The 55,749-nt window shown below is 66.4% G+C and carries 63 protein-coding genes and 1 pseudogene (2 of these 64 only partly in view); 34 read left to right on the forward strand and 30 right to left on the reverse strand.

The genetic code is table 11. The features are described from left to right. Positions 1-690, reverse strand: partial view of a DUF3379 family protein gene (locus tag VHP37_05465; protein HEX2825773.1) — the 5' portion only. It extends 18 nt beyond the left edge of the window; 690 of the gene's 708 nt are visible here — the first part of the coding sequence; the start codon lies at positions 688-690; the stop codon falls past the left edge of the window. A gap of 179 nt (positions 691-869) precedes the next feature. Between VHP37_05465 and VHP37_05470 the strand changes: the two genes are divergently transcribed. Further along, on the forward strand, positions 870-1,289 hold the full coding sequence (locus VHP37_05470; protein ID HEX2825774.1) for a MerR family transcriptional regulator: 420 nt from the start codon (positions 870-872) through the stop codon (positions 1,287-1,289). A gap of 91 nt (positions 1,290-1,380) precedes the next feature. Here the strand turns inward: VHP37_05470 and VHP37_05475 are convergent, their stop codons facing one another. From VHP37_05475 to VHP37_05485, 3 genes are all read right to left on the reverse strand, one after another. Next, complete coding sequence (locus VHP37_05475) at positions 1,381-2,268, reverse strand: LysR family transcriptional regulator (GenBank protein HEX2825775.1); 888 nt, start codon at positions 2,266-2,268, stop codon at positions 1,381-1,383. A gap of 108 nt (positions 2,269-2,376) precedes the next feature. Continuing rightward, positions 2,377-2,661 (reverse strand): BON domain-containing protein, encoded by a 285-nt coding sequence (locus VHP37_05480; protein HEX2825776.1) that lies wholly within the window; start codon positions 2,659-2,661, stop codon positions 2,377-2,379. Between the two features lie 84 nt (positions 2,662-2,745). Continuing rightward, on the reverse strand, positions 2,746-4,164 hold the full coding sequence (locus VHP37_05485) for a PLP-dependent aminotransferase family protein (protein ID HEX2825777.1): 1,419 nt from the start codon (positions 4,162-4,164) through the stop codon (positions 2,746-2,748). Positions 4,165-4,364: 200 nt separating this feature from the next. On the opposite strand from VHP37_05485, the gene VHP37_05490 reads away from it, so the two are divergent. Then, positions 4,365-5,705 (forward strand): (Fe-S)-binding protein, encoded by a 1,341-nt coding sequence (locus VHP37_05490; protein HEX2825778.1) that lies wholly within the window; start codon positions 4,365-4,367, stop codon positions 5,703-5,705. Here the strand turns inward: VHP37_05490 and VHP37_05495 are convergent. Further along, a complete protein-coding gene (locus VHP37_05495) occupies positions 5,692-5,874 on the reverse strand; it encodes a hypothetical protein (protein HEX2825779.1) in 183 nt (60 codons plus the stop codon). The genes VHP37_05490 and VHP37_05495 overlap by 14 nt on opposite strands. A 64-nt stretch (positions 5,875-5,938) precedes the next feature. On the opposite strand from VHP37_05495, the gene VHP37_05500 reads away from it, so the two are divergent. The 8 genes from VHP37_05500 to VHP37_05535 all read left to right on the forward strand — a co-directional run bounded on the left by VHP37_05500 (position 5,939) and on the right by VHP37_05535 (position 13,402). Then, complete coding sequence (locus VHP37_05500) at positions 5,939-6,475, forward strand: cytochrome b (GenBank protein HEX2825780.1); 537 nt, start codon at positions 5,939-5,941, stop codon at positions 6,473-6,475. Between the two features lie 84 nt (positions 6,476-6,559). After that, positions 6,560-8,344: a glucans biosynthesis glucosyltransferase MdoH gene (gene mdoH, locus VHP37_05505; protein ID HEX2825781.1), complete on the forward strand. Its 1,785-nt coding sequence runs from the start codon at positions 6,560-6,562 to the stop codon at positions 8,342-8,344. Further along, complete coding sequence (locus VHP37_05510; GenBank protein HEX2825782.1) at positions 8,341-9,261, forward strand: hypothetical protein; 921 nt, start codon at positions 8,341-8,343, stop codon at positions 9,259-9,261. Before mdoH ends, VHP37_05510 begins: the two co-directional genes overlap by 4 nt. Before the next feature lie 28 nt (positions 9,262-9,289). Next, complete coding sequence (locus tag VHP37_05515; GenBank protein HEX2825783.1) at positions 9,290-10,093, forward strand: RibD family protein; 804 nt, start codon at positions 9,290-9,292, stop codon at positions 10,091-10,093. After that, positions 10,086-11,063 carry a zinc-binding alcohol dehydrogenase gene (locus VHP37_05520; protein HEX2825784.1) on the forward strand — a complete coding sequence of 326 codons (978 nt, stop codon included), beginning with the start codon at positions 10,086-10,088 and terminating at the stop codon, positions 11,061-11,063. Before VHP37_05515 ends, VHP37_05520 begins: the two co-directional genes overlap by 8 nt. Positions 11,064-11,085: 22 nt before the next feature. Further along, positions 11,086-11,490 (forward strand): 6-carboxytetrahydropterin synthase, encoded by a 405-nt coding sequence (locus VHP37_05525; GenBank protein HEX2825785.1) that lies wholly within the window; start codon positions 11,086-11,088, stop codon positions 11,488-11,490. Then, positions 11,487-12,536, forward strand: coding sequence for a glycosyltransferase family 4 protein (locus VHP37_05530; GenBank protein HEX2825786.1), 1,050 nt, complete (start codon positions 11,487-11,489; stop codon positions 12,534-12,536). The genes VHP37_05525 and VHP37_05530 overlap by 4 nt, the downstream gene beginning before the upstream one ends. Further along, positions 12,533-13,402: a hypothetical protein gene (locus VHP37_05535; protein ID HEX2825787.1), complete on the forward strand. Its 870-nt coding sequence runs from the start codon at positions 12,533-12,535 to the stop codon at positions 13,400-13,402. The genes VHP37_05530 and VHP37_05535 overlap by 4 nt, the downstream gene beginning before the upstream one ends. A gap of 20 nt (positions 13,403-13,422) precedes the next feature. Here VHP37_05535 and VHP37_05540 read toward each other — a convergent pair whose 3' ends face one another. Next, the gene (locus VHP37_05540; protein ID HEX2825788.1) at positions 13,423-14,406 is read right to left on the reverse strand and encodes a tripartite tricarboxylate transporter substrate binding protein; all 984 of its coding nucleotides are present in this window, start codon (positions 14,404-14,406) and stop codon (positions 13,423-13,425) included. Positions 14,407-14,643: 237 nt separating this feature from the next. Between VHP37_05540 and VHP37_05545 the strand changes: the two genes are divergently transcribed. Next, positions 14,644-15,612: a universal stress protein gene (locus VHP37_05545; protein ID HEX2825789.1), complete on the forward strand. Its 969-nt coding sequence runs from the start codon at positions 14,644-14,646 to the stop codon at positions 15,610-15,612. Between the two features lie 38 nt (positions 15,613-15,650). Here VHP37_05545 and VHP37_05550 read toward each other — a convergent pair whose 3' ends face one another. Next, positions 15,651-15,938, reverse strand: a complete 288-nt coding sequence (locus tag VHP37_05550) for a hypothetical protein (GenBank protein HEX2825790.1) — start codon at positions 15,936-15,938, stop codon at positions 15,651-15,653. A 234-nt stretch (positions 15,939-16,172) separates the two neighbouring features. Between VHP37_05550 and VHP37_05555 the strand changes: the two genes are divergently transcribed. Further along, a complete protein-coding gene (locus VHP37_05555; protein HEX2825791.1) occupies positions 16,173-16,934 on the forward strand; it encodes a TerC family protein in 762 nt (253 codons plus the stop codon). Positions 16,935-16,961: 27 nt separating this feature from the next. Here VHP37_05555 and VHP37_05560 read toward each other — a convergent pair whose 3' ends face one another. The 3 genes from VHP37_05560 to VHP37_05570 all read right to left on the reverse strand — a co-directional run bounded on the left by VHP37_05560 (position 16,962) and on the right by VHP37_05570 (position 20,863). Continuing rightward, positions 16,962-18,353: an amidohydrolase gene (locus tag VHP37_05560; GenBank protein HEX2825792.1), complete on the reverse strand. Its 1,392-nt coding sequence runs from the start codon at positions 18,351-18,353 to the stop codon at positions 16,962-16,964. A 116-nt stretch (positions 18,354-18,469) separates the two neighbouring features. Further along, on the reverse strand, positions 18,470-19,471 hold the full coding sequence (cydB, locus tag VHP37_05565) for a cytochrome d ubiquinol oxidase subunit II (GenBank protein ID HEX2825793.1): 1,002 nt from the start codon (positions 19,469-19,471) through the stop codon (positions 18,470-18,472). A gap of 9 nt (positions 19,472-19,480) precedes the next feature. Further along, positions 19,481-20,863: a cytochrome ubiquinol oxidase subunit I gene (locus VHP37_05570; protein ID HEX2825794.1), complete on the reverse strand. Its 1,383-nt coding sequence runs from the start codon at positions 20,861-20,863 to the stop codon at positions 19,481-19,483. Between the two features lie 318 nt (positions 20,864-21,181). Between VHP37_05570 and VHP37_05575 the strand changes: the two genes are divergently transcribed. Next, complete coding sequence (locus VHP37_05575; GenBank protein ID HEX2825795.1) at positions 21,182-21,490, forward strand: hypothetical protein; 309 nt, start codon at positions 21,182-21,184, stop codon at positions 21,488-21,490. A 92-nt stretch (positions 21,491-21,582) separates the two neighbouring features. Here VHP37_05575 and VHP37_05580 read toward each other — a convergent pair whose 3' ends face one another. The 4 genes from VHP37_05580 to VHP37_05595 all read right to left on the reverse strand — a co-directional run bounded on the left by VHP37_05580 (position 21,583) and on the right by VHP37_05595 (position 25,061). After that, positions 21,583-22,053 (reverse strand): universal stress protein, encoded by a 471-nt coding sequence (locus tag VHP37_05580; protein HEX2825796.1) that lies wholly within the window; start codon positions 22,051-22,053, stop codon positions 21,583-21,585. Between the two features lie 319 nt (positions 22,054-22,372). Next, entirely contained in the window at positions 22,373-23,053 is a 681-nt protein-coding gene (locus tag VHP37_05585) for a sigma-70 family RNA polymerase sigma factor (protein HEX2825797.1), read from the reverse strand. A gap of 15 nt (positions 23,054-23,068) precedes the next feature. After that, positions 23,069-24,613, reverse strand: coding sequence for a tripartite tricarboxylate transporter permease (locus tag VHP37_05590; protein ID HEX2825798.1), 1,545 nt, complete (start codon positions 24,611-24,613; stop codon positions 23,069-23,071). Between the two features lies 1 nt (position 24,614). Further along, positions 24,615-25,061, reverse strand: a complete 447-nt coding sequence (locus VHP37_05595) for a tripartite tricarboxylate transporter TctB family protein (protein HEX2825799.1) — start codon at positions 25,059-25,061, stop codon at positions 24,615-24,617. A gap of 279 nt (positions 25,062-25,340) precedes the next feature. Between VHP37_05595 and VHP37_05600 the strand changes: the two genes are divergently transcribed. Beyond that, complete coding sequence (locus VHP37_05600; protein HEX2825800.1) at positions 25,341-25,466, forward strand: Fe-Mn family superoxide dismutase; 126 nt, start codon at positions 25,341-25,343, stop codon at positions 25,464-25,466. A gap of 157 nt (positions 25,467-25,623) precedes the next feature. After that, positions 25,624-26,148, forward strand: coding sequence for a GNAT family protein (locus tag VHP37_05605; protein HEX2825801.1), 525 nt, complete (start codon positions 25,624-25,626; stop codon positions 26,146-26,148). Positions 26,149-26,170: 22 nt separating this feature from the next. Here the strand turns inward: VHP37_05605 and VHP37_05610 are convergent, their stop codons facing one another. After that, positions 26,171-27,424 (reverse strand): PAS domain-containing sensor histidine kinase, encoded by a 1,254-nt coding sequence (locus VHP37_05610; protein ID HEX2825802.1) that lies wholly within the window; start codon positions 27,422-27,424, stop codon positions 26,171-26,173. Between the two features lie 125 nt (positions 27,425-27,549). Here VHP37_05610 and VHP37_05615 point away from each other — a divergent pair, with 125 nt between their 5' ends. After that, positions 27,550-27,948: a MarR family transcriptional regulator gene (locus VHP37_05615; protein HEX2825803.1), complete on the forward strand. Its 399-nt coding sequence runs from the start codon at positions 27,550-27,552 to the stop codon at positions 27,946-27,948. 8 nt (positions 27,949-27,956) lie between these two features. On the opposite strand, the gene VHP37_05620 is transcribed toward VHP37_05615, so the two are convergent. Next, entirely contained in the window at positions 27,957-28,880 is a 924-nt protein-coding gene (locus tag VHP37_05620; GenBank protein ID HEX2825804.1) for a LysR family transcriptional regulator, read from the reverse strand. A 58-nt stretch (positions 28,881-28,938) separates the two neighbouring features. Continuing rightward, positions 28,939-29,190, reverse strand: a complete 252-nt coding sequence (locus VHP37_05625) for a hypothetical protein (GenBank protein HEX2825805.1) — start codon at positions 29,188-29,190, stop codon at positions 28,939-28,941. 226 nt (positions 29,191-29,416) lie between these two features. Here VHP37_05625 and VHP37_05630 point away from each other — a divergent pair, with 226 nt between their 5' ends. The 14 genes from VHP37_05630 to VHP37_05695 all read left to right on the forward strand — a co-directional run bounded on the left by VHP37_05630 (position 29,417) and on the right by VHP37_05695 (position 38,426). Continuing rightward, positions 29,417-30,469 carry a GGDEF domain-containing protein gene (locus VHP37_05630; GenBank protein ID HEX2825806.1) on the forward strand — a complete coding sequence of 351 codons (1,053 nt, stop codon included), beginning with the start codon at positions 29,417-29,419 and terminating at the stop codon, positions 30,467-30,469. A 20-nt stretch (positions 30,470-30,489) separates the two neighbouring features. Further along, entirely contained in the window at positions 30,490-30,816 is a 327-nt protein-coding gene (locus VHP37_05635) for a hypothetical protein (GenBank protein ID HEX2825807.1), read from the forward strand. 197 nt (positions 30,817-31,013) lie between these two features. Continuing rightward, positions 31,014-31,289 carry a hypothetical protein gene (locus tag VHP37_05640; GenBank protein HEX2825808.1) on the forward strand — a complete coding sequence of 92 codons (276 nt, stop codon included), beginning with the start codon at positions 31,014-31,016 and terminating at the stop codon, positions 31,287-31,289. Positions 31,290-31,396: 107 nt separating this feature from the next. Beyond that, entirely contained in the window at positions 31,397-31,855 is a 459-nt protein-coding gene (locus VHP37_05645) for a universal stress protein (protein ID HEX2825809.1), read from the forward strand. A gap of 140 nt (positions 31,856-31,995) precedes the next feature. Further along, positions 31,996-32,418, forward strand: a complete 423-nt coding sequence (gene rnk, locus VHP37_05650) for a nucleoside diphosphate kinase regulator (protein ID HEX2825810.1) — start codon at positions 31,996-31,998, stop codon at positions 32,416-32,418. A 22-nt stretch (positions 32,419-32,440) separates the two neighbouring features. Next, on the forward strand, positions 32,441-32,950 hold the full coding sequence (locus VHP37_05655; protein ID HEX2825811.1) for a hypothetical protein: 510 nt from the start codon (positions 32,441-32,443) through the stop codon (positions 32,948-32,950). Then, a complete protein-coding gene (gene speD, locus VHP37_05660) occupies positions 32,947-33,345 on the forward strand; it encodes an adenosylmethionine decarboxylase (GenBank protein HEX2825812.1) in 399 nt (132 codons plus the stop codon). Before VHP37_05655 ends, speD begins: the two co-directional genes overlap by 4 nt. A 17-nt stretch (positions 33,346-33,362) precedes the next feature. After that, positions 33,363-34,379 carry a polyamine aminopropyltransferase gene (speE, locus tag VHP37_05665; protein HEX2825813.1) on the forward strand — a complete coding sequence of 339 codons (1,017 nt, stop codon included), beginning with the start codon at positions 33,363-33,365 and terminating at the stop codon, positions 34,377-34,379. Beyond that, the gene (locus tag VHP37_05670; protein ID HEX2825814.1) at positions 34,361-35,077 is read left to right on the forward strand and encodes a TfuA-like protein; all 717 of its coding nucleotides are present in this window, start codon (positions 34,361-34,363) and stop codon (positions 35,075-35,077) included. The genes speE and VHP37_05670 overlap by 19 nt, the downstream gene beginning before the upstream one ends. Positions 35,078-35,358: 281 nt before the next feature. Continuing rightward, entirely contained in the window at positions 35,359-35,745 is a 387-nt protein-coding gene (locus VHP37_05675; protein ID HEX2825815.1) for a hypothetical protein, read from the forward strand. Further along, entirely contained in the window at positions 35,742-36,653 is a 912-nt protein-coding gene (locus VHP37_05680; protein ID HEX2825816.1) for a universal stress protein, read from the forward strand. The genes VHP37_05675 and VHP37_05680 overlap by 4 nt, the downstream gene beginning before the upstream one ends. A gap of 10 nt (positions 36,654-36,663) precedes the next feature. Further along, the gene (locus tag VHP37_05685; GenBank protein ID HEX2825817.1) at positions 36,664-36,825 is read left to right on the forward strand and encodes a hypothetical protein; all 162 of its coding nucleotides are present in this window, start codon (positions 36,664-36,666) and stop codon (positions 36,823-36,825) included. Between the two features lie 49 nt (positions 36,826-36,874). Next, positions 36,875-37,348: a hypothetical protein gene (locus VHP37_05690; GenBank protein HEX2825818.1), complete on the forward strand. Its 474-nt coding sequence runs from the start codon at positions 36,875-36,877 to the stop codon at positions 37,346-37,348. Positions 37,349-37,541: 193 nt separating this feature from the next. Continuing rightward, entirely contained in the window at positions 37,542-38,426 is an 885-nt protein-coding gene (locus VHP37_05695; GenBank protein HEX2825819.1) for a LysR family transcriptional regulator, read from the forward strand. 47 nt (positions 38,427-38,473) lie between these two features. Here VHP37_05695 and mnhG read toward each other — a convergent pair whose 3' ends face one another. From mnhG to VHP37_05745, 10 genes are all read right to left on the reverse strand, one after another. Beyond that, entirely contained in the window at positions 38,474-38,824 is a 351-nt protein-coding gene (gene mnhG, locus VHP37_05700; protein ID HEX2825820.1) for a monovalent cation/H(+) antiporter subunit G, read from the reverse strand. Continuing rightward, a complete protein-coding gene (locus VHP37_05705; protein ID HEX2825821.1) occupies positions 38,821-39,102 on the reverse strand; it encodes a K+/H+ antiporter subunit F in 282 nt (93 codons plus the stop codon). The genes mnhG and VHP37_05705 overlap by 4 nt, the downstream gene beginning before the upstream one ends. Then, positions 39,099-39,587 (reverse strand): Na+/H+ antiporter subunit E, encoded by a 489-nt coding sequence (locus tag VHP37_05710; GenBank protein HEX2825822.1) that lies wholly within the window; start codon positions 39,585-39,587, stop codon positions 39,099-39,101. Before VHP37_05710 ends, VHP37_05705 begins: the two co-directional genes overlap by 4 nt. After that, entirely contained in the window at positions 39,584-41,149 is a 1,566-nt protein-coding gene (locus tag VHP37_05715) for a monovalent cation/H+ antiporter subunit D (GenBank protein HEX2825823.1), read from the reverse strand. The genes VHP37_05710 and VHP37_05715 overlap by 4 nt, the downstream gene beginning before the upstream one ends. Beyond that, positions 41,146-41,490, reverse strand: coding sequence for a Na+/H+ antiporter subunit C (locus VHP37_05720; GenBank protein HEX2825824.1), 345 nt, complete (start codon positions 41,488-41,490; stop codon positions 41,146-41,148). The genes VHP37_05715 and VHP37_05720 overlap by 4 nt, the downstream gene beginning before the upstream one ends. Beyond that, positions 41,487-44,351, reverse strand: a complete 2,865-nt coding sequence (locus tag VHP37_05725) for a monovalent cation/H+ antiporter subunit A (GenBank protein HEX2825825.1) — start codon at positions 44,349-44,351, stop codon at positions 41,487-41,489. Before VHP37_05725 ends, VHP37_05720 begins: the two co-directional genes overlap by 4 nt. Positions 44,352-44,541: 190 nt before the next feature. Continuing rightward, the gene (locus tag VHP37_05730) at positions 44,542-45,348 is read right to left on the reverse strand and encodes a universal stress protein (protein ID HEX2825826.1); all 807 of its coding nucleotides are present in this window, start codon (positions 45,346-45,348) and stop codon (positions 44,542-44,544) included. A gap of 218 nt (positions 45,349-45,566) precedes the next feature. After that, complete coding sequence (locus VHP37_05735; protein ID HEX2825827.1) at positions 45,567-45,971, reverse strand: DoxX family protein; 405 nt, start codon at positions 45,969-45,971, stop codon at positions 45,567-45,569. Positions 45,972-46,045: 74 nt separating this feature from the next. After that, complete coding sequence (locus VHP37_05740) at positions 46,046-46,618, reverse strand: DNA starvation/stationary phase protection protein (GenBank protein HEX2825828.1); 573 nt, start codon at positions 46,616-46,618, stop codon at positions 46,046-46,048. A 27-nt stretch (positions 46,619-46,645) separates the two neighbouring features. After that, positions 46,646-46,783 (reverse strand): hypothetical protein, encoded by a 138-nt coding sequence (locus VHP37_05745; GenBank protein HEX2825829.1) that lies wholly within the window; start codon positions 46,781-46,783, stop codon positions 46,646-46,648. Positions 46,784-47,087: 304 nt separating this feature from the next. Between VHP37_05745 and VHP37_05750 the strand changes: the two genes are divergently transcribed. Continuing rightward, on the forward strand, positions 47,088-47,642 hold the full coding sequence (locus VHP37_05750) for an NAD(P)H-dependent oxidoreductase (GenBank protein ID HEX2825830.1): 555 nt from the start codon (positions 47,088-47,090) through the stop codon (positions 47,640-47,642). A 37-nt stretch (positions 47,643-47,679) separates the two neighbouring features. On the opposite strand, the gene VHP37_05755 is transcribed toward VHP37_05750, so the two are convergent. Beyond that, positions 47,680-49,803, reverse strand: a complete 2,124-nt coding sequence (locus VHP37_05755) for a VTT domain-containing protein (GenBank protein HEX2825831.1) — start codon at positions 49,801-49,803, stop codon at positions 47,680-47,682. Between the two features lie 284 nt (positions 49,804-50,087). Between VHP37_05755 and ftsH the strand changes: the two genes are divergently transcribed. Together ftsH and VHP37_05765 are read left to right on the forward strand one after the other, a co-directional pair. Then, positions 50,088-52,079 (forward strand): ATP-dependent zinc metalloprotease FtsH, encoded by a 1,992-nt coding sequence (ftsH, locus tag VHP37_05760; GenBank protein ID HEX2825832.1) that lies wholly within the window; start codon positions 50,088-50,090, stop codon positions 52,077-52,079. Positions 52,080-52,293: 214 nt separating this feature from the next. Further along, positions 52,294-52,569, forward strand: coding sequence for a hypothetical protein (locus tag VHP37_05765; protein HEX2825833.1), 276 nt, complete (start codon positions 52,294-52,296; stop codon positions 52,567-52,569). 75 nt (positions 52,570-52,644) lie between these two features. Here the strand turns inward: VHP37_05765 and VHP37_05770 are convergent, their stop codons facing one another. Further along, complete coding sequence (locus VHP37_05770; protein ID HEX2825834.1) at positions 52,645-54,153, reverse strand: TAXI family TRAP transporter solute-binding subunit; 1,509 nt, start codon at positions 54,151-54,153, stop codon at positions 52,645-52,647. A gap of 1 nt (position 54,154) precedes the next feature. After that, positions 54,155-55,557: pseudogene (gene gltS, locus VHP37_05775) on the reverse strand (sodium/glutamate symporter). Here gltS and VHP37_05780 point away from each other — a divergent pair. Beyond that, positions 55,450-55,749, forward strand: partial view of an amidohydrolase gene (locus VHP37_05780; GenBank protein ID HEX2825835.1) — the beginning only. It continues 993 nt past the right edge of the window; only the first 300 of its 1,293 coding nucleotides appear in the window; its start codon is at positions 55,450-55,452; the stop codon falls past the right edge of the window. The pseudogene gltS and the gene VHP37_05780 sit on opposite strands and share 108 nt — an antisense overlap.

Here is a 55,749-nt window from a genome sequence, read left to right on the forward strand (position 1 = left end):
CTTCGCGGCGCGCCTGGCGGCCTGGGCGGAAGCGGCGACGACGATATAGCCGCCGCTCCGCGCCGGATTGACGAAGGCCGTCATCCTCCGGTCCGTGACCAGCGCACGCCCGCCGACCGGATAGTCCGGCACCAGCACGACGCTCACGCGGCCTTCGGCGGTATCCAGGACGAGATGCTCGCATTCGGTCTCGGACATGTAGCACTTGCCCGCGTAATCGACTTTCGCCGCGTCCGGTTTCAGCTTCAGTCCGAGCCGCTGCAGGTCCTCTTCCATCGCGACGAGGTCATTGCCCTGCGGCTCGTCGACCAGGGCCGGCTGCTGCTCGACCACGAGCTCGATCGCCTTGACGGCCGGATGGGTGGGCCCCACCGCGCGGACCGCCGGCGCTCCGAGCGCCAGCGTCTCGTCCCAGAGCTGCGGCGCGGCCGCACTGAGTCCGACCGCAAGCAGCGCGGCTGCCGCGATCGACAGCGCCCTGCGCCGTTTGTGGCGACGTCCGAGCATGACGCGATACGAGAGCGCGTCCGGCACGGGCACCAGGAACGCGTCGGCCAGTCGCCCGTCCAGATCGTCGAGCCGCGCGGCGAGCCTGCCGCAGTCGCGGCATGCGTCGATGTGTCCGTTCTCGTCCGGCGTGCGTTCGCGCGGGGCGGCCATCAGATTGCGGCGGACGTCGAGGCAGATCATCGCGAAGCGTGACGCACGTCACGGTTTCTGGACAGGGTCGTCGAATCGGGCATTTTGAATCCGATGAAGCTCATGATCGATACGACCGGTGCAGCGCAACACTTCTTACAAGCGCGTAAGGTCCCAGCGTTATCACCGGTCCAAGCTCACGACAACGCGAATAGCTGAAGGAGCACTTCATGTACACCATCGGGCGACTCGCACGTCGCGCGCGCGTCACCGTCGAGAGCATCCGGTTCTACGAGCGTCAGGGATTGCTGCACGCCGAGACCAAGACAGCTTCCGGATACCGGCTCTATACCGACGACGCGCTGCGGCGTGTGCTGTTCATCAAACACGCACAGCGCTGCAGCTTTTCGCTCGCCGAGATCGGCGAGCTGCTGCAGATGCATTGCGGCACCCTCCAGCGGCGCAAGGATGCTTACAACCTGCTCGCACACAAGAAGACCGAGCTCGAGGCCACGATCGAATCGTTGACGACGATGTCCGCGGCCATGGAATCGGTGCTCTCTTCCGGGTCTGCCGAGCCCGACGAGCGCTTCGAGAGCCTGGAAAGTCCGCTGGTCACTGCCCTGGAGGCCGCTGCGGCGCGAGCCTGAACAGAGCCGCGTGTCGTGGTATGCCTGACAGTACGCCGCACCTGCTCGCCGCGCCGGCGCAGCAGGGCGCGCACTGACTCCCCCGCCGCGTTCAGAGGCGGTCCCAGTACGGCTCGGGGCCGAAGCGTTCGAGCAGGTAGTCGATGAACGCGCGGACCTTCGCGGACACGTGACGGTTCGCCAGATAGACCGCGTAGATGTGCCGTTCCAGAGGGATGTACTCGGCGAGAACGGATCGCAGGCGCCCGGCCTGCAACGCCTCGCCGATGATGAAGGTGGGCAGGAGAGCGAGACCCAGGCCTTCCATCACCGCTTCCGACAGCGCGTCGTCGTCGTTGAGGCGCAGATTGCCGCTGGCCCGCACCGAGATGTCGCCATCGGGTCCTCGCAAACGCCACGGGTCCTGCGGATTGAAATAGGTGTAGGTCAGACAGTTGTGCTTTTCGAGGTCCGCCGGCGTCTCGGGCACGCCGTATCGCGCGAAATACTCCGGCGTCGCCACCATGCGCCGCGTCACCGGCGCGAGCTTGCGCGCGACGAGATTGGGCGCGGGCTGATCCACGATTCGAATCACGAGGTCGTAGCCCTCCTCCGCCAGATCGACGAATCGATCGGTCGTGACCATGTCGATCTTCAGATCGGGATACGCGGCGAGAAACTGCGGCAGTGCCGTCGCCACGTGCAGGCGGCCGAACGCGACCGGTGCGCTGATGCGCAGCAATCCGCGCGGTTCGGCCTGCAGACGTCCTACTGCGAGCCTGGCTTCTTCGAGCTCCTCCACGATGCGCGAGCAATGCTCGTACAGGACGGCGCCCGCATCGGTGACGCTCAATGCGCGCGTCGTCCGGTTCAGAAGCCGGACCCCGAGCGACTTCTCGAGCTGAGTGACCTGCTTGCTCACGAGCGATTTCGAGAGATTCAGGCTGCGGGCTGCCGCTGAAAAGCTCTTGTCTTCAACCACGCGGGCAAAGATCGCCATCCGCTCGAGATCCTGCATGTCCACCTTCGGAGTGATTGTTGCCGAAAGCGGAACAGTATTTCAGAACGATGGCGCGATCAAACGCATTCGGGACGACTCGTCACCGGTCTATGAGGGTTGGGGCGCGTCCGGAAAGTCGGGCCACGGGGCGACGAGCGGCACATTGAGCTTATCGTGGACGGCTCGCACGCCGGGATACGACAAAGCCGCCTCGACGAGCTGCTGCCTCATCCGGCGATGAGGCACATCGCCGAGCAGAGTGACCTCCCCGTGTTCGACTTGCACGACGATCTGGTCGAGATACCGCGAGCCGTGCAACCGGGCCTGCAAGCCTTCGCGGATCGCCTCGTCGGCTGCCGCGGAGCTTTTGCGGATACCGCTGTCCTGGCGCATGTATGACACCTTATATCATGCCATGATATGTTTTGACGCGCGCCGGCCACGCCGAGTTCCGCAGCCTGTGATCGCGCCGGCCGCTCACCCCCGCCGCGACGCTCCCACGATCGCGCCCAGCTTGCGGATCGCGCCTTCCATCCGATCGGTCCACGGATGACCGTAGTTCAGGCGCAGGCAGTTGCGAAAGCCGCGTCGCGCGGAAAACATCGGGCCCGGGCTGACGCTGATGCCTGCTTCCATCGCCTGTCGATGCAGCGCCAATGCATCGACGGCGGCGGGCAGCTCCAGCCACATGAAGTAGCCGCCGGTCGGCCGCGTGCCTCGGCAGCCGGTCGGGAAGTAGCGGCTGACGGCGTGAAGCATGCAGTGCTGCTGATTCGCCAGGGCTTCGCGCAACCGGCGCAGCTGGCGCTCGTAGCGGCCCTGTTTCAGGTAATGCGCGATCGCGAGCTGCGCCGGCACGCTTGCCGACAGCGAGCCGATCAGCTTGCGCTGCGCCACCTGCTTCGCATAGCGTCCGGGCGCCACCCAGCCGACGCGAAAACCGGGCGCGAGATTCTTGGAGAACGACGAGCAGTGCATCACCAGACCGGCGCGGTCGAACGCCTTCGCGGGCTTCGGCCGGTCCGCGCTCAGATACAGCTCCGCATAGACGTCGTCCTCGATCAGCGGGACGTCGTGCCGGGTCAGGAGCTCGACCAGCGCCCGCTTGTCCTCGTCGGGCATCACGCTTCCCAGCGGATTCTGAAAGTTGGTCATGAACCAGCATGCCTTGATCGCGTGCTTCTTCAGCGCGGCCTCCAGCGCGTTCAGGTCGGCGCCGCGCGAAGGATCGGTCGGTATCTCGAGCGCACGCAGCCCGGCGCCTTCGATCGCCTGGAGCGCGGCCGGAAACGCCGGCGCCTCGACCGCGACGACGTCGCCGGGACGCGTCACCGCGTGCAGGCAGATGTTCAGCCCTTCCATCGCACCCGAGGTGATGACGATCTGGTCGGCATCGATCGCACAGCCGGCCTCCAGATAGCGCTTCGCGATCAGCCGGCGCAGCTCGGCATTGCCCGGCGAGAGATCCTTGACCGTCTGCCACGGATCGAAGCCGCGTCCGCTCGCGGCAAACGCACGTACGAGCTGCTTGAAAGGAAACAGCAGCGGGCTCGGGAACGCCGAGCCGAGCGGCACCACGTTTTTGTCCTTCGTCGATTCGAGCACGTGAAAGACGAGCTCGCTCACGTCGACGGGTGTCGACCTGCCGGTCGTCCGGTAGGTGTCGGGCGGCGCCAGCGCCACATTGCGCCGCGCCGTGACGTAGTAGCCGGAGCGGGGCCGCGCCTCGACCAGACCGCGGTCTTCGAGCAGGCCGTACGCCTGCAGCACCGTTCCGGGGCTGACCCCGTGAGCCGCGGTGAGCTTGCGGACCGAGGGCATCCGGTCGCTCGGCCTCAGCACGCCGGACTCGATCAACCGCGTCAGATGACGGGCGAGCTGCTCGTACTGCTTCACTGCCCGGACTCGTCCCGCTTTCGCCCCATTCACCGGTGTCCCCGACTGTTACTGGCGGATTTCACTTTACCCGCCTCTGTTTCGATGTGCGCGTGCATTCGCAAAGACGCCGTCGCACCGCGCGGGACGTCGGACCGCGGGCTTTCGCTCTTCGCAGGCTGCTTGCTACTATCGGCCTGATACAGCGCGGAGAGCTCCACATGGCGGACACCGAAAGCAGGGTTTCTTTCCTCGACGCGGCGAACGCACGCATCGAAGACATCCTCGATACGTGCACGAAGTGCGGGCGCTGCGTCGAAGCGTGCCCGATGGTCGAACCCGCCGGGCTCGACAAACGCCAGGCGCCGGCGATCGTCGGCGGGATACTCGATCTGCTGGCCGGCGGGCCGGGAACGCCGGACGCGGAACGCTGGACCCAGGTCTGCACCAACAGCGGCAAGTGCATCAACGCCTGCGATTACGGCGTGAATCCGCGCTTCATGGTGAACATGGCGCGCGTCGCTGCGAAGGCCAAGCTCGGCGCAGACGCGGTGCGGCGCGCGGGACAGGCGTATTACGGCAAGCTCCATCACAGCACGCGGATGATCTCGCGCCTGTTGCTCACCCCCGAAGAGCTCGAGCGCCTCGCGCCGCCGCTGCGCGACGCCGGCGAATACGCGGGCGATCCCGACATCGTGCTCTACACCGGCTGCAACATCGTCAAGACGCCGCACATCCTGATGCTCGTGATGGAAGTGCTCGACGCGATCGGCGTCACCTACGAGGTGATGGGCGGTGTGGCGACGTGCTGCGGCATCCAGCACTTCAAGGAAGGCGACGCGAAGACCGCGGGGCGGATGGGCTACAACACGATCGAGCGCCTCTCCCGTCCCGGCGCTTCGCGCGTGATCGCGTGGTGCCCGAGCTGCCACATCCAGATCGGCGAGATCGCGCTGCCCGCTTACAAGGAGTCGTACGGCGAGCGGCCTTTCGACATCGGCCCGCTGGCCGAATTCTTCGCCGAGCACCTCGACGATCTGCGGCCGCTCTTCGTCCATCCCGTTCGCAAGCGCGTCGCGCTGCAGGAGCGCTCGGCGGTGCCCGGGATCATGACCGCGGTGAAGGCCGTGCTGCGGGCGATCCCGGAGCTCGAAGTGGTCGAGCTCGACGTGCCGGTCGTCAGCACGCAGGCTTCACATCTGAACGTGCTGCCGAAGTTCAAGGCGGAGTTGCGCGCGCGCGAGTTTCGCGCCGCGGCCGAGGCCGGGGTGACGACCTTCGCGTCGATCTTCCACGGCTGCCATCGCGAGCTCATCCAGTACCAGCCGCACGTCTCGTTCGAGCTGCTCAACTTCATGGAGCTCATCGGCGAGAGCATGGGCATCCACATCCCCGATCTCTACAAGCGCCTGCGCTTCCTCGGCAGCATCGACGCCATCGTCGCCGACACCGCGGATCTCATCGCGCGGCACGGGCTCGACGAAGCCGAGGTCCGCGAAGCGCTGCTCTACGACATGTTCGGCGGACGCGCGAAATCGTCCGCCGGCGCTACTCCGGCTTGATGCCGATCCGCTTCGTCACCGCGGCCCACTTCGCGATCTCGCTCCTGAGATAGGCGCCCACCGCATGGCGGCGCGGATGGTCACGCGCCTGCAGGACCGCCACAACGCCGCGGCGGTGAAGCTCGACCTCGACGAATTGGTGCGGCGCGTAACCACCGGCACGGGCCACTTCTCGGACCTCGTCTGACCCGCGATCGGGTATAAACCGGTTGTCGACAAGAACGGAGCCCGCGATGTTCGAAACGTCCGTCCGCTACGCCCCGCCCGCGCGCTGGCTGCACTGGCTGACCGCCGCGCTGGTGCTCGTGGCGATCTTCTTCGGCCTCTGGATCAAGTATTTCGAGCCGCACGACGAGCCGTTCAAGCTGCGCCTCTACAACATCCACGAAAGCATCGGCTTCGTGATCTTCTTCGTCGTGCTGATCCGCCTGCTCTACCGCTGGCGCCATCCGGCGCCGCCGCTGCCGTTCGACACGCCGCCGGCGATCCGCGTCGCCGCCCACGTCTCGCATGCAGCGCTCTATGCGCTGCTCGTGATCATGCCGATCCTCGGGTTCATGGCGACGAACGCGTGGGGGTTCCCGCTCAAGGTGTTCGACGTGCTGCCGATTCCCGCGCCCTACGGCAAGAACGAGGCGCTCGCGAAAACGCTCTCGTTCCTGCACCTGTGTGGTGCGATCGCCTTGATTTCTGTCATCGGCGCGCACTTGATGGGCGTTATCTACCACACGTTCATCCGCCGCGACCGTCTCATCCATCGCATGTTGTAAAAGTCCTCGGTCGGGGCGCTTCACCGGCCGAAACTCACGTATTCTGGAGGGGCGCGTCCGCCGGCGCGCTCCAAGGGGGTCTTGGTGCACATAAAAACATCGCAGTCCGCTGCGCACGCTCGCGCGCGCCCGGGCTTCACGCTGCGCGCGCGGCGCTTTGCGTTCGCGGGTCTCGTCCTCGGCTCTTCGCTCGGCCTCCTCGCGCTGATGGCGGCGACGCTGTTTCCCGCCGGCATCGACCCCGTCGGCGCGGCGATGCTGGCGCTCTTCGCGATGACGCTGCCGTGGACCACGATCGGCTTCTGGAATGCGGTCATCGGCTTCGCTCTGATGGCCTTCGCGCGCGATCCGGCGGGATGGGTCGCGCCGCATCTGCGCCGCATCAGCGGTCACGAGAAGATCGAAAGCTCGACGGCGCTGCTGGTCTGCGTGCGCAACGAGGACGTCAAGCGCCTCGAGCGCAACCTTGAATGGATGGCCGAAGGCCTGGCCGCGACGGGTCAGGCGCAGTGGTTTCATCTCTATCTGCTGTCCGACTCCGATCGGCCCGAGATCGTCGCGGAGGAAGAGCGCGTCGCCGACGCGCTGGCGGCGCGGTTCGGACACACGTTCACGGTGACGTACCGCCGCCGCGACGAGCGCACCGGATTCAAGGCGGGCAACATCCGCGACTTCTGCGAACGCTGGGGCCGGCTGCATCACTATGCGATCGTGCTCGACGCCGACAGCGTGATGACGCCCGCGGCGATGCTGCGCCTGGTGCGCATCATGCAGGTCGAGCCGCGGATCGGCATCCTGCAGACGCTCGTGACGGCGCTGCCGAGCGCGAGCGGCTTCGCGCGCGTCTTCCAGTTCGGCATGCGGCTCGGCATGCGCTCGTACACCCTCGGCGCGGCGAGCTGGCAGGGCGACTGCGGACCCTACTGGGGTCACAACGCGATCCTGCGCCTGGCCCCGTTCACCGAGCACTGCGATCTTCCGCTGCTGCCCGGCAAGCCGCCGCTCGGCGGCCACGTGCTCAGCCACGACCAGATCGAAGCGGTGCTCATGCGCCGCGCGGGTTTCGAGGTGCGCGTTCTGCCCCTTGAGGACGGAAGCTGGGAAGAGAACCCGCCGAGCCTGCCCGAATTCGTCCGGCGCGATCTTCGCTGGTGCCAGGGCAACATGCAGTACTTCCATCTGCTGACGATGCCGGGCCTGCGTCCGCTCAGCCGCGTGCAGGTCGCGCTGGCGATCGCGATGTATGCCGGCTCGCCGGCGTGGCTGGGCTTCATGGCGCTCGGTCTCGTGCGCGATGCGCCGTTCAGGGCCGATCTCGGGATGGTCCTGCTCGCGACGACGCTCGTCATGACCTTCGCGCCCAAGCTCGCCACCCTCGCGCACGTGCTCTCGCGCGGAGCGCTGCGCCGAGCCTACGGCGGCACGCTGCGCACCCTCGCCAGCTTCCTGATCGAGACGCTGTTCTCGGTGCTGCTCGCGCCGGTCGCGGCTGTCTCCGTCACGCTCTTCCTCGCCGGACTGCCGTTCGGCCGCACCATCGGCTGGAACGCGCAGCAGCGCGACGCCGAAGGCGTGTCGTTTGCGCTGGCCCTGCGCTGCTTCTGGCCGCAGACGCTGCTCGGCCTCGCGTTCGGCGTCGCGCTGTGGCTCGTCGCGCCCGGCGCGCTGTGGCTCGGTGCGCCGGTGATCGCGGGGCTCGCGGGATCGATCCCGTTCGCGATGCTGAGCGCGCATCCGCGCCTCGGCCGCGCGCTCGGCGCCGCAGGGCTGTGCCGCGTCCCCGAGGAAACCCGGCTGCCGCACGGCGCCGAACGCGCGGGTCTGTTCACGCCGTTCGCGGTGCGCCGCGCGGCCGCCGCGGCCGAATGAAGCGTCCGGCGCTGCTGCTGGGATTCATCGCGCTCCTCGCACACGGCGCCGCCGCGGCGGTCCCGGTCGATTTCGTCAACGCGAGCCGCGCGACGCGCTGCGCCGAAGAAGACAATGTCTACGTGAAGATCGCTGGCAGCGGCATCGCGTCGTTCCGCATCGACGCGGTACATCCGCCGTACATCGCGACGGTGAGCGAGGACAGCACCGCGCCCGACTTCGCGCACTGCGACATGTCGAACGATCCGCGTTACACGTTCGCGCCGCGCACCGTCGTGCTGTACGAGGACGCCCGCATACGCCTCGTCGGGCACACCTTCGAGTCGTTCTGGCGCCCCGACGTCGTCGACTTCCGCGTCGGCAGCAGGAACGAGCGCGGCCTGCACCTCGTGCAGTTGCTGAAGCGCAGCCCGCAACGCGACATCGAGATCCTGGTCGTCTACCCGGCGGACGGGTACTGGCGCGCCAAGCCGCTCCCGCCGGTCGCGCTGCCCGACAGCGCCTACGGCAGCTCTTTCCTGTTCGGCCCGATCGAGGAAAGCACGCGGCCTTACGTCGCCATCCGCAGCATCGCGTTCGAGCCGGCCACCCTCTCGTTCCGGATCGCCTTCGCGAACCGCACGCGCGGCGTGCTCACGGTCGACGACGCCACGCGCGAGCGCGTGCGCCTCGCGCTCGCGCTCGATCCCGCCGCGCCCGCGGACAAGCCGTTCGCGGCGCTGCGCTCGATGTACGTCGCGCCGGAACAGGCGGACGTCGCCGTCGCGGCGTGGCCGGACGGCCGTTCGCAGCCCATACTCGAGTTCACGCGCGCGACCGCGCCGGGCGCCCGCTTCGGCCGCGTGGCACGATCGCTGCACAATCTGAGCGCTCCGGACCTCGTGTTCGAGGAATTTGCGACCGCGTCACCGCGTTAAACCTCTGTCGCGCATTGGAGCCGAGTGCATGAACGATCTCAGCGAACACCCGTTCTCCGACCGACCCGGCGCGGACGACGCGGCATGGCTGGCGCTGCTCGCGTGGCGGCGCGACGGCGCGGGCGCATCGCCGGCCGCGGACACCCCGCTCCACCGCTTGTACGCGCCGCTGTGCCGCGCGCACCAGAATGGCGGCGGCACCTTCGCGATCGGCCACCTCGCGCAGAGCCTCGACGGGCGCATCGCCACGACCAATGGGGTGTCGCAATGGCTGAGCGGCGACGAAGACCTGCTGCACACCCATCGCATGCGCGCGCTCGCCGACGCGGTGATCGTCGGCGTCAACACCGTGCTGCACGACGATCCGCAGCTCACGGTGCGGCGCTGCGCCGGCTCGAACCCGGTGCGCGTCGTGATCGACCCCGAGCGCCGGCTCGACGGCGCTCAGCGCGTGTTTCGTGACGCCGCCGCACCCACGCTGCTCCTCGTCGCGGCCGATCGTGGACGCGCCGGTGAAACGTTCGGCTGCGCCGAGGTCGTGACCGTTCCACGCAGCGAGTGGGGCCTCGATCCGCGCGGGATCCGGCGCGTGCTCGCCGAGCGCGGCCTCACGTGGCTCTTTGTCGAAGGCGGCGGCCTCACGGTGTCGCGCTTCATCTCGGCGGGCGCGCTCGATCGGCTCCAGCTGACGGTCGCGCCGGTGCTGCTCGGCTCGGGCCGGCCGAGCCTGAAGTTGCCCGAGCTCTCCGATCTCACCAACAGCCTGCGGCCGCGCACGCGGCGGTTCGTGCTCGGCGACGACATCATGGTCGAGTGCGATTTCAGTGACTGAAAGCGTGGACGCCAGAGCGTTCTGGACCGTCGAGCCCGGGCGCGGAGAGATCCGCGCGGCGACGCTCGAAGCGCCCGGTCCCGACGACGTCGTAGTGCAGACGCTGCGCAGCGGCATCAGCCGCGGCACCGAAAGCCTCGTCTTCCGCGGCGCGGTCCCGCAAAGCCAGTGGGCCGCAATGCGCTGCCCCTTCCAGGCAGGCGAGTTTCCCGGTCCGGTGAAATACGGTTACGCGTCGGTGGGCCGCGTGGTGTCGGGCCCGGAAGCGTTGCAGGGCCGCCGCGTGTTCTGCCTGCATCCCCATCAGGATCGCTACGTGGTGCCGGCGGACACGGTCACGCCGCTGCCCGATGCGGTGACCGATGCGCGCGGCGTGCTCGCCGCGAACATGGAGACCGCGGTGAACGCGCTGTGGGACGCCGCACCGCGTCTGGGCGATCGCATCGCGGTCGTCGGCGGCGGTGTGGTCGGCTGCATCGCGGCAGCGCTGGCCGCGCGCATTCCCGGCACGCGCGTCGAGCTCGTCGACATCGACGAGCGGCGAGCGGCCGTCGCTTCGAAGTTGGGCTGTGCGTTCGCACCGCCGGAGCGCGCGGCGCACGACGCCGATCTCGTCATTCACGCCAGCGGCAGCGCCGAAGGCCTCGCCACTGCGCTGTCACTCGCCGGATTCGAAGCGACGGTCATCGAGATGAGCTGGTACGGCGATCGCGCGGTGCCCGCGCCGCTCGGCGAAGCGTTTCATTCGCGGCGGCTCACGCTGCGCTCGTCGCAGGTCGGCGCGGTCGCCACCGCGCAGCGCGCGCGCTGGAGTCACCGGCGACGCATGGCGCTCGCGCTCGACCTCCTCACCGATCCGGTATTCGACGTGCTCCTCACCGGCGAGAGCCGCTTCGAAGAGCTGCCGGGCGCGCTCGCGCGCCTCGCCGGCGCGCCGGACGGTGCGCTGTGCCACGTCGTCACCTATTAGCTGAAACAGGAGCTGCACCGTCGTGTACACCCTCGCCGTCTCCGATCACATCATGATCGCCCACAGCTTCAGCGGCGAGATTTTCGGCCCCGCGCAGAAGCTGCACGGCGCGACCTACGGCGTCGAAGTGGAATTCCGCCGCGCCGAGCTCGACGCCGCCGGGCTGGTCTGCGACATCGGCCTCGCCTCGAAAGCGCTGCGCGAAGTGCTCGCCGAGCTCAACTACAAGAACCTGGACGAGCTGCCCGAGCTGCGCGGCAAGAACACGACGACCGAGTTCATGGCGGGCGAGATCTTCCGGCGCCTGCGCGCGCGCGTCGCCGCGGGCGCGGTCGGTCCGGGCACGGCCGATACGCTCGAATCGATGCGCGTCGTGCTGCGCGAGTCGCCCGTCGCGTGGGCGAGCTTCGAAGGCCGATTGCGTTGACGCCGGCGTTCGTCAGCCCGGGTCCTCTCGATCAGCTCACCGGCGGCTATCTCTTCGGCCGCAGGATCGTCGACGGATTGCGCCACATGGGCCGCGCGGTCGACGTCTTCGAGCTCGAAGGAACGTTTCCGGACGGGGACGAAGCCGCGCTGACCTCGGCGGCGCGCACGCTCGCCGCGCTGCCCGACGGCGCGGTCGTCGTGATCGACGGTCTCGCGCTGCCTGCGTTCACCGAATGCCTCGCGCGCGAGACGCAGCGCCTGCGCGTGATCGGCCTGATCCATCACCCGTTGTCGCTCGAATCCGGCCTGAGCGCCTCCGATGCGCAACGCTATGCGAAGATCGAGGCGCGGTTGTGGCCGCTGCTGCGAGGAATCCTCTGCCCGAGCACGGCGACCATGCACGCGGTGATCGCGGCGGGCATTGCGCCGGCGCGCGTCGCCTTGGCGCCGCCGGGCACGGACAAACCCGCTTCGATCCCCGCAAGAACGCGAAGAGGTCCGCTGCATCTCCTCGCGGTCGGCACGATCACGCCGCGCAAAGGCCATCGGGTGCTCGTTGAAGCGCTCGCGCGCTTGCGCGACCTCGACTGGCGGCTCGCCTGCATCGGCAGCCTCGAGCGCGATCCCGCGGAGGCCTCGGCGGTGCGCGCTGCGATCGCGACATCAGGTCTGCAGGATCGCGTCGCGCTGCTCGGCGAGCGCCCGCACGCGGATCTCGCCGCGGCCTATCGCGACGCCGACGTCTTCGTGCTGCCCTCGTATCACGAAGGCTACGGCATGGCGTACGCCGAAGCGCTCGCGCACGGGCTGCCCATCGTCGCGACGACCGCCGGCTCGATTCCCGAAGTCGTACCTGCGAGCGCCGCGCTGCTCGTGCCCCCGGGCGATGCGCTCGCGTTGTCCGGCGCGGTGCGCAGCGTGCTCGCCGACGCGGGCTTGCGCGAACGGCTCGCGGCGGGCGCGGCGCGCGCCGCGGCCGCATTGCCGGATTGGCCTGCGGCGGTGCGCCGCTGGGCCGAGGAATGCGACCGGCTCGCCGCATGAGCGGATTCGACGCGGCGTGGCTGACGCTGCGCGAGCCCTTCGACGCGCAGGCGCGCGACGCGTCGCTCGCCGAGCGCTTCACGACAACGCTGAGCAATACGAAGAGGCGCATCGTCGACCTCGCCGCCGGCACGGGTGCGGCGTTCCGGGCGCTCGCGCCGCTGCTGCGAGGCGATCAGGACTGGCTGCTCGTCGATCACGACCCCGAGCTCGTCGCCGCTCAACAGGATGCAATCCGGCATTGGGCCGCGCGCAATGGATGGGCCTGCGAAGCGCTCGGCGACGGCGTCTGCATACGCGCTGCGAATGCGACATGGATCGTGCGCGCGTGCGCGCTCGATCTCGCGCACGATCTCGAAGCGCTCGATCTCGAAGCGTGCGACGGCGTGACCGCGAGCGCGCTCCTCGATCTCGTGTCCGCCGGGTGGATCGACCGGCTGTGCGCCGTCCTCGCCGCGAACCGGCTTCCGCTGCTCGCGATGCTCAGCGTCGACGGCCGTCGCGTATGGAATCCCTCGGCGCCCGCGGATGCCGACATCGACCGCGCGTTCGTGCGCCATCAGTCACGCGACAAGGGATTCGGTCCCGCACTGGGTGCCCGCGCCGCCGCGGTTCTCTCCGAGCGTCTCGAGCAACGCGGATACGAAGTGACGACGGCGCGCAGCGACTGGCGGATCGGTGCGGACCATCCGGCGATGCTCCTGCGCATGGCCGATGAAGCGGCTGCGGTCACGGCCGAGACCGAACCCGGCATGGGCGCGCGATTCGCCGAGTGGCAGACCGCGCGCCGCCGCCAGATCGATGCCCGTGCGCTCGCGCTCGAAGTCGGTCACCTCGACGTCGTCGGGGTTCCGCGCAGCCGCTGAGTCGATCGGCGAAGCAGCCGTCAATCCACGCTGATCCCGCCCTTGAGGATCACCGACCGCCATTTGGAGATCTCGGCCGCAATCAGGTTCCGGAAGTCTTCCGGTGAGCCCGCCACGCTCTCCGAGCCGAGAGACGCGAGCTTCGGCAGGATGTCGGGTTGGCGCATTGCGTTCACCGACTCGGTGTTGAGCTTGCGAATGATCGCGTCCGGTACCTGCGCCGGAGCGAGCAATCCGTACCAACCGCGTGCCTCGTATTTCGCAAGACCCAGCTCCTGCATCGTCGGCACCTCCGGCAACTCCGCCGTTCGCTTCGGCGACGTGACGCCCAATGCCCGCAGCTTGCCCGCCTTGACGTGAGGCAGGACCAGGACGAGGTTGTCGATCGAGAACGTCACCTCGCTGCCCAGTAACGCATTGATGGCGGGCGCCGCGCCCTTGTAGGCGACGTGAGTGCTCTCCAGCCCGAGCTGCTGCTTCATCAGCTCCACGCTCAGGTGCTGGGGCGTGCCTACGCCCGCCGTACCGAAGCTGGCTTTTTCCTTCTGCGTCTTCAGGAGCGTGACCAGATCGCCGAAGGTGTGCACGCTGCTGGTCGAGCTCACGGTGAGCACGAGCGGCGTCGCGGCCAACAGCGTGACCGGGGTGAGATCCTTGAGCGGGTCGTAGCCCAGGTTCTTGAACAGCGTGACGTTCGGCGCCAGCGGGCCGCTGGCGCCCAGGAGGAGCGTATAGGGATCCCCTCTCGCGTTCTTCGCGACATAGGCGGTGCCAACATTTCCGCCCGCGCCTGCGCGCACCTCGACGACGATGGGTTGCCCGAGCGAGCGCTGCAGCTTGTCGCCGAGCAGACGGGCGAGGATGTCGACGATGCCGCCGGCCTGATAGGGGTTGATGATGCGAATGGGCTTGGTGGGATACGCTTCCTGCGCCTGGGTGCAGGAGGCGCCCATGCAAGCCGCGACTATCGCCACCCACGTCATGAATGCTCGCCGGTCGGTCATGTGTCCTCTCATCGGTGGTCGTCTCGCGTGCGGCGTGCCGGGAGCGCGTGACGATGCTGCGAAGAACGAACGATCTATTCCGCCTCGAGGACGAATTCTAGACGGGGTCGGGATTTCCGGAATGCACCGGCGCGAAACGGACCGGCGTCTGCAAGAGGCGCGCCCTGGGAGGACTCTCCCGAGCGCGCGGGCGGCGCGGCGTCCGTACGGCGACAAAATTGCCTGTCAGGGCTCGCCGTGAGTCAATCGGCCCTCTGCCCGCGATCGGACGGAGCCCGCTACCTGAAACGGAGTCGATGCATGCAAGCGCCGGTACGCACCATACTCGCTGCAACCGATCTGTCCCGTGCCGCCTTTGCCGCGCTGCGTCGTGCGGCGTTGATCGCTCGCGCTCACGGCGCCGCGCTCGAGGTAGTCCACGTCGTTCCGGCACCGCCGCGCTCCGCCGCCTGGGACGAGTTGCGTGCGGCGTTCAGCGGCGTCGAAACCGATCTGCGCAGATCGGTGGCTGAAAATCTGGATGCGATCGTCGCGCAAATCGAGAGCGAAACCGGAGTTCGGGCGCGAACCACGATGCTCGACGGCAAGGCTTTCGAGCAGGTCGCGGCGCACAGCGACGCGACAGGCGCCGATGTGATCGTCGTCGGCGCGCATGGCGAAAACCTGACGACGCCGCTGCTCGGCACGACGGCCCACCGCGTCTTGCGCCTCGCACGCACACCGGTGCTGCTCGTGAAACGCACGCCGGCCGTGGACCATGCCGCAACGCCCGGCTACGGGCATATCGTCGTCGCGACCGACTTCTCCAGCGATTCCGCGCGAGCAGCGACGACCGCGCAGCGCCTCTTCCCGGAGTCGAGCATCACCCTGCTCCACGTGTTCGAAGCGCCGTTCGAGGCGAAGCTGGCGGCCCGGGTTCCGCAGACGACTCTCGACGCCTATCGGCAGCGTGCATTCGACGAAGCGCATCGGGAGCTCGAATCGTTCGCCGCTTCCGTCGGTTTGAGCGACGCGCCGCGCCTGGTTCGTCATGGGTCGCCCTCGATACGCATCCGTGAGTACGCTTCGGACACTTCCGCCGATCTCATAGCGGTCGGGACGGCCGACGTGCCGCGCTTGCAGCAGGCGCTGCTCGGGAGCGTGAGTCTCGACGTTGTAACTCAGGCCGAGTGCGATGTGCTGCTCGCGCGCACTGCCGCGTCCTGACATCGCCATCGCCGGCCGAAGCCGGGCGGCGCCGCGGTTTACCCGTGCACCACCACACCCGCGATGACGGCGACGTCCAGGAGCACCCAGCCGACGCAGGCGAGGTATATGTTCTTGTCCCGCTGCTGCAGACCGTGGCCGAACCACAATAGTGCGGACACGAGATACGCTCCCCATGAGAGCAGCGACACGCCTGCGGTCTGCTGCTCGACCCACACGAGCCAGACCTGCGGAATGGTCATCGCCATGGTGACGAACGACGTGACGGCGAGAATCCGCTTCATGAGCGAGGCCGCCTTGGTCTCACGGACGATCGAAGGGTTCATCTGATGCGGATCCATAAACACCCCATGCCCGGCAGCGCCGGTTTGTCACATGACCACCGGCCTCTGCCAGTATGTACGCTTCCTTCGTGCCGCAGCCGCGCAGCAGCCCCGGTCGCCGGGTCGACAAGGTCCTTGTCGCGCGACTCGACGCGAAGGTTACGCTGAGCGATCCCGCAGCGGACGACCGAAACGCCTGAGCGATGGCCGTCCGCTAGGGAAAACGACAGGAAGACGCTGATGGAATGGATTACCGATCCGGCTGCATGGGTAGCGCTGTTCACGCTCACGGCGCTGGAGATGGTCCTGGGTGTGGACAACATCATTTTCATTTCCATACTCGTCGCACGATTGCCCGAGAAGCAGCGAGCGACCGCTCGCACCGTCGGTCTCGCCCTGGCCGCGGGCAGCCGGGTAGCGCTGCTGCTGTCCATTACGTGGGTGATGTCCCTCACCGAACCGCTCTTCAGCGTCTGGGGACGGGAAGTGTCGGGCCGCGCGCTTATCCTGATCGGCGGCGGTCTGTTTCTGCTGTGGAAGTCGGTGCACGAGATACACGGCGCGATGGAGGGTGGAGAATCCACCCGAACCGGCAAAGCCGCAGCCACCTTTGCCGCTGTGGTCGGTCAGATCGCCGTGATCGATATCGTGTTTTCCCTGGACTCGGTGATTACGGCCGTCGGCATGGTCGACGAAGTGGCGATCATGATCATCGCGATATTACTGTCGGTCGCCGTCATGGTCTTCGCAGCAGGAGCCGTCAGTCGTTTCGTCGAGGCGCATCCGACGATCAAGATGCTTGCGTTGAGCTTCCTCGTTCTGGTCGGTGTCGCTCTTATCGCAGAAGGTACCGGCTTCCATATACCCAAGGGCTACATTTATTTCTCGATGGCGTTTGCCATCGGCGTCGAGATGCTCAACATGCGAATGCGCAGTCGCGCGGCAAACCCCGTGAGGTTGAAGCAGGCCGGGCAGCTGAGGCAGCGGATCGACGTGTGAATCGCGATAGCCGACGGCTCCCCGGCATCACCGCTCTTCCTGGATGAACTGGCGCGCGTGGCGCTGAGTCTCGGCCGTGGCCGGAGAGGCGAGGACGTTCACTGCAAGGAACGCCAGGGTTCGCGTACCGACGACGAGGGCGCTCTCGTCGACGAAGAAACGCGGATTATGGTTCGGCGCGGCCTTGGCCGGGTCCTGATCGCGCGGTGTCACCCCCAGGAACACGTACAGTCCCGGCGTCTCCTTCGCGAAGAACGAGAAATCCTCGGAAGCACCGGCGAGCGGCGCTTCCGACACCCGACCGTCCGCTGCGCGCTTGAGCACCGGCGCCATCCGCTTCGCCAGTGCCTCGTCGTTCACCGTGACATCGTAATTGGGAGTTATCTTCACCGCCGCCGATGCCCCCGCGCTCTCGGCAATGTTGACCGCCGCCAGTCGAATGTCTTCATGAACCTGCCGCCGCGTCGCGTCGGCATAGGTGCGTATGGTGCCCCTCATCTGCACCGTCTCCGGAACGATGTTCGGCCCGGTTCCCCCGTTGATCATGCCGATGGTCACCACCGCGGGAGACGTCGTAAGGTTGGCTCGCCGGCTCACGACGGTCTGCAGGCCGGAGATCATGAACGCCGACGTGGTGATCGGGTCCACCGTATTCCAGGGCATTCCGCCATGCCCCTGCCTGCCGGTAGTCGTGATGTCGAGAAAGTCGCTGCTCGCCGCCGTCGCGCCGGTCCGATAGGACAGCTCGCCCGAGGGCCCCGGCATCACATGGACCGCAAAGACGGCGTCCGGCTTCGTCTGTTTGAACAAGCCCTCTTCCAGCATCAGCTTGGCGCCCCAGCTTTGACCGGGCGGTACGACGCTCGAGCCCTCCTCGGCCGGTTGAAAAATGAACATCACGGTGCCCGGCAGGGTTTTGCGCATGCCCGCCAGCACCTCCGCCGCCGCCATCAACATTGCGGTATGAGCGTCATGACCGCAGGCGTGCATGACGTCGACCTCTTGACCGCCCGTCTTGCCTTTCGCCTGTGACGCGAACGGCAGCCCCGGCGGCTCCTTGACCGGTAGCGCATCCATATCGGCGCGCAGGGCGACCGTTCGGCCCGGCCTTCCGCCTTTCAGTATGCCCACTACTCCGGTGCGCGCCACCCCCGTGCGCACTTCGAGTCCGAGGGCGCGCAAATGCCGAGCGACCAGCTCCGAGGTCCGCGTCTCCTGGTCTCCGAGCTCCGGATGCTGGTGGATGTCCCTGCGCCACGCGATCAGCTTCTGCTCGACCGCGGCGGCCCGCTTTCTTATCTGGGCCTCGAGCGTGTCGGTGTCGGCCTGCGCTGCAACTGTGACGCATGCCAGTACTGCTGCCGCACCAAAAAAGCGCGTCACGCCGGCGATACTGATCTTTCGTTCGCAGCCGTTCATCGTTTCCCCATTTGGCAACCGCCAGACGACCCGACTGTCAGCGTGCTTGCACAAATCGGGCCCCCGGTGCACCGCCGCGACAGCAGGCGAAGACGTGACCGGGCGGACGCGACGGGTCAGTGGTAGCCGCCGCCCGGGTGGACCTTTCCGCGAAACACCCAGTACGAATACACGGTATAGCCCAGGATGATCGGCAGCAGGAACAGAGTGCCGATCATCAGGAACGCCTGTGATTTGGGGCTCGCGGCCGATTGCCAGAGATCGAAGGTATACGGCACGACCATGGGAAAGATGCTGATGGCGAGTCCGAGATAAGCCATCGCAAAAATCCCCATCGCGACGATAAAGGGCGTCGCGTGACGGGCGGTGGCAAGCGACCGCCAGAGTCCCGCGAAAAGCGCCAGCGTGATGAGCGGCACCGGCCAGAGCCACAGCGGATGATCTCCGCCGAACCAGCGCTCGCGTATCTGCGGCTGGAGGATCGGCGTCCAGATGCTGATCATGGCGATGAACGCGGCGACGCCGATCGTGAAGTAGCGCGCCTTGCGCCGCGCCCACGCCTGCAGCTCACCTTCGGTTTTAATGACCAGCCAGCACGCCCCCAGCATGCCGTAGCCTGCGACCAGGCCGGCTCCTGTGAGCAGCGCGAACGGGGTGAGCCAGCCGAAGCTGCCGCCCGAATACGCGCGGCCCTCGACCGGGATTCCCTGAACGAAGGTTCCGAGCACGATCCCCTGCGCGAAGGTCGCAATCAGCGATCCGGCGAAGAACGAGCCGTCCCAGAGATGGCGGCGCTCGGACAGATGCCGGAACTCGAAGGCGACGCCGCGGAAGATGAGGCCGATCAGCATGAAGAGAATCGGGAAGTACACGGCCGGAATCACGATGGCGAACGCCAGTGGAAAAGCCGCGAGCAGCCCGACGCCGCCGAGCACCAGCCACGTCTCGTTGAAGTCCCAGATCGGCGCAACCGAATTCATCATGAGCTCGCGGTCATCCTGATTCCGGGTGAACGGGAAAAGAATGCCCACTCCGAGATCGAAGCCGTCGAGCAGCACGTACATGAATACGCCGAAGGCGAGGATGGCGGCCCACAGCGGAACGAGGTCGAGCGCCATGGTCGTCTCCTAACGGGCTCGCGTCGCGCCGGAGAGCGGCCGCGCGGGCGTCGGAACCGGCGCCTCCGGCTCGGGCTCGGCGGCCGAGCGGAAGCCTGCACTGACGAGCCGGCGCATGAAATAGAACCCCGCGCCGAAGATCACGATGTAGGCGACGACATACACGAAAAGCGACAGTGCGACATCGCTCGCGTTGAGCGAGGGCGTCACCGCTTCGCGCGTGCGCAGAAGCCCATACACGACCCACGGCTGCCGCCCGACTTCGGTGGTGACCCAGCCCGCGAGCACGGCGACGAAACCCAGTGGGGCGACCAGCATGCACATCCACTGAAAGGCGCGCGCATCGGCGAGCCGTCCACGCCGCCACGCCACGAGTCCCGCGACAGTAACGACGAGCATCACGATACCGACGCCGACCATGAGCCGAAACGAGAAGAACGGAATGGCGACCGGCGGCCTGTCTTCGCGCTTCCAGTCCTTCAAGCCGGGAATCACGGCGTTGACGTCGTGGCCCAGGATGAGCGACCCGAGCGCCGGAATGCCGACCTCATAGCGATTGCGCTCGGCGGCTTCGTCGGGCCACGCGAAGAGCAGCAAAGGCATGTTCGCCCGGGTCTCCCAGTTCGCTTCGACGGCCGCGATCTTGGCCGGCTGATGTTCGAGGCTGTTCAGTCCATGCAGGTCGCCGATCAGGATCTGCAGCGGCACGAGGATCGCGAGCAGTCCGAAGCCCATTTTCTGCATGGTCAGACTCTCCTCGACATGGCGGCCGCGCCGCAGGTAGTACGCGGCGACGCCGATCACCACGAAGGCGGTGGTGATAAAGAACGCCATCGTGGTATGCGTCAGCCGATAGGGAAACGACGGTGTGAAGACGATTCGCAACCAGTCCTGCGGGACGAAGCGTCCGTCGACGATCTCGTGACCGACCGGCGTCTGCATCCAGCTATTCGCCGCAAGAATCCAGAAGGTCGACAGCAGCGTCCCCACGGCGACCATCACCGCGGCGAAGAAATGCACGCCAGCCGGCACGCGTTTGCGTCCGAACAGCAGCACGCCGAGAAATCCGGCCTCGAGAAAAAACGCGGTGAGGACTTCGTACGTCATCAGCGGGCCGACGACGTCGGCGGTGAGATCCGAGAAGCGGCTCCAGTTGGTTCCGAACTGGAAAGGCATCACGATCCCGGACACGACGCCCATTCCGAAGGACAGGGCGAAAAGGCGCAGCCAGAACTGGGAAAGTCGCAGATAGACCGCGCGCCCCGTAAAAAAATAGGTGCCTTCCAGCACGGCGATGTAGGACGCAAGACCCACGGTGAATGCGGGCAACAGGATGTGCACCGCTATGACCCAGGCGAATTGAAGTCGTGAAAGGAGCAGCGCGTCAGGCATACAGGTTCCCGGCGGTATGTGCCCTTCGAACAGGGCTCACACCGCGCAGTATCCCAGAATTGGGACACGGTCAGTCGACTCCGAAAATACTCGGGGTCGCGTCACTCGGCGCTCGTCGTGCGGCTGTGGTTGCGGGAAATGAACGGCATGCCGGACACGCTTTGGCCCGACGCGCATGTTACGCACCTTCGGTGGAGTCGGCCCGGTCGCTATTGGGGCCGGAACGGAAACGATGTTGTTTCTATGGAGCCCCTAATCGCAGCGCAGTCCCATCGATAGAATCGAGCCTGCCCGCCCATCCGGAAAAAGGACAAGCATATGTCGTTCATCATTCGTTTTTCGAAGGCTGCAGCCATTGCAGTCGCCACGCTCACGCTGATCGCATGCTCGGAGCTCATGAGCCGCAGCGATTTCGAAGCGCGCGTCAAGGAAAAGGCCGAACACGAAGTTCGTAAGGACATCGGCAAGCCGGCCGCGGTCGACTCTACGGGTGACCTCGTGAAGTGGACCTACGTCAATCGCACGTTCAATATCGACGACGCCAACAAGTTCGACGCCCGCACCGTCGTCGTTTTCAGCCCGTCGCACGACGGCAGTCTGAAGGCCCGGGAAATCCACTTCGAGTGAGCGATCGGACGGGGCGGCTAGCCGGCCGCCCCTGCTCACAGCCCATTCCATAGCCGGCCGATCCGGTCCGGGCTCATGCGGACTCGCCCGCCCTAGCGATACACCATGACCGGTATCCTGGAATGGGTCAGCACCTTGTGGGTGACGCTGCCCATCACGAGCCGCGACAGGCCGCGGCGGCCGTGAGATGCCATGAAGATCACGTCGCACCGGCGCTTTTGCGCCGCCTCGATTATTCCTTCGTAAGACGTGTTCGCTTTCGTGATCACCGCAGAGCAGCGCACGCCGGCTGCCTTGGACATTTTGCCGATCGAGCCGGTCAGTCGCTCGCCCACCGCGCGAGCGCGCTCGTTCCAGTCGCGCATCGCGAACGTATCGACGCTGAAACCGTCGGCGTAGAGTATCGGCGGCTCTTCTACCGCGTGATAGGCAGTCACCTGCGCCCCGACCGCAGCGGCGAAAGCGACGCCCGCCCTCGCCGCCTTCTCGCTCAGGCGCGAGCCGTCCGTTGGAATGAGGATGTGCTTGAAACCGCGGCCGCCGCCGGCCGTGCCTCGCCTCATCAATCTTCCCCCATCAACCCGAACGATTCCCGTGCTGCGGCCTTCAGGCGCTCGTCGAGACTCGCTTCGGTCCGGGTCTCATCGAGCGCGCGGCGCGCCTGACCGATTGCCGACGGCCGCCGGACGCCGGACGGCGCCCGCCGACCACGATTGGCGCTGAGCGCGGGTTTGCGTCTTACCGTTTTATATAACATGTCGTTCCACCTCGTCGTTTAGTCGAGACCGGAGCAGCACCGCTGCCCGCCGTGGCGGCTGCACGCAGAGCTGCGCCGCTTATTGATTCGATGCGAGCGGGCTGCTCGGTGTTTCATGTCGCGCGTCAGCGGGCGATCGCCTGCGGCTGCCGGTATGGGTCATGGTTCCCACGAAGCGGTAACGGGCGTCCGGCAACCTCGGCTTTTTCGCCGGCCAGTGAACGGCGCAATTGCCGTCGGGCTCTGAAAAAGCGCGTCCTCACCGTGGCTTCGGGAATGTCGAGGGCTGCCGCTGCTTCCCGCACCGACAGTTCCTCGCAGGCGCGCAGCACGAACACCGCACGATGGGAAAATGGCAGCTCGTCGATGCACGCCTGTATCCTGCGGCGGACGTCGGATCGCATGAGCAGCTCGTCGGGCGCCCCTTCGTGGCGTGAGCGGGCGTCCGCATGAGATTCGATCGCAGCGTCGAGGTCGCGATCGTCCATGAGAATGACATGCGCGGATTGCGCGCGCTTCCGCAGGCAGCCAAGCGCCTCGTTGATGACGATGCGCACCAGCCACGTCGACAGCTTGCTGTCGCGGCGGAAATTGCGAATGCCCCGATACGCGAGCAGGTAGGCGTTCTGCACGGCGTCGTCGGTGTCGGCATCGTTCCTCAGAATGCGCTGCGCCGTCCGGTGCAGCAACGCGTCGTAGCGACGCACCAGCGCGCCGAAGGCGTGGCAATCCCCGGACGCGATCGCCTGCGTCAGTCGGGCGTCGGCTAACGCCGCCGTGCGCGCGTTGTCCGGATGTGCGTTCACATCGGCGCCGACCGCTTACAGTCGCGCCGGAGCTTCACCTCCGGCGGACTCGTCCAGGACCTCTGCACGTTTGCGACGAACGGCCGGAAGAATCATGACGAGCAGCAGTAACGCCGTGCCGATCAGAAAGCCCGCGCTGATGGGGCGGGTGACGAAGACACTGGGATCGCCGCGGGATATCAGCAGCGCCCGCCGCAGGTTCTCTTCCATCAGCGGCCCGAGCACTACGGCCAGGATCAGTGGCGCAGGCTCGCACTTGAGCTTGATGAAAATGTAGCCGAGAACGCCGAACAGCAGCGCGAGGTGGATATCGAACGGATTGTTGTTGACGCTGTACACCCCGATGGCCATGAATACCATGATGGCCGGGAAGAGTATTCGGTAGGGGACCGTGAGGAGCTTCACCCAGAGACCGATGAGCGGCAGGTTGAGCACGAGCAGCATGAAGTTTCCGATCCACATACTGGCGATCAGTCCCCAGAAAAGCTCGGGGCGCTGCGTCATCACCTGCGGACCCGGCGCGATACCCTGGATGGTCAGCGCACCGAGGATGAGCGCCATGGTGGCGCTCCCCGGGACGCCGAGCGCCAGCGTCGGGATGAATTCACATTGCGAAGCGGAGTTGTTCGCCGCTTCCGGCGACGCGACCCCTTCGATCGCGCCCTTGCCGAACATCTTCGCGCTCTTCGATACCTTTTTCTCGAGTGTGTACGCCGAGAAGCTGGCGATCGTGGGGCCGGCCCCGGGCAATATTCCGAAGAACGCGCCGACCGCCGTACCGCGCATCATCGGATTCCAGCTTTGCCTGAAATCCTTCCACGAGGGCCAAAGGTTCTTCACCTTCTGGAACAGCAGGTCGCGGCTGACGCTGCTCTGCTCCAGGTTGGCGACGATCTCGGCGAACCCGAAAAGCCCCATGGCGATCACGACGAAACCAATACCGTCCGCGAGGCTGGACGCGCCGAAGGTAAACCGCGCCATGCCCGAGTTGACGTCGGTCCCGACGATGCCGAGCAACAGCCCCAGCACGATCATTCCGAGGGCCTTCAGCATCGAACCCTGCACGAGCACGGCCGCGCCGATGAGGCTGAACAGCATCAGCGAAAAGTATTCGGGCGCACCGAACAGGAGCGCGACCTCGGCCAGCGGCGGGCCGAACATGCCGATCAGCAACGTGCCTATGCTTCCGGCAATGAAGGACGCGACGGCCGACATGCCCAGCGCCGGACCCGCGCGTCCCTGCTTCGCCATCTCGTAGCCGTCGAGGCACGTCACGACCGACGCCGACTCGCCCGGCAGCTTCAGCATGATCGCCGTAGTCGAGCCGCCGTATTTCGTTCCGTAATAAATCCCCGACAGCATGATGAGCGCCGCTACGGGGCTCAGCTTGAACGTGAGCGGCAGGAGCATCGCGATCGCCGCCAGTGGCCCGATGCCGGGCAGGACCCCGATCACGGTGCCGACGAATACGCCGATGAAACAGTATGCGAGGTTCTCGAGCGACAGAGCGACGCTGAAACCCAGGAACAGATTGGGGAAAACCGCGGCCAAGGCGTCCATGTCAGCTCCAGGGGAACAGGCGATAGGGAAGCTCGAGCCCGTAGACGAACAGTCCGACGGAGCCTGCGATGAGGACCACGATCAGGAGCGCAAGCTCGAGCGGACGCGTGTCGCGCCCGGCAAGCGAGCTCGCCACGATCAGCGCGAGCAGAGCGAAAACGAAACCGGCCGCCTCGATCAGCAATCCGAAGCCGGCGAAAGCGGCAGACAGCCATAACAGCGCTCGCAAGCCCCAACGTCCGGTGCCCTCACCGTCGACCCGGTAGGATCTGCCGGTGAGGATCGCGCCGAGCACCACACTGATCGCGCCGAGATAGGTGGGGAAATAGCCCGGCCCCATGCGCATCGCCGAGCCCATCGGATAACCGCGCGCGACGAATATCGCGAGAATTCCGAAACCTATGAACATCAAGCCTGCCCAGAAGTCTTCCTGACTCTTGATCCTCACAGCTCTACTCCTCTAGGTGTTTTTTATATCACAGTGTGATGTGTGTGACGGGAATATGCAAGTGAGATTCCCGCCGGGCTTCGGGACCGCGTCCGCGCCGCCTGCTGCTGACGCCGGGCGCCATCCGGGCCTTCCCGCATTTCGGGTCCGTGACGGTATAGCCAGCAACATTACATCACGTTATGATGTATCTCGCACTGATTTCCGGAAAGTCCGGGGCCGCTTCGACCCAGAAAAGCATTCGCCTGCCGGAAACGAAATGCTTACAGCTGCCGCAGCCTGCTCGTGTGCGACGTCTGGGAGCATGCCTACTACATCGACTGCCGAAACGGGCGCTCCGGACAGATCGGCGCGTTCGAGAAGGCGGTGGACCGGGACTTTGCGTCGCGGAACTTCGAAACGTAACGGGTGGGCGCTGGCGGCAAGGCAAGCCTGCCGGCCGGAAGAGAGTCGATTACCTTCCGTCCGGCAACAGTGTGTTCGCGGGTTCCGGACTAATCGTCGAACACTCTTACGCGTAGGATAGTGTCTTGCGAAGCCGACCAGCGCGGGAGACGGGGATATGCGTGCTCAGCTTGACGAGGTCGCACAGGTGCTGGAGCTAGGGACGGAACAGGTCGTGCTCCGGCCGGTTCGCGCCGAAGACCGCGCGGCCTATGTCGATTTCATCTCGCGAATCGATCCCGCGGACCTGCGGCGCAGATTCTTCGATGCGCACGGCCTGTCGCCGCAATCGGATTTCGAGCACCACGTCCGAAAGGACCGCGATGGCGGGACGGGCTTCGTGGCAGTACGCCAGCTCCGGGGGAGCCCCGACGAGATCGTCGGCGAGGCGCGCGTCCACCGCTACCCGGGAGTGCGCGCCGCGGAGCTCGCGATCATCGTGCGCAGCGACATGCAACGTCGCGGCCTCGGGCGCGCGCTCATGCAGAAGGCGATCGAATACTGCGCGGCTCACGGCATGGAAGTGATCGCGCGCATGTTGCCCGACAATGACGCGATGATCGGTCTGGCGAAGCGCTCGGGCATGCAGGTCGAGCATGCGCCCGACGGCCATCTCGCGATCGCTCATCTGCCCGCCGCCTGACGGGCCAGGGCCTTGGGCCGCTCTACGACGCTTCCGGCCGGGCCTGGTCCGGCAGAACGGGCAGCGTGACGACGAACTCGCTGCCCTTGCCCCGGCCGTCACTGTAAGCTCGCACGGTTCCGCCGTGCATCTGCACCAGGCTGCGCACGAGGGACAGCCCGATTCCAAGACCTCCTTCCGCACGATCGAGGGTCCGGTCGGGTTGAAAGAAGAGGTCGAAGAGGCATTGCATGTCCGTCTCCTCCAGGCCGCGCCCGGTGTCCCGGACGCGGATCACTGCGGCGTCCTGACCGACCTGCATCGACACCGTTATCTCGCCGCCGGGCTCAGTGTATTTCGCGGCATTCGTGAGAAGGTTCGAGAACACCTGTGCGAGCCGGCCCGCATCCCCCACCACACGTACGGGCCGCGTCGGCAACGACACGTTCAGCCGATGGCGCCGCGCCGTGATCGCGGGTTTCGACCATTCAAGCGCGTGCTCGATGACCGGCGCCAGGTCGATCGGGCATCGCTCGAGCCGCAGCTTGCCGACCGTCACGCGCGAGAGATCCAGCACGTCTTCGAGCAACCGGCTCATATCGCCCACCTGGCGCTCGAGAATCCGCGCAAGTCCGGCAAGAGCGCTGTCGTTGCCGGCCTTTACTTTCAGGATCTCTACGACGTTGCGCACCGGCGCCAGGGGCCCCCGAAGCTCGTGCGCGAGAATCGCCAGGAACTGATCTTTGCGATGGTCGGCTTCCCGCAGGCGCAGCTCGGTTCCGCGCAGCGCCTGCTCCAGTTTCTTCAGGGGTGTGATGTCCCTCAGGCACGTGATGGCCCCGACGATACCGCCTGCGGAGTCGCGAAGCGGATTGGCGTTCACGAGGACGATGACGCGGCTGCCGTCCCGCCGCAGCAGAGTCCATTCCTCGTCGCGCAGGACCTGGCCCAGGTGCGCGGCACGATAAAGCGGAAGCCCCCGATCTCCGGCGGGCGCAGTCGCACCGGACGGCGCGAAGCCGCAGCCGACTGCATGGGAGCCGGCGGGTAAGCGGAGCAATTCGTGGCGCGAGCATCCCAGCAGCGCTTCGGCCATGCGATTCACTGCCACCAGCGGGAACTCCGGCGGGCTATACGCGACCAGCACCCCGGTCGGTATGTCCTCGACCAGCGTCGCCAGCAGCGCGCCGGCTTCGCTCGGCCCGGATGAGCCCTGCTCCGACTCATCCTCTGTGCTGAGCACCCGGGGCGCCACGGTCGCGGCTGCCTCGGCTGCCGCGATAGTCACGTCGTTCATTTGCCTATTCCCCTTGCAATGCACGATCGTTTTTCGGTTCGGATGATTCTATCACGTCGTGATAGAATTTGAGCGCAGTCGGGCGAACGATGTAGACTCATGAAACATATAGCCAATCGGATTTCATGCCGCTGAAGAAGAAAGAATTTGAGGCTCTGGCCGAGTTCCGCTATCAGCTTCGCCGTTACCTGCGCTTCAGCGAGGAAGTCGTTCGAGCCGAACGCATCACGCCGCTGCAGTATCTGCTCCTGCTCCACATCAAAGGCTTTCCCGGACGGGACTGGGCGACCGTGGGCGAGCTCGCGGAAAAACTTCAGTCGCAACCGCACGGCACCGTGGCGCTCGTTTCCCGTTGCGAAAAAATCGGATTGGTAAAGCGCAGGCCGAGCGCTACGGATCGCCGGCGAGTGGAAATCCACTTGACCGCGAAGGGCGAGCTCATCATCGAGAAACTAGCGCTGATTCACCGCGCCGAGCTGCTCGGCCACAACTTCGCGTCGCTTCGCGACAGCTTCAAGGCGTAGCGCGCCGCTCACGCCTCGTGGCCGCCGTCGACGCGATCCCAGTAAGGCTCCGTGCCGAATCGTTCCAGCAGGTAATCGATGAAAGCCCGCACTTTCGCGGACACATGGCGGTTCGCGAGATAGACCGCGTAAATGTGGCGCTCGAGCGGGATGTATTCGGCGAGCACGGAGCGAAGGCGACTCGCCTGCAGCTCCTTGCCTATGATGAATGTCGGTAAGAGAGCCAGGCCCAGCCCCCGCATTACCGCTTCGGACAGGGCGTCGTCGTCGTTCACGCGCAGGTTTCCGGTCGCCCGGACCGAGATGTCCCCGCCAGGCCCCTGCAATCGCCACGGATCCTGCGGATTGAAATACGTGTAGGTCAGACAATTGTGCGTCTCGAGGTCTGCGGGCGTCCTGGGCACCCCGTGCCGCGCGAAGTACTCCGGCGTCGCGACCATGCGGCGCGTCACCGGGGCGAGCTTCCGGGCGACCATGTTCGGTGCGGGCTGGTCCACGATCCTGATTACGACGTCGTAGCCCTCCTCCGCGAGATCGACGAATCGATCCGTAGTGACCATGTCGATCTTCAGATCCGGATAGGTGGACAGGAATTCCGGGAGCGCGGTCGCCACGTGGAGACGCCCGAACGCGACCGGCGCGCTGATGCGCAGCAATCCGCGCGGTTCCGCGTGCAGACGTCCCACCGCGAGTCTCGCCTCTTCGAGCTCCTCCACGATGCGCGAACAATGCTCGTATAAGACGGCGCCCGCGTCGGTGACGCTCAACGCGCGCGTTGTCCGATTGAGCAGCCGCACGCCAAGCGACTTCTCCAGCTGCGTGACCTGCTTGCTGACGAGAGACTTCGAAAGATCGAGGTTGCGAGCCGCCGCTGAAAAGCTCTTGTCTTCCACTACGCGGGCGAAGATTGCCATCCGCTCGAGATCCTGCATTTCCACCTTCGGCTGATTGTTTCCGAAAGCGGAACAGTATTTCAGAACCGCCGCGCGATCAAACCGCTCCGTCGGCGCCGTCGCGGCCGATGGAATCCGACGGCGCATCGAGCGAGTATCGGGCCGGCGCGTTCGCGCCCGTGGGCTGGTCCAGCAGCACCTCGAAGCCATGCCGTCGCGCATCCTCCACGCACTCGTAAAACAATCCGAACGTGCCTTTTGATCGCCGCGCGCTCCGCTCCGAACGCCACTCCCACGAAAACGCCGCCTTGGTAGGACCCTGTACCGGGACGATACGACACATCGCCATCCTTCTCTCCTTCTCTTCGAATGCTTCGCCACGAGCGCCGCAACCGGCTGCCGGCGCGCGTCGCTTGGTGTTAGATGCTAACGAGACCGCATTGTTCGCGAAAAGCGCCCGCAGCCTCACAAGAGCGTTTCCGAAACCGGCACAGTAGCCTGTTCACGTGGATGAAACAGTGTTGTGCCGTGGCGCCGTCTTATCGGTGCACGACTCGGGATGTACAGTGCTGAGTATGGACATCGCGCATATATCCCTGCACTCGCCGACATTGCTGTTGTTGGTCGCAGGCGCCAGTGCCATCGCTGCCGCAGCCTGTGCCATGGCCGCGCGATTGACTTCCGCGATTCCTCTCATGCAATGGGCTCGCGGCATGGGCGCCCACGCGGTTGCGGCGCTGGTGCTCCTCGCGCCGAGCGCGCCTTATTCCCATGCCGTGCCTGTTATCGCCGGCGTGCTGCTGGTTTACGGCCTCGCAGTTCAAGCGACGGCGATCGGCGGTTTCTTCGGCCGAAAATCTTCCGCGTGGATCGTCGGCGGCTCTTCAGTCCTGGCGCTCGTGGCGCTCACCGGCCTGGCTGCACGTGATCCGGAGACCCTGCAGGGTCTCGCCACGCGAGGCGAATTGCTGCTGGCGCTCTTCGCGCACGCCGTCGGCGGGTCGTTCGCGCTCCTCTACTTCGTGATGCGACGCGTGCGCCGGCTCGCGACACGCGATGCCCTGACCGGCGCACTGAATCGCGTCGGATTTCTCGAGGCCGCCGAGGCGGAGCTCTCGCGTGCGCGCCGGAGCCGTTCCGGGATCGCCACGCTCGTGCTGGATATCGACAGGTTCAAGAAAGTGAACGACCGATTCGGCCACGCGGTGGGGGACAAGGTACTGACAGCGTGTGCCGCCGCGATGCGCCGTGCACTGCGCAAGGAGGACGTGCTCGCACGCTTCGGCGGCGACGAGTTCGTCGTCCTGCTGCCGGCCACTACGGGAGCCATTGCCGCAGACCTGGCCGATCGGTTGCGACGTACGGTGGCCGACGCGACGTATCGCATCGCAGGCCGCGAGATCGAGATCAGCGCAAGTATCGGCGTGTTCGCGACGACGGGCTGTGTCGCGCCGTCACTCGCAACGATGCTCGAGCGGGCCGACGAAGCCCTGCGCGAGGCAAAGCAGGCGGGACGCAACCGCGTGCGGATCGTCGAGCCGGGCACGCCCGGCTCTCGCAGCCGACACGCCTCGTCGCCGCCTGCAGGTCCCGAGCGGCTCCCGATTGCGCAAGCGGTGCCCGTATGACACACGCTCGCAGCGCGCTGTTGCTCAAGCGCCCCTTGCGCGATCGGGTTCGCCTGCGGTGGAACGGGTTCGGCAGTATCGAACAACTCGCGGCGTGCCTGGAGCGGCGCCGCCCGGTGACCATCGATCTGCCGTGGAGCTTCCATCATGTCCTGTGCGCCCGGCTGTCCCGGCGGGCCACGGCGCATGGGTCGCTACGCGTGCAGGGAGGTACGGAACTGCTTTCCGAGCTCGCGGCGATACCGGGCCTGCATGACTTCGCCGACGTAGCGGACTCCGTTCACGCTTCCGACGCCGAGGTTCACGTGTACAGCCCGCCTCCGCGCGTGTCCATAACGTTCAAATAAGCCCCCGGCTTTCACCCGAGCCGCGCACGCGGCGGGTGTCGCACCCAGTACACGATGCCCCGCGCGAAGCGCCGCGGCTTCGGCGTCGCTTCGCTCATTGGGGCGCTTTCGTAAACATGTTTGTTCCATCCGGCCGGCTTATCGAGCCGCGATGCCGACCCTATATTGAAACAGTCGGGCATGGAAAGGAGACATAGATGAAGCGATTCGCCGCGTTCGAAACCCCTGCGGTTACCGCCCGCCTCGGCCGGCTCACGCGCACCGAGGAGACCCTCCGCGCGCGAATCGCAGCTCGTGAATCCGAAGTGACCGCACGCGGCGGCTGGATCAGGACCGATGCGCTGCATCAGCACCTCAGCGCGATCCTGAGGACAGTTCAGAAAGCGATCGACGACACCCGGGCGGAGCTCGATCGGCGGGAAGAGATTGCCGCACCGGCTCGTGCAGCGAACGGCCTATCGATGGGAGCCTGACCATGTACTCGCACCCGTTTGTCTCATCGACTCACGCGGAGGTACCGGCGCTGCTGCGCAGTCGCGAAAGCCGGGCGGATCCGGGCTCCGAATGCGAACGCATTCTCGTGCCGTTCGACGGATCGCGCGCAGCGCAACAGGCGCTCCAGCACGCGATCGCGACGAGCAGGCGCAGCGGCCTGCAGATCGCGGTGGTGAACGTGCAACCGCCGGTCATGGCGGGCGACGTCAGCGCGTTTGCATCGGCCGGCGCTGTCGAGGAGAGCCGAAGAAGCCTCGGTATGGCCGCCTTACGGCCTGCGATGCTGGCGCTGCAAGCCCATCAGGTCGCGCATACCGCCTCTGTCGTGCTCGGCGATGTCGCGTCAGAGATCGCGAGAAGTGCACACCGCTTCGGCAGCACGAAGATCGTGATGGGCACTCGTGCGATGAACGCGCTGCGGAGCCTCTTCAGCCGTTCGGTGTCCCGGCGCGTCGTGAAGCTCACGACGGTACCTGTGACGCTGGTCAAAGCGGGCGCGGAAACGCCGCAAGCGGCATTACCGGCGCCTGCGATGCCGACGTAACAGAGATGATCGTCGGCCCCCGATTGTTTCTCTGCGGAAACGATCTGGTGCCGCCGACGTGATTTATCCCGTTTCTATTTGTAGGCAATATCCGCCGCTGCATCGAGCGGGTGCGGCCACCTGTATGAGGAGCTTTTGCGATGACCATTACTGGAGCCATCTGGCTCACCGAACAGGACTACAACCGCCTGAAGCATCTGCTCGCCGATCTCACGCGGGAGTCGCGAGGCATGCAGATGGGCGTCGAGACGCTGGAGGAGATCCTGGACCTCGCGCGGGTCGTCGATCCCGAAAAAGTGCCCGCGAATGTCGTCACGATGAACTCGCGCGTGCTGTTCGAGGACGTGCGTACGAACGAGGCCGGTACGGTGACGATCGTCTACCCGGCGGACGCGAATCCTTCGGAAGGCAAGATCTCCGTCCTGTCGCCCGTCGGCGCGGCGCTGCTGGGCGAGCCCGAGGGTCGTGAGCTCGAGCTGCCCCTGCCCCACGGCCACTCGCGGCGTATCAGGATCGAGAGCGTGCTCTATCAGCCGGAGGCGCGCGGGGACTACGCGCTTTGAGCGCGCATTGTCGAGAATCGGTATGTACGAAGACTTCCCCATAGAGCAGCTGGCGACCAGCTCGAAGACGCGTTTTCAGCACGGCTTCGCGAGGATGACCATGCACTTGATGCCGCGTATCGACGACGTCGCGCTGGAGGCGACTGCAGAAGGCCTGAAGATCCTGGGCGCCAGCGAAATCGCGCTCGCGGCGCCCGGTGCGGTCATTCGCCAGATCCATGCCGACGACGTGCGCATCGGCAAGCCCGCCGTTCGCATGCTGGACGACGGCAGCGAGCCGGTCATGTGCGTGCGTGCCGCCGTTCCGTACAACACCGCGGAAACGGTCGTGCAGGAGCTCATCGGGCGCGGCGCGACGATCGAGGAAGTCGACTGGCTGCTCGCGCGGCCGGTCGTGCGGGCGCGCGCGCCCCTGCGCCTGCTTCTCGGTTATCCGCAGACGCTCGACACGCTGAGCGGCGGCAGGGCCGAGCTGCAGATGCGGCTCAGCCACTACGATCCGGCGCCCCCCGGGCCCGGGGCTGCTGCATGACGGCGCTTCAGTACAAGCCGTCGACCGTACACGCTCCGAAGTTGCCCGGACTGCACCTGATAGGGGATCTGTACGAGTGCGCGTGCGGCCCCGCACCGATGTTCGACCGCGACTGGCTGCGCCGGCGCTGCCTGAACCTGATACACGGTGCCGGCCTGACTGCGACCGGGGACTACTTTCACAGCTTCGATGGCGGCGGCGTCACCGGCGCGGTCGTGCTGAGCGAATCCCATTTGTCGATCCACACGTGGCCGGAACGCCGTTACGTCACGATCGACGTGTACGTGTGCAACTACAGCTGCGACAACCGGAGCAAGGCGCGGCAGCTCTTCGATCGACTCCTCGAGACGTTCGCGCCCCAGGCCCCCCGGGTCTTCGCGCTCGATCGCGCATGACAGCGGAGACATACGGCATGTACCACGGCACGCCAGCGGCAGGCCACGGCCCATCGGTAGTCAGCGAGAGCCTGAACCGCAACTGCGGCTTTCATTACGCGACCGGAGAGCTGCTCCATCGGCATCGGAGCGACTGGCAGCTGCTCGAAGTCCTCGAAACGCCCGAGTTCGGCCGTGTGCTGCGGGTCGACGGCATCACCATGACGTCCGAGCACGACGAGTTCTACTACCACGAGAATCTCGTGCACGTGCCCGCGCTGGCGCACCGCGGGCCGCAGAACGTGCTCATCATAGGCGGCGGCGACGGCGGCGCGCTGGAGGAAGTGCTGAAACACGCGTGCGTTCGGCACGTTTCGCTCGTCGAGCTGGACCCGGCGGTGATCGAGTTGTCGAGCCGCTATCTGGAGTCGATCCACCGCGGCGCGTTTCGCGACCCCCGGGTGACGCTTCATTTCGCAGACGGCCGGCACTGGCTGACGTCGTGCGAGCACGCATTCGACCTGATCCTCCTCGATCTGACCGATCCGGTCGGACCGTCACAGGCTCTTTACACGGCCGAGTTCTACGAGCTGTGCCGAACGAGGCTGGCGCAAGGCGGCGTTCTCGCATTGCACGTCCAATCGCCGGTTGCCCGGCCGCAGACTTTTGCCCGTATCGCGGCGACCCTGCGGTCGGTCTTCGCGCACGTGCGGCCTTACCTCGTCTACGTGCCTACCTACGGCACCTGGTTTGCGATGGCGACTGCCTCCACGACTGTCGACCCCATCGCCGACAGCGTCGCCGGCATCATGAGCCGATTCGACGAGCGCGCGCTCGGCGAGCTGCGGTTCTACAACCCGGCCACGCATTTCGCCGGTTTTGCATTGCCGAATTTCGTTCTGGATCTGCTGAGGCAGGACGTCGCGATCGTCACCGACGCCGGCGAACGCCTCGACGGTCATCCGGAGTTTGATTGCTGCTGTCTCGCGCAACGGCCACCCAGCGCCGTCACGAGCACGACCGCGGCGGAGCCCCGATGCCCAAACGCTGTATGACAAACCGCGCCCGGCGAACGTGCGTCTTCGCCGGGCCCTCGACAGCCGGCCAGGCGATCGAGGGATTCCAGCTGCGCCCGCCGGCAACCCGCGGCGCTCTCATCGACGCCGTCCGCGACGGCTACACGCAGCTCGCATTCATCGACGGAGCGATCGACCTCGGCGACCAGGTACCGCTGCGTGAGCTCAGGGAAGTTCTGGCGATGCCCGAAATCAGGCTGTACGGAGCGGCGAGCATGGGTGCGATCCGCGCGGTCCAGCTCGCTCAGTGCGGTATGCGAGGGGCCGGACGCGTCTTCCGCCTGTTTCGCCGCGGTGCTCTGACCGATAGCGACGAAGTTTTCGTGCTGCATGCGCCGGCCGCCTTGCGCTATCGGCCGCTGACGCTGCCCCTGATAAACATCCGGTTCACGTTGCGGTCGTTGCGACGTTACGGCGAGATCAGCGCCGCCGAAGAGCGTGCCATAGGCGCGTACATGCGGGACATCCCGTGGTTCGACAGGGACAAGCACTCGGTAATCGCAGCGGTCTTCGCGATATGCGGCAGCAATCGACGCGCGCGCGTGATGAACAGCTTCGAATGCGCATACCGCGACGTAAAACAGCAAGACGCGCTGTCTCTGCTTTCGATGCTGAAGTCGAAAGCCCCAACATATCCAGGAGCCGCACGACGTGAATGTGTGGGAATTCGTCAATAGACTTCATTGCTCACGCGACCATTGGCGCTGGCGTCAGAAAGACGCACACGACAACGTCGTCCGTGAATCGACTCCGTTCCCGTTATTTCTGAGCTGCCTGGCCGACGCGCGCCTGCACGGCTTCGACCTGGCGATCCATCCGTTCGCGCTCGTGAACGAGTGAGGTCATTGCGGCGGTATCGGAAACAGCGTGGTTCCGGTTGACCGGCTTATCCGATCGCCCGTGTTGTCCGATCATCGGTCGTCGGGTGCAGACACAGCCGCTCTTCAAGGAGGTGCAGATGAACCGGTGGCGACTTAGATCCGAGCTCGTTTGGGCCGGCAGCGAAACCGTAAGTGAGCTGCTTTTCAATCTAGAGCATGGCAAGCGCACTGTAGTGAAGCTGCCGTTCGACTGCCATCCGCTCCTGTCCAGGGCCCTGTACGGAGCCGCGAGAGTCCGCGGACGCATCGATGTCACGGCGGATTCGACTCTGCTTCTGCGGCTGGCCGCGCTCGATGAGTTCGCTGTCCTCGGGGACCTTGCGAATCCCGTCCGCGACAGCGGCACACGCCTTCGCTTGATAAGCCCGCGTCCGCACCTCGTGTTCAATTTTCGCGCCGACGGCCCGGTCATCGCGGGTCGCAGCCCGCGCGACCTGCAGCTCGCGTCGTCGCGCATCGCATGAAGCATCGTTTGACGGTCCTCGCTGCCACTGATCTTTCCGGCATGGCGTTCCTTGCGGTCCGGAGGGCGGCTGCGATCGCGCGGGCGCGCGGCGCGAGACTCGAGCTTCTGCACGTGATCGACTCGTTCTCGACGGCGTGGGCGGACGCTCATCTCGCGTCGAGCCCCAACAGCTCCCCCCTCACGCTACCGGCCGAAGAGGGGCTGACGGCGATTGCGGCAGCGGTCCGGACGGAGTTCGGCCTGCGCGCAAACGGTGTGGTGGTAGACGGCAAACCGGCGGTCGAGATCGCGGCTCGCAGCGAAGCGGTCGATGCAGATCTCGTCGTGCTCGGGGCCCGCGGCATGAATCCCGGCCTGACGCCCTTGCTCGGCACGACCGCCCAGCGCGTGCTGGCGCGCAGCCGCAGGCCGGTCCTGTTGGTGAAGCGAGCCGGCGCAAGCGATCAGATGAACACGCCCTATCGACACATCGTGGTCGGTTCCGACCTCTCGCCCGACGCCGCGGCGGCGACGCACTGCGCGCGCGCGCTATTTCCTGACGCGACGGTCACGCTGCTTCATGCGTATGAGGGGCTTTGCCAGGCCGAGCCAGAACAGCCGCCGGTCGAGACCGATGAAGCGGGCGTGGGCGGGACCGAACCGGTCGACAGGCGCCGGGAATTGGAAGTGTTCGCCGAAAAAACGCGAAACACGGACGCATTCCGCGTCGTCCGCCATGGGTCCGCAGCCCGACGCATCTGCGAGTACGGGCGCGACAGCGCAGCGGACCTGATCGTCGTCGGATCCAAGCGCACGTCGTTGCGTCGTCGGTTAGCGATCGGCGGCGTCAGCATGGACACGATCGTCGCGGCGGACTGCGACGTACTTCTCGCGCGGACGCCGCCCAACATTTTCCTGAACCGTTAAGGGAGTACTCATGAATTCGATCCAAAAGGCAGTAATACTCCTGGGCATCGGCGCTCTGCCCCTCCTCCTCCTGTTCATGCACGGCATGGGCTACAAGGGAATCGGCGTCGCCGCCGTCGCAGGCATAGCGTTGATCGGCGGGGTGGTGCATGCACTGCGAGGTGCGCGCTGAAAGGCGGCCTCGGTCGTGCGACCGGACCCGAGCGTGCCTGAGCGATCGCATGTCCATCGTTACCGCTCTGCACGGCCCGACGCTGCTCGTGACGTTCGCAGTGACCAATCTCATCATGGCCGCGGCCATCTGGCTGCGCTTCCTGCGAACGGCCCGCGCAGGCTTGCGGCCATGGGCCTGCGGACTTGCCGCCCAAAGCGTCGCCGCCACGCTGCTGCTCGCGCCGTTCGAGTCCGAGAAAGCTCTGCTGGTCGTTGCCGCCGTGGTCCTCGCGCTCGGCGTTAGCACCCAGATGCTGGCGGCCTGCTCGTTGCTTCATCGGCGCGCGCCGACCTGGCTCCTCATCACCGCGCCCGTTCTCGCGATTGCCGCATTCGCGCAGCCGGCGTTCGCGGGCCACAGCTCGCTGCTCCTGCAGCCGCGCTTCGCGGCGCTCCTGCTCGCCTTTCATTGCATCACGACGGCCTCGTCGCTGGCGTTCGTGATTGCCGCGCGCAATACCGACTCGATCTTCCGTCGATGACGTCATCCGACCGGGCGTGTCATGTTCACAGCACGGCGCCCCGGGTGCCCGTGCCGAGTATCGGCACCACGTCGTGATGCGCTGATGCGCTCTCCTCCGCGCTCGCAGGCCACCTCGAGCGTGGACGGATATGTTCGTGCAGCCTGCTGCATAATCACCGTGCCCTCCGGCCTCGGTGAATGGAATGATGCGCATGGATCTCGACGACATCGCCGTATTCGTCAAGGTGGTGGAAGCCGGCAGCTTCAGCCAGGCCGCACGCCTGCTCGGGATGCCGAACACCACCGTCAGCGCGAAAGTGGCCCGACTCGAAAAACGACTCGGGGTGACGCTCATCCGTCGGACAACCCGCAAGCTCCATATAACGCGCGCCGGGCAAGCGTATTACGAGCGATGCCGGCGCGGCTTGACGGAGATCGAGACAGCCGAGGCGCAGATCACGTCGGCCGCTACCGAGCCCCGCGGCACCTTGCGAATCAGCGTCAACGTGTACCTCGCCCACAGCGTGCTCCCGGCCCTGATTGCCGAGTACACGAGACGATACCCCGGCACCAATGTCGAAGTTCGCGTGGCGAACGGGCTGGCCGATCTGCTCGCCGAGGGCATCGATCTGGGGATCGTGGCCGCGGAGCTCAAGGACTCCACCCTGGTGGCCCGGCGCTATCTGACATTTTCCTTCGGTCTCTGGGCCAGCCCGCACTATCTGGAGAAGCACGGGACACCGCGGTCTCCGCCAGATCTGAAACACCACGAGGTCCTCGCTTTCTCTCCGCTGTGGAAAGGCCGGATCCGGTTGAACGAGGGGCGGCATTCCTTCGAATTGCCCGCCCGCGGTCGCATTTCGGTCGACGATCCGGAGGCGCTGCGAGAGTTTCTTGTGGCCGGCTGCGGCATCGGCACATTGCCTGACATCCTGGCGCGAGAGGCTGCCCGCGCGGGCGAGCTCGTACGGGTTCTGCCGCGCTGGAGCTCGTCCGCCGGCGCGGTATCGTTCGTGTATCCAAGCCAGCCTTTCGTGCCGGCGAAAGTCCGGGCGTTTATCGATCTCGCGCTCGAGGCCGAAAAGCACCTGAAGTAGCGGCTCGCGGCGCTGCGCCCGGCGCGCGCGAGCGCAGGTTCCCCGCGCTACGAGCGCTTTGCCGCTTCCGGGTGTTCGGCGGCGTCCAGCGACTCGCGAAGCACCGACGCGCGCAGCAGCAGCGTATAGGTGATCGGCGTGGTCACCACCACGAACGCCACGAGCACCAGCTCGTTCAGCACGAGCCTGGACTGCAGCGTCGAAAACAGGATCATCGAGCCGAGGGCGACGAATGCGGTCCCGAATGTCGTGCCCAGTGTAGGTGGATGTATGCGCTCGTAGAACGTGCGCAGACGAATCAGGCCGATGGAGCCGATCAGCGCAAAGATCGCGCCGGCCAGGATGCACGCTGCAGCGATCACGGCAACCAGGGGCGACAACGCAGCGAGTTGTGTCATTCGATCACCTCTCCACGCAGGAGAAACTTGGCAAGTGCGGCGGTGGAGACGAAACCGAGCGCGGCGATGACGAGGGCGATCTCGAAGTACATGCCCGAGCCCTCGCTCACGCCGAACACCAGCGCCAGCAGCATTCCGTTGACGTACAGGGTATCGAGCGCAAGGATACGGTCTTGCGCTCGCGGTCCGAGCATTGCGCGCCAAAGCGCGCACGCCATCGCCACACCGAGCAATACCTGCGCGGTCAGAACCGCGGCATTCAGGAGCATCAGGCTCATCCGAAGATTCCCAAAAGACGACGTTCGTAGCGATCCCGTATGACGTGCACCCACTCGGCCTCATCGACGAGATCGAGAACGTGCATCGTCAGAACGCCCGCAGCCGAGTCGTAGCCCGCCCACGCCGTCCCCGGCGTGGACGTGATGATGCACGCGAGTATCGCCAGGCCGCGGGGATCGCGCAGCTCGAGCGGTATCTTTACGAACCCCGCTTTCCGGCGCCGATCACCCGGCCGTAAGACGATCCACGCGACGGCGAGGTTCGAACGCACGACGTCCGCGAGGGCCACCACGAGCAGCCCGAGCGTCAGCCTGAGCTTCACGCGACCTGCCTGCGGTGTCTCGACCGCCGCGAACGCCAGCACGCCGGCGGTGGCCACCGCCGCGCCGAGCAGCACGTCCGCGGCCGTCATGGCGCCGTTCAGAACGAGCCACATCGCAAGCAGCACGGCCCAGAGCAGCGGGAAGCGAAGCCTGGCGCTCATCGGGTGTGAACCACTCCGCGGACGTACTCGGCCGGCGCGTGCAGCGATTCGGCGGCGGCCCTGAGGTATTCCATGACGCTTCCGGCGCCCACGGTCATCGCGACACACAGGCCGATCAGGAGAAACACCGGCGCGATTTCGACGACCCGAACGCTCACGACCTGCGCGTCGCCCACCCAGAAGCGGCGAACTCCCGCGCGGGCAAGCGCGACGATGGCGGCAAAGCCCGACACGATCAACAACGCGAACAGCGACCACGCCGCCCCGGAAAGGCGATCGAGATCGAAGAGCGCGTGCAGCAACCCGAATTTGCCCACGAACCCGGCCAGTGGCGGCAGGCCGGCCAACACGACTGCGCACAGCACGAAGGCGCTGCCGAGCAACGCGAGCGAACCGGGGATGGCGAAGCCGACCTCGGCCTCCTGCGGGAGCTCTTCCTCGGGCTCGATGTACGCCTCGGCGGTCACCGCAAGAATGTCCGCGCCGGGCGCCCGCCCCCGCTCGAGCAGCTCGACGAGCAGGAACATCGCGCTCACGCCGAGCGTCGACGCCGCCAGGTAATAGAGCGCGGCGCTCGTCACCGCGACATCGCGCACGGCCACCGCGGCGAGCAGTGTGCCCGCAGAGACCACGAGGCTGTATGCGGTGACGCGCCGCAGGTTCTGCGACGCCATCACGCCGATCGCACCGAACGCCAGGGTGACCAGCCCGCCCGCCATGAGCACGTCGGCCCCGTACGGTTCGACGGTGCCGTCGTCCACGAAAAACAACAGCCATGTCCTCAGGACCGAATACACCCCCACCTTCGTGAGCAGGGCGAACATGGCCGCTGCGGGCGGGCTCACCGCCGCATACGTGCCGGGCAGCCAGAAGCTGAGCGGCCACATGCCCGCCTTGACGAGGAAGGCGACGGCGAGCAGCGCGGCGCCGGCGTCGAGCAGCCCGCGGTCCGCCGACGCAACCGCAGGTATGCGCACGCTCAGTTCGGCCATGTTGAGCGTACCGGTCGTTCCATAGATGAGGCTCGCCCCGACGAGGAACAGCAGCGAAGCCAGCAGGTTTGCGGCTATGTAGTGCAGGCTGGCGCGCACGCGCGCCGTCCCGGCGCCGTGCAGCGCGAGCCCGTACGAAGCGACCAGGAGAACCTCGAAGAATACGAAGAGATTGAACAGATCGCCCGTGAGGAACGCGCCGTTGACGCCCATCAGCAGAAACTGGAGCAGCGCGTGGAATCGCGGGCCCGCGCCATGCCAGCGCGCCATGGAGAACCATCCCGCTGCCAGGCCCAGAACGCCGGCGAGCAGCACGAGCGCCGCGGAAAGCCGATCCGCCACGAGCACGATGCCGAAAGCGGACGGCCAGTCGCCGACGCGGTACACCAGAGGTCCGGCCCCCGCCACGGCGGCGACGAGCGCTGTCGCGCAGGCGATCAGCGCCAGGGCGGCGCCGAGGCTGATCGCGGCCTTGAACTCGACGCGACGCTCGTTGACCAGCAACAAGGCCGCCCCCGTGAAGAGCGGCAGCACGATCGGCAGGATCGGCAGGTGCTGCGCGAGGCTCATTCGTCGGGCTCCCGCCCGTCCACATGGTCGGTGCCGGTCAAACCGCGAGCGGCGAGCAGCACCACGAGCAGCAGAGCGGTCGTCGCGAAGCCGATCACGATCGCCGTCAGCACCAGCGCCTGCGGCAGCGGATCGGCGTAGTCGGCCGCGGCCTTCGCCCCGGCTTCCACGATGGGCGCCGCCCCGGCGCGCAGCCTGCCCATCGCGACGATGAACAGGTTCACCGCATACGAGAGCAGCGACAGGCCGATCATCACCTGGAACGTGCGCGGCCTGAGCACCAGCCAGACCCCGGAGGCCGTGAGCACGCCGATGGCTGCCGCGACGATGAGCTCGTTCACGTCTCTTCCTCTGCGCGGTGCGCTCGCAGCGATTGGTGCGCGAGCGCGATGAGCATCAGTACCGTCGAGCCGAGGACCACCATGAACACGCCGATATCGAAAAAGAACGCGCTGGGCAGGTGGACGTCGCCGAGCACGGGCAGCCGCGCGTGGAGCACGTGCGAAGTCAGGAAAGGGTGTGCGAAGAACCATGCGCCTGCGCCCGTCGTGCCGGCGATGAGGAGGCCGGCTCCGACCAGCGCGACGGGCTTCAGGACGAGACGGCTTTCGATCCATCGCGTGCCGCCAGCCATGTATTGAACGATGAGGCCGACCGCGACCGTGAGGCCGGCCACGAACCCCCCGCCGGGAAGGTTGTGCCCCCTCAGCAGCAGATAGGCGCCGAGCACGATCGAGCCGGCGAGCATCAGCCGCATGAGCACTGCGGGGACGAGCATGTCGTCGGCGAGCGCGCGCGCGCCGTGTGTGCGCTGCTGCGGCGGCGGCCGCATGCTCTCCACGGCCGGCCGGAACCGCCGCAACAGCGAATAGACCGCGATCCCGACCGCGGCGAGAACGGTGATCTCGCCGAACGTATCGAATCCGCGGAAGTCCACGAGGATCACGTTCACCACGTTCGTGCCGCCGCCGTCCGGCACAGCGTGCTTCACGAAGAACTCGGAGATGCTCTGCGGCAGCGGACGAATCATCACCGCATACGCGAGCGCGGACAGGCCCAGCCCCGCCAGCACCGCAATGGCCAGATCCCGCGCACGCCTCGGCAGCGCCGCCAGCGCCCCGGCCCGCGTGTGCTCGAACGGAATGCGTTTCGGCAGCCAGCGCAGCCCCAACAGCAGCAGCACCGTCGTGACGATCTCGACCACGAGCTGCGTCAGCGCAAGATCGGGCGCGGAGAGCCACATGAAAGTGAGACACGTGGCGAGCCCTGCCCCGCCGGCGAGGATCAATGCCGCGAGCCGGTGGAACTTCGCCAGCACCGCGGCGGCGAGCGCGCACGCGCCGCCCACGGCCCACAGGAGCGTGAACGCGATGTCCGGTCGAGCGACGGCGAAGCCGATGGACGGGGCGCCCGCCGCGGCGATCGCTGCAAACGCGAACGCGAGCGCGACCAGGAGTATCGATCGAAGCTGCGCCTGAAGGCGTTCGGTGCCGACGGCGCGCTCGAGCCATGCCGCCCAGCGCACCGAGACCGCCATCATGACTGCGTCGAAGATGCGGCGCGCGTCGAGCTTCAGGAGCAGCGGCATCCGACCGGAGCCGGCGGCCAGCCGCCCGCGCAACGAGAGATACAGGCCCCCGCCTCCCGCAAGCGCGAGCACGCTCATGACCAGCGGCGCGTTGAGTCCATGCCATACGGCAAGGCTGTAGGTCGGCGTCTCCGCGCCGAGCACGGCCCGCACCGCCACGTCGAGAAACGGGCCGATCGTGAGGGCCGGCACGACGCCTACGACGACGCAGGCGAGCACCAGGACGTCGATCGGCGCGCGCATCCATCGCGGCGGCTCCTGGGGCTTGCGCGGAAGGTCCGTCGCGTCCGGCCCGAAGAAGGCGCCATGGATGAAGCGTACCGAGTAAGCGACGCTGAACATGCCGGCCGTGGTCGCGACGTACGGCAGCGTCCGATCGAGCCAGGGAACCGGACCTTCGACGTGCAGCGACTGCGCGAAGAACATCTCCTTGGACAGGAAACCGTTCAGCAGCGGCACGCCTGCCATCGCCGCTGCGGCGACGATCGCGAGCGTGGCCGTTATAGGCATCGCCCGCCGCAGGCCGCTCAGCCGGCGAATGTCGCGAGTCCCGGTCTCGTGGTCGATGATCCCGGTCGCCATGAAAAGGGAGGCCTTGAACGTCGCGTGATTCATCATGTGGAAAATGGCCGCGACGGTCGCGAGCGGGCTGTTCATCCCCAGCAGCGCAGTGATCAGCCCGAGGTGGCTGATCGTCGAATAGGCGAGCAGCCCCTTGAGGTCGTTCTGGAAGATGGCGATGTAGGCGCCGAGCACGAATGTGACCATGCCCGCCAGGCCGACGGTCCACATCCAGAGGTCGGTTCCGCCGAAGACCGGCCAGATCCGCGCCAGCAGGAACACGCCCAGCTTCACCATCGCCGCCGAGTGCAGGTACGCCGAGACCGGCGTCGGCGCGACCATCGCGTTCGGCAGCCAGAAATGGAACGGGAACTGCGCGCTCTTCGTCAGCGCCGCGATCAGGATCAGAACGAGCGTGGGCGCGTACAGCGCGTGTGATCGAACCTCGTCCCCGGAAGCGAGCACCACGTCCAGGTCATAGCTTCCGACCACGTGACCGACCAGCAGGACCGCCGCCAGCAGGCATAGCCCGCCCGCCGACGTCGTTATGAACGCCATGCGGGCGCCGTCGCGCGCGGCGGCGTTGCGGTGCCAGTAGCCGATCAGCAGGAACGAGAAAAGGCTCGTGAGCTCCCAGAAGAACACGAGCTGCAGCAGATTGCCCGAGAGGACCACCCCGAGCATGGAGCCCATGAAAGCGAGGAGGAAACAGTAGAAGCGCGGGATCGGGTCGCGCGGGCTCATGTAGTAGCGCGCGTATACCACGACCAGCAGCCCGATGCCGGTGACCAGCATGGCGAACATCCATGCATAGCCGTCCATGCGCAGAGAGAAATCCACGCCGTATGCCGGGAGCCACCGAATCGCCGCGTGGACTGCACGCCCGGCTGCGATCTCCGGAAAAAGCGCGGCTGTAACGATGAGCGCAGCGCACGCGATGCCGGCGGCGAGCGTCGACTCGAGCTTCGAAGCCGTCTGCGGAAGGAGGATCGCTGCGGCGCTTCCGACAAATGGAAGCGCCAGCAGGACGAAAATGAACGTGTGCGCGGTCACCGGCTAGTCGTCGCTCGATATGAGAGGCGACCGGTGCGTATGCGCGCCGCCCGCTTTCAGGGAACCCACCCCTGCGGCTGCCCGCAAGCGTTCGACCCGATTCGGTGCGTCAGCGAGGCCGGTCCCCCGCCGAGTATAAACGCAGGCCAGGCGATCGGCTCATCGCGTACCGAGGCCTTTGATCGCGCGGTTAGCCGGCGCGGGACACCGGCGCGCGGACGACGAGGACGTCGCGGTCAGCGCGCTGTGCCAGGTCGTGGCTCACGCTCGCCCCCAGCACATCGGCCCACCACGACTGGGTATTCCTCACGACGACGATCAGGTCGGCGTCGAGCTCGGCCAAAGTCCGCAGAACGCCCGGGACGGGCCAGCCGTATCTCACGAGCGTCCGTGCCGGGTTGATCGCCGAGTGCCGATCGAGCAGCGCCGCCATGCCGCGCGCGGCTTCGCGCTGCGCGTCGACACGGTGTGGCGCGATATCGGCTTCCGGAACTCCCGCCCACTGCAGCTTGCCATCGAACAGCGCGCGATAGACGTGCAGCAGCGTCACCGCAGCGTTGGGAGCGATTGCTTTTACCGCCGCGAGCGCTCCCGTGATGTCCGTCTGCAAGTCGGTCGCAACGAGGACGCGCTCGTACGGCGATTGCGGGATACCCGCAACGACGAGCAAGGGCGCCGCTGACTTCCGCAGCAACCCGCGCGCAGCGCGGTCGAGGTACGGGACGATGAACGGCAGCGGCTTCCTGCGCTCGACCAGGACGAGGTCCGAGGCCTTGGTCAGCGCCAGTACGTCGTCTTCCCGAGCGGGCCTGACGATCGTCGGGCGCGGATGGGCGCCGGCCGCGATGAGCTCCGCCCGCTTGTCGGGCGCACCCCTGCCCTCGCCCGAGCTGCTCACCAGGATCAGCCGTTCGATCGGCGTCGCGCCGGCGTTCGGAACGGGGCGCACGACATCGCGCAACACGCCGGTGCCGCTTAAACCGAAGCCGTCGCTCACGATCTCCCGTGAGATCCCCAGGTCCGCTCGAGCAATCGCAGGCTGCAGGCCTATTACGTTCCGCAATCTGTTCATATCGTCAAAGATAGCCGCCTCCTGTCGGGTTGATTAGTACCGTTGCATGAACAACTGTGTTCCGCTCCGTGCACAATCGCGCGCGGACAGCTTCGATGACGGAGCTGCGCCCCGCGTCTGCGGGGCACAGCGTCCTCAAGGCGTCACGCGTGAGCGTGCCCGCCCGCCCGATACGTGCTTCGTGCGGTATCGACGCTGGGCGCGGTAGCGCCGGTCTGCGCCAGCACGAGCAGGCCGCCTGCGATGGCGAGGTTCTTCATGAAGCTGATCGTCTGCGCCGGATCTGCGAAATCCATGTGGAAGAACACGGCGGCGACGATCGAGAACGCGGCGAGACCGACCGCGGTCAAGCTCGTTTTGAAGCCCGCGATCAGCGCGAGCCCGCCCAGCAGCTCCACGGCGATGACGGCAGGCAGCAGCATGCCGGGCACGCCTGCCGAGTCCATATAGGCCTGTGTGCCGGCGAACCCGCCGATCTTCGTCCAGCCGGAAATGATGAAAATGTGCGCCAGCAGAAAGCGGCCGGCCAGGTTCAGTACGCGATCCATATCGTTCTCCTTGACTTGAATGTTCAACTTCAGCGCGCACGCTGTCGGCGACCGTCCGCGTCAGTCGGAACCGACTATGCGAGCTGCGGCGTCACCCGCGCGCCACTGCGATCCGTCGGCTGCGCCCGGCCGGTCTCGAACAGAAACCACGTGCGCTTCTCGGCCTCGTCGATGAGGTTCTCCAGCAGGCTCGCCGTGGCCACGTCGCCGTACTCGTCCGCCACCTCGTGAGCTTCTCGCAGGGCTTTCGCAAGCGCCCTGTTGTCCGCCTCCAGCTCACGCAGCATCTCGGCAGCGGAGACCGATTCGCGATCGTCGTCGGGCACGCGCTGGAGTCGCGCGACATGTCCGATCGAGCGCAGCGTGCCGCCTCCGATCTTTCTCACCCGCTCCGCGAGCTCGTCCGTCGACGCCAGGAGCTGCGAGGCCTGCTCGTCGAAGAGGATGTGATAGTCGCGGAAGTGCGGGCCGCTCACGTGCCAGTGAAAGTTCTTGGTCTTCAGGTACACCGCGAACGTGTCGGCCAGCGCCTTGTTCACCGAATCGGCGATGGCGGAAGCCGCCTTCAGCGGCAGATCTCTCGCACTCGTCAGCCGGTTCGCCGACCAGCGCTGTTGGCTGGTCTGAGTAGCGGTAGTCGTAATCATGTAGGTCTCCTTTTGTCGGTTGATCTGTTATTCGATCGGTTCGTCGCGTGCATCCTCCGCGCTCGAGTGCCGCTCGTACGCGTAGAACGCGATCGGATCGCTCGCCGGGAAGGTCGATTCCAGCGCCGCGTCGAGCGCGCGCTCCATACGGTCTTCTCGTGTCATCTTGTCTCCTTGCCAAATTGCGCAGGCAGCCGGGTCGCGTTGCGCGTATCGTCGCTGCGCTGCATGAGTCCTACTGTAACGCGGCATGCCGTCCCTGATTAGCCGGTTCGGACGGGAATGTTTATGCAACACCGCGGACAATCCGACGGCTGAGGCGAGCGTCATCACGGCAGGACCAGATCGTGCATCCTGCTGCACAGTCTTTTCCGCGGGATCTTCGGCGCAAAACCGACGCACTAACGTCTTTTGCAGGCCCATCGATGCCTGCTGCAGTTCGTCGGCATCGTCAAACACAGGAGCTCATATGACCCACTCGATCGCCGTGCTCGTCGGCAGCCTTCGCCGGGATTCCTTCAATCGTCGGCTCGCATCGGCGCTCATGAAGCTTGCGCCGTCGGATTTCTCGTTCACGCAACTCCAGATCGGCGACCTGCCTCTCTACGATCAGGACGACGACGCAACACCCGCGGCAGCCGTGAAGCGCCTGAAAAGCGAGATCGCGGCGGCCGCCGGCGTGCTCTTTATCACGCCCGAGTACAACCGGTCCGTTCCGGGTGTGCTCAAGAACGCCATCGATCATGCGTCTCGGCCCTACGGCCAGAGCGCGTGGGCAGGCAAGCCTGCCGGTGTGATCGGCGTCTCGGTGGGCGCTATCGGCACTGCGGTCGCGCAGCAGCACCTCCGGAGCATCCTCGCCTATCTGGACATGCCCACATTGGGCCAGCCCGAGGCCTTCATTCAGATGAAGGAGGGTCTGTTCGACGATGCCGGCGACATCGGACCCGGCAGCAGGCAGTTCCTTCAGGACTGGATGGACCGCTACTGCGCCTGGGTGAAGCGGCACACGCCACTGTCGTAGCTCCCTCCGCGCATTCCCGAAGGGACCCGGCGTGCGGTTACCGCGCGTCGCGCCCGAAGCGCCGCCACACGAAAAGCGCGCCGGCAAGGAGGAACGCCGATACGGCGACCAGGCCCGCGACCGTGTCCGGCCGCGGCGTTCGAATCGCTGCTTCGGCGCGATCGAGAAACACGATCGTCAGCACGAGCGCGGGCGCAACGCCGATCGCGGTACTCACGAGGAAGTCGCGAAATCTCAAACGGGACGCGCCGGCCACGAGATTCACGACCGGGAACGGCGCGATCGGCAGCAGGCGGATGACGGCGAGCGCGACGATGCCCCGCCTCGTGAACCTGCGGGTGATGCGGTTGAGACGGTCACCCGCAATGCGCCGCACCGTGTCACGGCGCAGGCGCCATCCAAGCCAGAAGGTGGCCGCCGCATTCAGGAGCGCCCCGACGAATGCGTAAAGGCCGCCCGCGAACGGTCCGAAAACGAGGATGGTGGCGACCATGAGCACCGTGATCGGAAACGCGAGGAAGCCGCCGAGCACGAATGCGGCGACGGCCGCGAGCCCCGCACCCGGGGCGTCCGCCGCGTCGCGCGCAGCGCCGATCAGCGCTCCGAGAGCAAACCACTCGCGCACCGGCGTCCAGCGCGTGATCGCCGCGAGCGCGGCGAAGAGGAGCAGCCCGGCCGAATACTGCGCTACGCGAACCGCGAGAGGTTTGCGCGCGTCGGGAGGCACGAGCTCGACGAGCATCGCTTCCGGGTCGACCGGCTTTTCCGGGTCGACGAGCGCGCTCGCCGGAAGCAGGTACTCCACATCGGGCGACAGCGGCGGATCGATCGGCTCCAGCGTGCGGCCCGGCCGCCTCAGCGCTTCGACGGCTTCGATCACGCTGCCACTGGCACGCCCGATCTCACGGCCGACCACGTCGGGCGTGGTCGCAAGATGCTCGGCCAGCAGGCGATTCCTCAGGCTCGCGATCAGTCCGCGTATGCGGTCGTCTCCACACGCTTCGATCGCGATGTTGCACTCGGTGTCGAAGCCCATCGAGCGGTTGTTGAAATTCGCCGAGCCTACGCTGGCGAGCTCGTCGTCGACGACGAGCACTTTGCTGTGCACGTTCAGGAGGTGCGGCCGGTCGAGGCCGGGAATGTGCGGATACAGGAGCCGGTAACGACCGTTCGCATCGGCCTCGGCGAGCTTGCGATGCAGATGCGCCCGCAGCAGACCCATCGTTCGCGTCTCGAGCCAGCCCTCCTCGGTGAGACGAGAGACGACGACGACTTCGGGGCCATCCTTTTCGCGCAGGCGCGCGGCGAGCGCGGAGCCGACCACGCTCGAGCTGAAATACTGGTTCTCCAGATAGAGCGAACGCCGAGCCGCGGCAATGGCATCGGCGTAGAGCCGGCGAATCTCCCGGACCGGCTGTCGCGTGAGGTATCCCGGATCGGTGCGAGCGATCGCGACGTCGATGCCGGTGATCTCGGGCGAGACGTGAGCCGGCCACGGGTCGCTCGCGGCGGCGCTGAAACCGGCCGGGCGCTTGCCCGTCGCGCGCACCCACCGGTCGCGACAGAGGTCGCCCAGGGCCCGTGCGGCCGGGCCTTCCACGATCGCCTGCACGTCGTGATTCGGGCGCGACTGCCGGCCCTGCGCGTCGAGCCGATAGGGCTGCACGGCCTCGTGCTCCGGAGTGTCCCAGCGGCCGTGAGTGAGGTCGAGGCCGCCGACGAAGGCCACTGAATCGTCCACCACCACCACCTTTTGATGATGCGAACCACTGAACGGATGCCTGTCGTCCAGGCGAAACTCCAGGCGCGGCCGCGGATGCGTTTTCCAGCCGAGCTTGTAGAGAGGCAACCACTCGCGGTCGCCCGCGTATACCATCGCAAAATCCCAGGACAGCACGTACATGGAAAGGTCGCGTTCGCGGCGTACGACTTCTTTCAGAAATTCACCGAGCGGCTCGGGATAGCCGTCGTTCGCGCCCTGCGGCACGAGCAGAATGCGGCTGTCGAAATCCCAGCCGAGTATGAAAACGCTGCGTTTCGCCCGCCGGATGGCGGCGCGCACGGCAGCGAAATACGGAGCGGCATCGATGAAAAACGCGAGGCGTCGCGCGCGCTCGACGCGCCAGCAATTGCGTCCCGGAATCAGGAGCCTCTTCGTCACGAAGGACGATTGTAGGCGCAGCGCCGCCGCGTGCACCCGCGGCGGCATTTACGTTGCATCGAGCCGCGGCGAGCTTCAGCGAACGCCGGAACCCGCGCGGCGGCCGAATAGACGGCCGTCACCTATGCCGCGTCTACGGAGCGGGCTCCGATCCGGGCACGGCATGAGGAGACCTCATGAACAAGATCAGCCAGACATCCATGCGCAATAGCAGTCCGTCAGCGCCCTCTCGTGTACCCGCCGGCGGAACCGGTGCGAGCGGAGACAACAAGCCGCAACCCAGAATGCCTCCACGCCGGGTGTGGATGTGGTTCGCTATCGCGCTCCTCGTGAACTACACGATCACCAGCTTGCTCATGCCGGGCGCCGAGGCGCCCGTCACGGTTCCCTATACGTTGTTCAGGCAGGAAGTCGCCAACCAGAACGTGGAATCGATTTACGCGCACGGGGAGACCATGACGGGCCGGTTCAAGTCGCCGGTCAGCGTTCCGCTCTCGTCCGACGAGCAGCAGCGCGTAGAAGCGGCGAAGAAGGCGTCCGACAGCGGCGGGCTTACCGGCTGGCTGGCCAACCGAATGGACGGCGGACGCAGCGAGCCCAAGACCGCCAGCCATTTCGACACCACACTGCCGTCGTTCGTCGATCCCGGTCTCGAGAAATTCCTGATCGAGCACGGCGTGGAAATCAGCGCCCGGCCGATTCAGCAGGGTACCGGCCTCGTTCCGATGCTGCTCTACGGATTCGGACCGGCGCTCCTGATCATCCTCTTCTACGTCTGGCTCTACCGCCGCGCCCGGCAGGGCGGCGGCATGGGCGGGCTCATGGGCATCGGCAAGAGCAATGCCCGGCGCTTCGATCAGGAGCAGGACACGAAGGTGACCTTCGATGACGTCGCCGGCATCGACGAGGCCGAGAACGAGCTCGTGGAGATCGTGGACTTCCTCAAATCGCCCGAGAAGTACACGCGCCTCGGCGGCACGGCCCCGAAAGGGGTCTTGCTCGTCGGCGCGCCCGGAACGGGGAAAACGCTGCTCGCACGCGCGGTGGCCGGCGAAGCGGGCGTGCCCTTCTTCTCGATGAGCGCCGCCGAGTTCGTGGAGATGATCGTCGGCGTGGGCGCCGCGAGGGTGCGCGACTTGTTCAAGCAGGCGCGCGAACATGCGCCGGCGATCATATTCATCGACGAACTGGACTCGATCGGACGCGCCCGTGGAGGCATCGCCATGGGCGGCGCGTCGAGCGAACACGAGCAGACGCTCAATCAGATCCTGACCGAGATGGACGGCTTTTCGAGCCGTGAAGGCGTGATCGTGCTCGCCGCCACCAACCAGCCCGACGTGCTCGACAAGGCCCTTCTGCGGCCGGGGCGCTTCGACCGGCGGGTCGTGGTGAATCTTCCGGACCGCAAAGGCCGCGAAGCGATCCTCAGCGTCCATACGCGCAAAGTTCCGCTCGCCGACGATGTGGATCCCGAACGCATCGCCTCCACCACCCCGGGTCTGTCGGGTGCGGACCTGAAGAACCTGGTCAACGAAGCGGCGCTGCTCGCCGCACGCCGCAATCAGGATCAGGTGCGGCAGGCGGATTTCATGGATGCGCTGGAAAAGATCGTGCTCGGGCCCGAGCGGCCGATCCTGCTCAGCCGCGAAGACCGTGAGCGGATCGCCTACCACGAAGGCGGTCACGTGATCCTCGGTCTGGTCGTCCCGGGCGCGGATCCGGTGAACCGGGTGACGATCGTCCCCCGGGGAATGGCGCTCGGCGTCACCTATCAGCGACCGCAGACCGACCGCTACAACTATCCCGAGGCTTACCTGCGTGCGCGCATCGTCGGCATGCTCGGTGGACGCGCGGCGGAAGAAGTCGTCTACGGAACCCGCACGACGGGCGCCGAGAACGACATCGAGCAGGCCACACAGCTCGCACGCAACATGGTGACGCGCTGGGGCATGAGCGACAAGGTCGGACTGGTGCAGCTTGCGCCGCGGCAGAATCCCTATCTCGGCGGCGCTGCCGGTCTCGTGCGCGACAATTCGCTCGCCGAAGACACCGCGCGGCTCATCGACAGCGAAGTGCGCCGTATCATCGACGAGTGTTACAGCGAAGCCAAACGCCTGCTCGCGCAGTATCGCGGGCAGCTCGACGCGCTGGTGCAGGCGCTGATGGCGCGCGAGACGCTGAACGAGCACGAGATACTCGAAGTGACGGGGCTGCCGCCGGCGCCCGAGCTCGAGAACACGCCGCTGCACATCGCTGCAGACAGCGCGCGCTCCTGAGGAGGTGACGAGATCCTTGCCCGCGAGCATCGGCCGCAGCACGTTATCGACGATCCCGAACGCCGGCACGCCGGGGCGACCTGCTCGAACCCGGAAACAGCATTGTTCCCGTACGGCGGTTTATCGAAGCGGCGCCGCATGCGACGATTGCCTTTCTGTGGAAGCAAAGGCATGTTCAGAAAAAGGAGACGATAAAGTGAGGCGCATAAAGGCGATGGACGACGTCCAATTGCACGAGGAAATGCATCGGCTCGAGCGTGACGCCGAAGATTTCAGGGTCCGGGCGGCCAGCGTAGCCGCTACGCTCGAGCACAGCGGGCGCTCCGTCATTTCAGACCCGCTTCACCAGCGGCTCACGTCGATCCACGCGTACCTTCGCGACGAGCTGAAAGGTGCCCGGCAGGAAGCGGAGCGACGCGCGGCGGCGCCGCGCCGGCGGCCGACGTGGTCTCTCCGGTCGCTTTTCCGCGGCGAGGCGGCGCGCGCGTAAGCGCGTTTCGGGACGGGATCGGCCGTCGCGCCCGGGCTGCGAAGGCGCCTTCCTGCGCGGCCCCCCTTCCATGATTTATTTACGGAGGTCGCGCGGCGCGTCGCCGGGCCGCTTCGCTTCCGCGGCCAGCTCGTCCAGCTTTTTCGCGGCGCTGGCGTGTAGCGGTATCGGCAGACCCCGCCGGGCCGTGGTTGCGGAGATCTGCGCGCCCTGCGCACTGCCGAGTGCGACAAGATCGCGGCTTCCGCCGAAAACAAAACCGGTGATGGCGGTGATCTCCGTCTCCGAGAGGTCTCCGGCGGCCAGCAGCACCGCGGCCGTCGCTATGGTGCGTACGTCTTCGTCCTGCGTCGCATACACTCCGCGCGGAATCACGTATTCGATATAGGTCCGGTCGCCGCCGACGAGCTTTTCTATCGCGGGTCCGGACAACGGGACCAGCCGCAGCGGAACGGCGAGGAGCGCAGCGCGAACGCTGTCCGCCGGGACTCCGATGACGTGAATGACGGCATCGATCTCCTTGCGCTGGAGCATCGGCAAGGCTTCCCCGAACGGCACCTCCAGCGGTCGTATCTCGTCGATTCGCAGCCCGTGTGCCGCGAGCACGCTCAGCGCCGTCAAACGCGCGGCGGAACCGATCGGACCGATGGCGACGCGTCGCCCGGCGAGGTTCGCCATCTGTCGCAGGTTGCCGTCGCCGCGCACCAGCACCTGTATGGGCTCCGGATACAAGCTTCCGATCGCGCGCAGACCGGTATACGGCCCTTCGGCGGCAAAGCTTCCGCGGCCCCGATACGCATCGAGCGCGGCGTCCGCCTGTGACAAGGCGAGCGTAGCCTTGCCGTCGCGCAAGAGCCGCAGGTTATCGTCGCCTCCCCGGGTCACGAGCGGCACGATGCGTGTCGCCTCCGACCTGGCAAGCGCCTGGGCGAGACGCAGATACTGCCCGTGCTCCGGTCCGGCGGCGATCGCGTAGCCGTTGGCCGCGCGCGCGAGTCGCGAGCGGATCGCGGCAGCCGCCGCGGTCATTTCCTCCTCGATGATCGCTCGCTGGGCAGGCGCAGCGCCTACCGGCACCGCCTCGACGACCTTGCGCATCGCCTCGAACGCGGTGGCGACACCGTGCTGCGGCATGGTCGTGGCGTAAGCAGGCGCCGCTTCGGGTTCATAGCCCGCGGGAACCACCTGCCGCCAGGCAGTCCCCGCACGCGAGTACAGCGCAGTGCCGTGGATGCGCAGGACGTCTCCGGCTTTGTTGCCGCCGGGCGTGATCCCGCTGATGCCTTTGGGACCCGCGCCAAACGCGGAGATGAGGCCTGCAATACCGGGGGCATCCCACGCGCCGAAGTCGAAATCCCGCGTCAGCCGAAGCTCGGCGTCGAAGTAGATCGTACGCCGCGTTTCGCCCTGCGGAGCGCCGGGATCGGACTGCGAGCCTTTGCGCTCGAGGCTCGCGACGGCGAGCGTGCCCGGCGGCAGCGCCTGGTCGAGACGCGCCGTGACGTCCCGCCTCAGCATGGCGACGTCAGGCCCGCCGCCGCAGCCTGCGATGAAAACCAGCAGGATCGCGAGCGCGAGCCGCACCCTACCCTCCGATGAACGGCAGCGTCAGGAGGAACGTGATGACGAACGCATTCATGATGTCGATGAAGAACGCCCCGGAAAGCGGCACGATCAGGTAACTCTGCGGTGCATGGCCGTACTTTCCGGTGATCGTCTGCATGTTTGCCATGGCGGTGGCGGTCGAGCCCATGTTGAATCCGATGAATGCCGCGGACGTCACCGCTGCCTCGTAATCGCGCCCCATGAAGCGAAAGCACACGTAGATCACGTACGGGACGATGAATAACATCTGAAGCGCGATGATGACGAGGAACGGTCCCGCGGAGCGCGCGACCTCGACGACGTCCAACGCCATCATCGTGATGACGAGAAACAGGGACAGGCAGACCGTCGCTATCAGGTCGGTCGCGCGATCGTCGAAGGTAATCCTGGCGAAGGGAGCGAGATTACGGATCGCTATCCCGGCCATCATGCACCACAGGAAAGCGGGCACCGTGATCGCCCCGCCGGCGAACCGCCGCTCGACCCAGCCGCCGACGAGCACCGCGCCCAGGATGCCGGCGAGAGCGCCGACCACTCCCACCATCGTGATCGGCCGCAGCGGCTCGGTGTCGATGACCCGGACGTCTTCCGACGCGGCCGGCGAGCGCAATTTGTGGCGGGTGATCAGATGTTCCGCCACCGGCCCGCCGATCGTTCCGCCGATGATCAATCCGATCGTGGCGATCGTCATGGAAATCTCCATGACCAGCTGCAGATTGTTCACCTCCGCGAAGCGCTCGGCGTACGCCGCACCCGTGCCATGCCCGCCGACGAGCGTGATCGAGCCGGCCACCAATCCGAAGATCGGATGCAGGTCGAGCGCTTTGGCCGCGGCCAGGCCCAGGACGTTCTGGACGAGGATGTAAGGGAACAATACGACGAGGAAGACGAGCAAGGCCTTGCCGCCGCGCCGGAGGCTGCGCAGGTCGGCGCAAAGACCCACGCCCGCGAAGAACATGAGCAGCAGCGTCGGCTTGGTCGACTGTCGATGCCCAGCCGAAAACCGGCGGCCGCAGCCAGGATCGACGCAACGAGCGCGAAGAGCAAGCCGCCGGTAATGGGATCGGGGATGTTGTACTTCGCCAGAAAGCGGAGCCTGCGATTGACGAGTGTGCCGACCAGCAGCACCACGACGGCCGCGAAGATGGAGGGGAGTGGCTGTAGGTTCATACCGCCAATATCATTACGGCGCTCCTGCGACCGGAAATTCCACGCAAGCCCTCGGCGGAGGGACAATATCACAGGCGCGTCGAATGCAAACTTCGGAGAGCGATCATGAGCACGTCTACGAACACCCCACGCGGTCCGGATGATGGCGCTTTTGGCGGACTGGATGCGCTGCTGCCCGGCCTGGAGGCGCTCTACATGGATCTCCACGCGCATCCCGAGCTGTCGCTGCAGGAAGCGCGCACCGCGGCCATCGTCGCCCGACGCCTTCAGGACGCGGGTTACGACGTTACGACAGGCATCGGCGGAACCGGCGTCGTCGGCTTGTTGCGGAACGGCGACGGCCCTACGGTCATGCTGCGCGCCGACATGGATGCGCTTCCCGTCGCGGAGGCGACCGGTCTCGCG

It is taken from the genome of Burkholderiales bacterium (genome assembly GCA_036262035.1).
In the GTDB taxonomy this organism is placed as follows: domain Bacteria; phylum Pseudomonadota; class Gammaproteobacteria; order Burkholderiales; family SG8-41; genus JAQGMV01.

Coding starts and splice junctions, on each gene's coding strand:
- VHP37_05470 (HEX2825774.1), top strand. CDS start 870: ATGTACACCATCGGGCGACTCGCACGTCGCGCGCGCGTCACCGTCGAG.
- VHP37_05475 (HEX2825775.1), bottom strand. CDS start 2,268: ATGGCGATCTTTGCCCGCGTGGTTGAAGACAAGAGCTTTTCAGCGGCA.
- VHP37_05480 (HEX2825776.1), bottom strand. CDS start 2,661: ATGCGCCAGGACAGCGGTATCCGCAAAAGCTCCGCGGCAGCCGACGAG.
- VHP37_05490 (HEX2825778.1), top strand. CDS start 4,365: ATGGCGGACACCGAAAGCAGGGTTTCTTTCCTCGACGCGGCGAACGCA.
- VHP37_05500 (HEX2825780.1), top strand. CDS start 5,939: ATGTTCGAAACGTCCGTCCGCTACGCCCCGCCCGCGCGCTGGCTGCAC.
- VHP37_05510 (HEX2825782.1), top strand. CDS start 8,341: ATGAAGCGTCCGGCGCTGCTGCTGGGATTCATCGCGCTCCTCGCACAC.
- VHP37_05515 (HEX2825783.1), top strand. CDS start 9,290: ATGAACGATCTCAGCGAACACCCGTTCTCCGACCGACCCGGCGCGGAC.
- VHP37_05535 (HEX2825787.1), top strand. CDS start 12,533: ATGAGCGGATTCGACGCGGCGTGGCTGACGCTGCGCGAGCCCTTCGAC.
- VHP37_05540 (HEX2825788.1), bottom strand. CDS start 14,406: ATGACCGACCGGCGAGCATTCATGACGTGGGTGGCGATAGTCGCGGCT.
- VHP37_05550 (HEX2825790.1), bottom strand. CDS start 15,938: ATGAACCCTTCGATCGTCCGTGAGACCAAGGCGGCCTCGCTCATGAAG.
- VHP37_05560 (HEX2825792.1), bottom strand. CDS start 18,353: ATGAACGGCTGCGAACGAAAGATCAGTATCGCCGGCGTGACGCGCTTT.
- cydB (HEX2825793.1), bottom strand. CDS start 19,471: ATGGCGCTCGACCTCGTTCCGCTGTGGGCCGCCATCCTCGCCTTCGGC.
- VHP37_05570 (HEX2825794.1), bottom strand. CDS start 20,863: ATGCCTGACGCGCTGCTCCTTTCACGACTTCAATTCGCCTGGGTCATA.
- VHP37_05575 (HEX2825795.1), top strand. CDS start 21,182: ATGTCGTTCATCATTCGTTTTTCGAAGGCTGCAGCCATTGCAGTCGCC.
- VHP37_05580 (HEX2825796.1), bottom strand. CDS start 22,053: ATGAGGCGAGGCACGGCCGGCGGCGGCCGCGGTTTCAAGCACATCCTC.
- VHP37_05590 (HEX2825798.1), bottom strand. CDS start 24,613: ATGGACGCCTTGGCCGCGGTTTTCCCCAATCTGTTCCTGGGTTTCAGC.
- VHP37_05605 (HEX2825801.1), top strand. CDS start 25,624: ATGCGTGCTCAGCTTGACGAGGTCGCACAGGTGCTGGAGCTAGGGACG.
- VHP37_05610 (HEX2825802.1), bottom strand. CDS start 27,424: ATGAACGACGTGACTATCGCGGCAGCCGAGGCAGCCGCGACCGTGGCG.
- VHP37_05615 (HEX2825803.1), top strand. CDS start 27,550: ATGCCGCTGAAGAAGAAAGAATTTGAGGCTCTGGCCGAGTTCCGCTAT.
- VHP37_05620 (HEX2825804.1), bottom strand. CDS start 28,880: ATGCAGGATCTCGAGCGGATGGCAATCTTCGCCCGCGTAGTGGAAGAC.
- VHP37_05625 (HEX2825805.1), bottom strand. CDS start 29,190: ATGGCGATGTGTCGTATCGTCCCGGTACAGGGTCCTACCAAGGCGGCG.
- VHP37_05630 (HEX2825806.1), top strand. CDS start 29,417: ATGGACATCGCGCATATATCCCTGCACTCGCCGACATTGCTGTTGTTG.
- VHP37_05640 (HEX2825808.1), top strand. CDS start 31,014: ATGAAGCGATTCGCCGCGTTCGAAACCCCTGCGGTTACCGCCCGCCTC.
- rnk (HEX2825810.1), top strand. CDS start 31,996: ATGACCATTACTGGAGCCATCTGGCTCACCGAACAGGACTACAACCGC.
- VHP37_05655 (HEX2825811.1), top strand. CDS start 32,441: ATGTACGAAGACTTCCCCATAGAGCAGCTGGCGACCAGCTCGAAGACG.
- speD (HEX2825812.1), top strand. CDS start 32,947: ATGACGGCGCTTCAGTACAAGCCGTCGACCGTACACGCTCCGAAGTTG.
- speE (HEX2825813.1), top strand. CDS start 33,363: ATGTACCACGGCACGCCAGCGGCAGGCCACGGCCCATCGGTAGTCAGC.
- VHP37_05670 (HEX2825814.1), top strand. CDS start 34,361: ATGCCCAAACGCTGTATGACAAACCGCGCCCGGCGAACGTGCGTCTTC.
- VHP37_05675 (HEX2825815.1), top strand. CDS start 35,359: ATGAACCGGTGGCGACTTAGATCCGAGCTCGTTTGGGCCGGCAGCGAA.
- VHP37_05680 (HEX2825816.1), top strand. CDS start 35,742: ATGAAGCATCGTTTGACGGTCCTCGCTGCCACTGATCTTTCCGGCATG.
- VHP37_05685 (HEX2825817.1), top strand. CDS start 36,664: ATGAATTCGATCCAAAAGGCAGTAATACTCCTGGGCATCGGCGCTCTG.
- VHP37_05690 (HEX2825818.1), top strand. CDS start 36,875: ATGTCCATCGTTACCGCTCTGCACGGCCCGACGCTGCTCGTGACGTTC.
- VHP37_05695 (HEX2825819.1), top strand. CDS start 37,542: ATGGATCTCGACGACATCGCCGTATTCGTCAAGGTGGTGGAAGCCGGC.
- mnhG (HEX2825820.1), bottom strand. CDS start 38,824: ATGACACAACTCGCTGCGTTGTCGCCCCTGGTTGCCGTGATCGCTGCA.
- VHP37_05705 (HEX2825821.1), bottom strand. CDS start 39,102: ATGAGCCTGATGCTCCTGAATGCCGCGGTTCTGACCGCGCAGGTATTG.
- VHP37_05710 (HEX2825822.1), bottom strand. CDS start 39,587: ATGAGCGCCAGGCTTCGCTTCCCGCTGCTCTGGGCCGTGCTGCTTGCG.
- VHP37_05715 (HEX2825823.1), bottom strand. CDS start 41,149: ATGAGCCTCGCGCAGCACCTGCCGATCCTGCCGATCGTGCTGCCGCTC.
- VHP37_05735 (HEX2825827.1), bottom strand. CDS start 45,971: ATGGATCGCGTACTGAACCTGGCCGGCCGCTTTCTGCTGGCGCACATT.
- VHP37_05740 (HEX2825828.1), bottom strand. CDS start 46,618: ATGATTACGACTACCGCTACTCAGACCAGCCAACAGCGCTGGTCGGCG.
- VHP37_05745 (HEX2825829.1), bottom strand. CDS start 46,783: ATGACACGAGAAGACCGTATGGAGCGCGCGCTCGACGCGGCGCTGGAA.
- VHP37_05750 (HEX2825830.1), top strand. CDS start 47,088: ATGACCCACTCGATCGCCGTGCTCGTCGGCAGCCTTCGCCGGGATTCC.
- ftsH (HEX2825832.1), top strand. CDS start 50,088: ATGCCTCCACGCCGGGTGTGGATGTGGTTCGCTATCGCGCTCCTCGTG.
- VHP37_05765 (HEX2825833.1), top strand. CDS start 52,294: ATGGACGACGTCCAATTGCACGAGGAAATGCATCGGCTCGAGCGTGAC.